The organism is Angustibacter luteus (genome assembly GCF_039541115.1).
Taxonomy (GTDB): Bacteria; Actinomycetota; Actinomycetes; order Actinomycetales; family Angustibacteraceae; genus Angustibacter; species Angustibacter luteus.
Map to the genome: position 1 here is coordinate 337,307 of NZ_BAABFP010000004.1, position 54,754 is coordinate 392,060.

General features: G+C 72.1%; 59 protein-coding genes and 1 tRNA gene (2 of these 60 cut by a window edge). 18 read left to right on the top strand and 42 right to left on the bottom strand.

Annotated features, from left to right (window positions below):
- The 3 genes in view from ABEB17_RS08000 to ABEB17_RS08010 are tightly spaced (at most 2 nt apart) and all read right to left on the bottom strand, a layout consistent with a single transcriptional unit that may run on beyond the window.
- Nucleotides 1–721, bottom strand: the 5' portion of a protein-coding gene (locus tag ABEB17_RS08000; RefSeq protein WP_345716155.1) for an ATP-binding cassette domain-containing protein. It extends 119 nt beyond the left edge of the window; the window shows 721 of its 840 coding nt (coding positions 1–721); it begins with the start codon at nucleotides 719–721; the stop codon falls past the left edge of the window.
- Nucleotides 718–1,740 (bottom strand): ABC transporter permease, encoded by a 1,023-nt coding sequence (locus tag ABEB17_RS08005; RefSeq protein ID WP_345716156.1) that lies wholly within the window; start codon nucleotides 1,738–1,740, stop codon nucleotides 718–720. Before ABEB17_RS08005 ends, ABEB17_RS08000 begins: the two co-directional genes overlap by 4 nt.
- A gap of 2 nt (nucleotides 1,741–1,742) precedes the next feature.
- A complete protein-coding gene (locus ABEB17_RS08010; RefSeq protein WP_345716157.1) occupies nucleotides 1,743–2,843 on the bottom strand; it encodes a substrate-binding domain-containing protein in 1,101 nt (366 codons plus the stop codon).
- Nucleotides 2,844–3,006: 163 nt separating this feature from the next.
- Between ABEB17_RS08010 and ABEB17_RS08015 the strand changes: the two genes are divergently transcribed.
- The 3 genes from ABEB17_RS08015 (at nucleotide 3,007) to epsC (ending at nucleotide 5,824) form a co-directional block, all read left to right on the top strand.
- Nucleotides 3,007–3,999 (top strand): LacI family DNA-binding transcriptional regulator, encoded by a 993-nt coding sequence (locus ABEB17_RS08015; protein ID WP_345716158.1) that lies wholly within the window; start codon nucleotides 3,007–3,009, stop codon nucleotides 3,997–3,999.
- 243 nt (nucleotides 4,000–4,242) lie between these two features.
- Nucleotides 4,243–5,175 carry a cysteine synthase A gene (cysK, locus tag ABEB17_RS08020; RefSeq protein ID WP_345716159.1) on the top strand — a complete coding sequence of 311 codons (933 nt, stop codon included), beginning with the start codon at nucleotides 4,243–4,245 and terminating at the stop codon, nucleotides 5,173–5,175.
- Between the two features lie 10 nt (nucleotides 5,176–5,185).
- A complete protein-coding gene (gene epsC, locus ABEB17_RS08025) occupies nucleotides 5,186–5,824 on the top strand; it encodes a serine O-acetyltransferase EpsC (RefSeq protein WP_378227013.1) in 639 nt (212 codons plus the stop codon).
- Here epsC and ABEB17_RS08030 read toward each other — a convergent pair.
- On the bottom strand, nucleotides 5,821–6,819 hold the full coding sequence (locus ABEB17_RS08030; protein ID WP_345716160.1) for a Gfo/Idh/MocA family protein: 999 nt from the start codon (nucleotides 6,817–6,819) through the stop codon (nucleotides 5,821–5,823). The genes epsC and ABEB17_RS08030 overlap by 4 nt on opposite strands.
- Nucleotides 6,816–8,351 carry an EAL domain-containing protein gene (locus ABEB17_RS08035; RefSeq protein WP_345716161.1) on the bottom strand — a complete coding sequence of 512 codons (1,536 nt, stop codon included), beginning with the start codon at nucleotides 8,349–8,351 and terminating at the stop codon, nucleotides 6,816–6,818. The genes ABEB17_RS08030 and ABEB17_RS08035 overlap by 4 nt, the downstream gene beginning before the upstream one ends.
- A gap of 147 nt (nucleotides 8,352–8,498) precedes the next feature.
- On the opposite strand from ABEB17_RS08035, the gene ABEB17_RS08040 reads away from it, so the two are divergent.
- Nucleotides 8,499–8,581, top strand: a tRNA-Ser gene (locus ABEB17_RS08040).
- A gap of 135 nt (nucleotides 8,582–8,716) precedes the next feature.
- Nucleotides 8,717–9,850, top strand: coding sequence for a DUF3048 domain-containing protein (locus ABEB17_RS08045; protein ID WP_345716162.1), 1,134 nt, complete (start codon nucleotides 8,717–8,719; stop codon nucleotides 9,848–9,850).
- Between the two features lie 6 nt (nucleotides 9,851–9,856).
- Here ABEB17_RS08045 and ABEB17_RS08050 read toward each other — a convergent pair whose 3' ends face one another.
- The 4 genes from ABEB17_RS08050 to ABEB17_RS08065 form a co-directional block, all read right to left on the bottom strand.
- Nucleotides 9,857–10,348 carry an aromatic ring-opening dioxygenase LigA gene (locus ABEB17_RS08050; protein WP_345716163.1) on the bottom strand — a complete coding sequence of 164 codons (492 nt, stop codon included), beginning with the start codon at nucleotides 10,346–10,348 and terminating at the stop codon, nucleotides 9,857–9,859.
- 78 nt (nucleotides 10,349–10,426) lie between these two features.
- Nucleotides 10,427–11,059, bottom strand: coding sequence for a GerMN domain-containing protein (locus ABEB17_RS08055; RefSeq protein WP_345716164.1), 633 nt, complete (start codon nucleotides 11,057–11,059; stop codon nucleotides 10,427–10,429).
- Nucleotides 11,056–12,447, bottom strand: coding sequence for a HAMP domain-containing sensor histidine kinase (locus ABEB17_RS08060; RefSeq protein ID WP_345716165.1), 1,392 nt, complete (start codon nucleotides 12,445–12,447; stop codon nucleotides 11,056–11,058). Before ABEB17_RS08060 ends, ABEB17_RS08055 begins: the two co-directional genes overlap by 4 nt.
- A 27-nt stretch (nucleotides 12,448–12,474) precedes the next feature.
- Nucleotides 12,475–13,221 (bottom strand): winged helix-turn-helix domain-containing protein, encoded by a 747-nt coding sequence (locus ABEB17_RS08065; protein ID WP_345716166.1) that lies wholly within the window; start codon nucleotides 13,219–13,221, stop codon nucleotides 12,475–12,477.
- Nucleotides 13,222–13,344: 123 nt separating this feature from the next.
- Here ABEB17_RS08065 and ABEB17_RS08070 point away from each other — a divergent pair, with 123 nt between their 5' ends.
- From ABEB17_RS08070 to ABEB17_RS08080, 3 genes are read left to right on the top strand one after another with little or no spacing between them, the layout of a single operon-like run.
- Nucleotides 13,345–13,671: an STAS domain-containing protein gene (locus ABEB17_RS08070; protein ID WP_345716167.1), complete on the top strand. Its 327-nt coding sequence runs from the start codon at nucleotides 13,345–13,347 to the stop codon at nucleotides 13,669–13,671.
- Nucleotides 13,668–14,222 carry a hypothetical protein gene (locus ABEB17_RS08075; protein WP_345716168.1) on the top strand — a complete coding sequence of 185 codons (555 nt, stop codon included), beginning with the start codon at nucleotides 13,668–13,670 and terminating at the stop codon, nucleotides 14,220–14,222. Before ABEB17_RS08070 ends, ABEB17_RS08075 begins: the two co-directional genes overlap by 4 nt.
- Entirely contained in the window at nucleotides 14,198–14,404 is a 207-nt protein-coding gene (locus tag ABEB17_RS08080; protein ID WP_345716169.1) for a hypothetical protein, read from the top strand. The genes ABEB17_RS08075 and ABEB17_RS08080 overlap by 25 nt, the downstream gene beginning before the upstream one ends.
- Before the next feature lie 2 nt (nucleotides 14,405–14,406).
- Here ABEB17_RS08080 and ABEB17_RS08085 read toward each other — a convergent pair whose 3' ends face one another.
- The 9 genes from ABEB17_RS08085 to ABEB17_RS08125 all read right to left on the bottom strand — a co-directional run bounded on the left by ABEB17_RS08085 (nucleotide 14,407) and on the right by ABEB17_RS08125 (nucleotide 24,883).
- Nucleotides 14,407–14,904: a cupin domain-containing protein gene (locus tag ABEB17_RS08085; RefSeq protein ID WP_345716170.1), complete on the bottom strand. Its 498-nt coding sequence runs from the start codon at nucleotides 14,902–14,904 to the stop codon at nucleotides 14,407–14,409.
- 21 nt (nucleotides 14,905–14,925) lie between these two features.
- Complete coding sequence (locus ABEB17_RS08090) at nucleotides 14,926–16,899, bottom strand: APC family permease (protein WP_345716383.1); 1,974 nt, start codon at nucleotides 16,897–16,899, stop codon at nucleotides 14,926–14,928.
- 159 nt (nucleotides 16,900–17,058) lie between these two features.
- Nucleotides 17,059–17,757, bottom strand: a complete 699-nt coding sequence (locus ABEB17_RS08095) for a response regulator (protein ID WP_345716171.1) — start codon at nucleotides 17,755–17,757, stop codon at nucleotides 17,059–17,061.
- Nucleotides 17,754–20,357 (bottom strand): sensor histidine kinase, encoded by a 2,604-nt coding sequence (locus tag ABEB17_RS08100; protein WP_345716172.1) that lies wholly within the window; start codon nucleotides 20,355–20,357, stop codon nucleotides 17,754–17,756. Before ABEB17_RS08100 ends, ABEB17_RS08095 begins: the two co-directional genes overlap by 4 nt.
- A 5-nt stretch (nucleotides 20,358–20,362) precedes the next feature.
- Complete coding sequence (gene kdpC / locus ABEB17_RS08105) at nucleotides 20,363–20,971, bottom strand: potassium-transporting ATPase subunit KdpC (RefSeq protein ID WP_345716173.1); 609 nt, start codon at nucleotides 20,969–20,971, stop codon at nucleotides 20,363–20,365.
- 12 nt (nucleotides 20,972–20,983) lie between these two features.
- A complete protein-coding gene (gene kdpB, locus ABEB17_RS08110) occupies nucleotides 20,984–23,008 on the bottom strand; it encodes a potassium-transporting ATPase subunit KdpB (RefSeq protein WP_345716174.1) in 2,025 nt (674 codons plus the stop codon).
- Complete coding sequence (gene kdpA / locus ABEB17_RS08115; protein WP_345716175.1) at nucleotides 23,005–24,666, bottom strand: potassium-transporting ATPase subunit KdpA; 1,662 nt, start codon at nucleotides 24,664–24,666, stop codon at nucleotides 23,005–23,007. Before kdpA ends, kdpB begins: the two co-directional genes overlap by 4 nt.
- Nucleotides 24,667–24,668: 2 nt before the next feature.
- Nucleotides 24,669–24,758, bottom strand: a complete 90-nt coding sequence (gene kdpF, locus ABEB17_RS08120; RefSeq protein WP_345716176.1) for a K(+)-transporting ATPase subunit F — start codon at nucleotides 24,756–24,758, stop codon at nucleotides 24,669–24,671.
- A complete protein-coding gene (locus ABEB17_RS08125) occupies nucleotides 24,755–24,883 on the bottom strand; it encodes a hypothetical protein (RefSeq protein WP_345716177.1) in 129 nt (42 codons plus the stop codon). Before ABEB17_RS08125 ends, kdpF begins: the two co-directional genes overlap by 4 nt.
- Nucleotides 24,884–25,036: 153 nt before the next feature.
- Here ABEB17_RS08125 and ABEB17_RS08130 point away from each other — a divergent pair, with 153 nt between their 5' ends.
- On the top strand, nucleotides 25,037–25,456 hold the full coding sequence (locus ABEB17_RS08130; protein ID WP_345716178.1) for a hypothetical protein: 420 nt from the start codon (nucleotides 25,037–25,039) through the stop codon (nucleotides 25,454–25,456).
- Nucleotides 25,457–25,622: 166 nt separating this feature from the next.
- Here ABEB17_RS08130 and folP read toward each other — a convergent pair whose 3' ends face one another.
- Genes folP through paaA form a run of 6 tightly spaced genes read right to left on the bottom strand, consistent with a single transcriptional unit; the run spans nucleotide 25,623 to nucleotide 30,204 of the window.
- Nucleotides 25,623–26,540: a dihydropteroate synthase gene (gene folP, locus ABEB17_RS08135; protein ID WP_378227015.1), complete on the bottom strand. Its 918-nt coding sequence runs from the start codon at nucleotides 26,538–26,540 to the stop codon at nucleotides 25,623–25,625.
- 14 nt (nucleotides 26,541–26,554) lie between these two features.
- A complete protein-coding gene (gene paaE, locus ABEB17_RS08140; RefSeq protein WP_345716179.1) occupies nucleotides 26,555–27,685 on the bottom strand; it encodes a 1,2-phenylacetyl-CoA epoxidase subunit PaaE in 1,131 nt (376 codons plus the stop codon).
- Entirely contained in the window at nucleotides 27,685–28,215 is a 531-nt protein-coding gene (gene paaD / locus ABEB17_RS08145) for a 1,2-phenylacetyl-CoA epoxidase subunit PaaD (protein ID WP_345716180.1), read from the bottom strand. The genes paaE and paaD overlap by 1 nt, the downstream gene beginning before the upstream one ends.
- Nucleotides 28,209–28,973, bottom strand: coding sequence for a 1,2-phenylacetyl-CoA epoxidase subunit PaaC (paaC, locus tag ABEB17_RS08150; protein ID WP_345716181.1), 765 nt, complete (start codon nucleotides 28,971–28,973; stop codon nucleotides 28,209–28,211). The genes paaD and paaC overlap by 7 nt, the downstream gene beginning before the upstream one ends.
- Complete coding sequence (paaB, locus tag ABEB17_RS08155; protein WP_345716182.1) at nucleotides 28,970–29,260, bottom strand: 1,2-phenylacetyl-CoA epoxidase subunit PaaB; 291 nt, start codon at nucleotides 29,258–29,260, stop codon at nucleotides 28,970–28,972. The genes paaC and paaB overlap by 4 nt, the downstream gene beginning before the upstream one ends.
- Nucleotides 29,257–30,204: a 1,2-phenylacetyl-CoA epoxidase subunit PaaA gene (paaA, locus tag ABEB17_RS08160; RefSeq protein WP_345716183.1), complete on the bottom strand. Its 948-nt coding sequence runs from the start codon at nucleotides 30,202–30,204 to the stop codon at nucleotides 29,257–29,259. The genes paaB and paaA overlap by 4 nt, the downstream gene beginning before the upstream one ends.
- A gap of 224 nt (nucleotides 30,205–30,428) precedes the next feature.
- Between paaA and ABEB17_RS08165 the strand changes: the two genes are divergently transcribed.
- Nucleotides 30,429–31,157 (top strand): VOC family protein, encoded by a 729-nt coding sequence (locus ABEB17_RS08165; RefSeq protein WP_345716184.1) that lies wholly within the window; start codon nucleotides 30,429–30,431, stop codon nucleotides 31,155–31,157.
- Here the strand turns inward: ABEB17_RS08165 and ABEB17_RS08170 are convergent.
- The 6 genes from ABEB17_RS08170 to ABEB17_RS08195 form a co-directional block, all read right to left on the bottom strand.
- Nucleotides 31,146–31,730, bottom strand: coding sequence for a TetR/AcrR family transcriptional regulator (locus tag ABEB17_RS08170; RefSeq protein WP_345716185.1), 585 nt, complete (start codon nucleotides 31,728–31,730; stop codon nucleotides 31,146–31,148). The genes ABEB17_RS08165 and ABEB17_RS08170 overlap by 12 nt on opposite strands.
- Before the next feature lie 4 nt (nucleotides 31,731–31,734).
- A complete protein-coding gene (locus ABEB17_RS08175) occupies nucleotides 31,735–32,739 on the bottom strand; it encodes a 2-dehydropantoate 2-reductase (protein ID WP_345716186.1) in 1,005 nt (334 codons plus the stop codon).
- A 127-nt stretch (nucleotides 32,740–32,866) separates the two neighbouring features.
- Complete coding sequence (locus ABEB17_RS08180; RefSeq protein WP_345716187.1) at nucleotides 32,867–34,228, bottom strand: peptidase M16 family protein; 1,362 nt, start codon at nucleotides 34,226–34,228, stop codon at nucleotides 32,867–32,869.
- 197 nt (nucleotides 34,229–34,425) lie between these two features.
- The gene (locus ABEB17_RS08185; RefSeq protein WP_345716188.1) at nucleotides 34,426–34,755 is read right to left on the bottom strand and encodes a hypothetical protein; all 330 of its coding nucleotides are present in this window, start codon (nucleotides 34,753–34,755) and stop codon (nucleotides 34,426–34,428) included.
- Nucleotides 34,756–34,780: 25 nt separating this feature from the next.
- Nucleotides 34,781–35,737: a ribose-phosphate diphosphokinase gene (locus tag ABEB17_RS08190; RefSeq protein WP_345716189.1), complete on the bottom strand. Its 957-nt coding sequence runs from the start codon at nucleotides 35,735–35,737 to the stop codon at nucleotides 34,781–34,783.
- A gap of 42 nt (nucleotides 35,738–35,779) precedes the next feature.
- The gene (locus ABEB17_RS08195) at nucleotides 35,780–36,409 is read right to left on the bottom strand and encodes a helix-turn-helix domain-containing protein (protein WP_345716190.1); all 630 of its coding nucleotides are present in this window, start codon (nucleotides 36,407–36,409) and stop codon (nucleotides 35,780–35,782) included.
- Between the two features lie 53 nt (nucleotides 36,410–36,462).
- On the opposite strand from ABEB17_RS08195, the gene ABEB17_RS08200 reads away from it, so the two are divergent.
- Together ABEB17_RS08200 and ABEB17_RS08205 are read left to right on the top strand one after the other, a co-directional pair.
- The gene (locus ABEB17_RS08200) at nucleotides 36,463–36,969 is read left to right on the top strand and encodes a DinB family protein (protein WP_345716191.1); all 507 of its coding nucleotides are present in this window, start codon (nucleotides 36,463–36,465) and stop codon (nucleotides 36,967–36,969) included.
- 53 nt (nucleotides 36,970–37,022) lie between these two features.
- Nucleotides 37,023–37,697 (top strand): hypothetical protein, encoded by a 675-nt coding sequence (locus ABEB17_RS08205; RefSeq protein ID WP_345716192.1) that lies wholly within the window; start codon nucleotides 37,023–37,025, stop codon nucleotides 37,695–37,697.
- A 49-nt stretch (nucleotides 37,698–37,746) separates the two neighbouring features.
- Here ABEB17_RS08205 and ABEB17_RS08210 read toward each other — a convergent pair whose 3' ends face one another.
- From ABEB17_RS08210 to ABEB17_RS08260, 11 genes are all read right to left on the bottom strand, one after another.
- Nucleotides 37,747–38,796 carry a zinc-dependent alcohol dehydrogenase family protein gene (locus ABEB17_RS08210; RefSeq protein WP_345716193.1) on the bottom strand — a complete coding sequence of 350 codons (1,050 nt, stop codon included), beginning with the start codon at nucleotides 38,794–38,796 and terminating at the stop codon, nucleotides 37,747–37,749.
- A gap of 22 nt (nucleotides 38,797–38,818) precedes the next feature.
- Nucleotides 38,819–39,556: a class I SAM-dependent methyltransferase gene (locus ABEB17_RS08215; protein WP_345716194.1), complete on the bottom strand. Its 738-nt coding sequence runs from the start codon at nucleotides 39,554–39,556 to the stop codon at nucleotides 38,819–38,821.
- Nucleotides 39,557–39,558: 2 nt separating this feature from the next.
- Nucleotides 39,559–40,191, bottom strand: coding sequence for a 3-oxoacid CoA-transferase subunit B (locus tag ABEB17_RS08220; protein WP_345716195.1), 633 nt, complete (start codon nucleotides 40,189–40,191; stop codon nucleotides 39,559–39,561).
- 1 nt (nucleotide 40,192) lies between these two features.
- Nucleotides 40,193–40,990: a CoA transferase subunit A gene (locus tag ABEB17_RS08225; protein ID WP_345716196.1), complete on the bottom strand. Its 798-nt coding sequence runs from the start codon at nucleotides 40,988–40,990 to the stop codon at nucleotides 40,193–40,195.
- A gap of 82 nt (nucleotides 40,991–41,072) precedes the next feature.
- Nucleotides 41,073–42,575 carry a M4 family metallopeptidase gene (locus ABEB17_RS08230; protein WP_345716197.1) on the bottom strand — a complete coding sequence of 501 codons (1,503 nt, stop codon included), beginning with the start codon at nucleotides 42,573–42,575 and terminating at the stop codon, nucleotides 41,073–41,075.
- 125 nt (nucleotides 42,576–42,700) lie between these two features.
- Entirely contained in the window at nucleotides 42,701–43,891 is a 1,191-nt protein-coding gene (locus ABEB17_RS08235) for a thiolase family protein (RefSeq protein WP_345716198.1), read from the bottom strand.
- A complete protein-coding gene (locus ABEB17_RS08240) occupies nucleotides 43,888–44,319 on the bottom strand; it encodes a PaaI family thioesterase (RefSeq protein WP_345716199.1) in 432 nt (143 codons plus the stop codon). The genes ABEB17_RS08235 and ABEB17_RS08240 overlap by 4 nt, the downstream gene beginning before the upstream one ends.
- A 52-nt stretch (nucleotides 44,320–44,371) precedes the next feature.
- On the bottom strand, nucleotides 44,372–44,791 hold the full coding sequence (locus tag ABEB17_RS08245) for a rhodanese-like domain-containing protein (protein ID WP_345716200.1): 420 nt from the start codon (nucleotides 44,789–44,791) through the stop codon (nucleotides 44,372–44,374).
- The gene (locus tag ABEB17_RS08250; protein ID WP_345716201.1) at nucleotides 44,788–45,285 is read right to left on the bottom strand and encodes a cysteine dioxygenase; all 498 of its coding nucleotides are present in this window, start codon (nucleotides 45,283–45,285) and stop codon (nucleotides 44,788–44,790) included. The genes ABEB17_RS08245 and ABEB17_RS08250 overlap by 4 nt, the downstream gene beginning before the upstream one ends.
- A 226-nt stretch (nucleotides 45,286–45,511) precedes the next feature.
- Nucleotides 45,512–47,452, bottom strand: a complete 1,941-nt coding sequence (locus tag ABEB17_RS08255) for an acyl-CoA dehydrogenase family protein (RefSeq protein ID WP_345716202.1) — start codon at nucleotides 47,450–47,452, stop codon at nucleotides 45,512–45,514.
- The gene (locus tag ABEB17_RS08260; protein WP_345716203.1) at nucleotides 47,449–48,114 is read right to left on the bottom strand and encodes a TetR/AcrR family transcriptional regulator; all 666 of its coding nucleotides are present in this window, start codon (nucleotides 48,112–48,114) and stop codon (nucleotides 47,449–47,451) included. The genes ABEB17_RS08255 and ABEB17_RS08260 overlap by 4 nt, the downstream gene beginning before the upstream one ends.
- Before the next feature lie 83 nt (nucleotides 48,115–48,197).
- Here ABEB17_RS08260 and ABEB17_RS08265 point away from each other — a divergent pair, with 83 nt between their 5' ends.
- From ABEB17_RS08265 to ABEB17_RS08285, 5 genes are all read left to right on the top strand, one after another.
- Nucleotides 48,198–49,478 (top strand): acetyl-CoA C-acetyltransferase, encoded by a 1,281-nt coding sequence (locus ABEB17_RS08265; protein WP_345716204.1) that lies wholly within the window; start codon nucleotides 48,198–48,200, stop codon nucleotides 49,476–49,478.
- On the top strand, nucleotides 49,475–50,800 hold the full coding sequence (locus tag ABEB17_RS08270) for a 3-oxoacyl-ACP reductase (RefSeq protein ID WP_345716205.1): 1,326 nt from the start codon (nucleotides 49,475–49,477) through the stop codon (nucleotides 50,798–50,800). The genes ABEB17_RS08265 and ABEB17_RS08270 overlap by 4 nt, the downstream gene beginning before the upstream one ends.
- Nucleotides 50,801–50,804: 4 nt before the next feature.
- Nucleotides 50,805–51,671 carry a MaoC family dehydratase gene (locus tag ABEB17_RS08275; RefSeq protein ID WP_345716206.1) on the top strand — a complete coding sequence of 289 codons (867 nt, stop codon included), beginning with the start codon at nucleotides 50,805–50,807 and terminating at the stop codon, nucleotides 51,669–51,671.
- A 151-nt stretch (nucleotides 51,672–51,822) separates the two neighbouring features.
- A complete protein-coding gene (locus tag ABEB17_RS08280; protein WP_345716207.1) occupies nucleotides 51,823–52,926 on the top strand; it encodes a calcium:cation antiporter in 1,104 nt (367 codons plus the stop codon).
- Between the two features lie 10 nt (nucleotides 52,927–52,936).
- Entirely contained in the window at nucleotides 52,937–54,022 is a 1,086-nt protein-coding gene (locus ABEB17_RS08285) for a winged helix DNA-binding domain-containing protein (protein WP_345716208.1), read from the top strand.
- Nucleotides 54,023–54,059: 37 nt separating this feature from the next.
- On the opposite strand, the gene ABEB17_RS08290 is transcribed toward ABEB17_RS08285, so the two are convergent.
- Nucleotides 54,060–54,539, bottom strand: coding sequence for a TspO/MBR family protein (locus ABEB17_RS08290; protein ID WP_345716209.1), 480 nt, complete (start codon nucleotides 54,537–54,539; stop codon nucleotides 54,060–54,062).
- A gap of 86 nt (nucleotides 54,540–54,625) precedes the next feature.
- Between ABEB17_RS08290 and ABEB17_RS08295 the strand changes: the two genes are divergently transcribed.
- Nucleotides 54,626–54,754, top strand: the start of a protein-coding gene (locus ABEB17_RS08295) for a VOC family protein (RefSeq protein WP_345716210.1). Its footprint extends 378 nt past the window's final position; 129 of the gene's 507 nt are visible here — the first part of the coding sequence; it begins with the start codon at nucleotides 54,626–54,628; the stop codon falls past the right edge of the window.

Genomic DNA, 54,754 nt, shown 5'->3' on the forward strand with positions numbered 1-54,754 from the left:
CCGCGACCTCCCACACGTGCGGCATGTTGTGGCTGATGAAGATGATCGACAGCCCCTTGTCGCGCAGCTGCTTGATCATGTCCAGCACCGCAGCGGACTCCTTGACGCCCAACGCGGCGGTCGGCTCGTCGAGGACGACCACCTTGCTGCCGAACGCCGCGGCGCGGGCCACGGCGACGGCCTGACGCTGACCGCCGGACAGCGTCTCGACGGCCTGGGTCATGTTCTGGATCGTCTGGATCCCGAGGCCCTGCACCGCCTTGCCGGCCCGCTGCTCCATGCCCTTCTTGTCGAGCATGCGAAGCACCGAACCGAGCGGTCCGGGACGACGGTCCTCGCGCGCCAGGTACAGGTTGCTGGCGATGTCGAGGGCCGGGATGACGGCGAGCTGCTGGTAGACCGTCTCGATTCCCGCCTCGCGAGCGTCCTGCGGCTTCTTGAAGCTCACCGGTGCGCCGTTCAGCGTGATCGTCCCCGAGTCGGGGACGTACGCGCCGGTCAGGCACTTGATGAGCGTCGACTTGCCGGCCCCGTTGTCACCGATGACCGCCAGGATCTCGCCGGGGTACAGGTCGACGTCGACCCCGTCGAGGCCGACCACGCGACCGAAGGTGATGACGAGCTTGCGGGCCGACAGCACCGGCTGCTGGCTGTAGATGCTCTCCTTGCCGGCCGGTACGCCGCCGTAGGCGACGTCGAGCTCTGACTCTGACGTGGTCATGCCTTGACCTTCCTGATCCACTGGTCGACCGCGACGGCCACGATCACCAGGACGCCGGTCGCGAGGACGCGCCACTGCTGGTCGACGCCCATCTGGGACAGCCCGAACTGCAGGGTCTGGACGATGAGCGCACCGATGGCCGTGCCGATGAGGCGACCACGACCACCGAACAGGCTGGTGCCGCCGATGACCACCGCGGTGATGCTCTGCAGGTTGGCGTCCGGGACGGCGTTCGGCGTCGCAGCGCCGGCCCGCCCGATCAGGACCCACGCCGCGATGCCGTAGATCAGGCCGGCGACGGTGTAGACGCCGAGCAGGATCCGCTTGCTCGGCACACCGGACAGGCGCGCCGACTCGGGGTCGTCACCGACGGCGTACACGTACCGGCCCCAGGCGGTCTGGGCCAGCACGAAGCCGATCACGATGTAGACGATGACCACGACGACGATGCCCCAGGTGAGCCGGAAGTCGCCGATGCTGAACCCCTCGCCGAGGATGTTCAGGATCCGCGGCAGGTGCTCGGCCTGGATGCTCGAGCCGCCGGAGTACAGCAGCGCGATCGCCGTGAAGATGCTGAGCGTGCCCAGCGTGACGATGAACGGCGGCAGGTTGACCCGGGTGACCAGGAACCCGTTGAGGGCCCCGGCCGCCGTGGCGAGCACGAAGCCGAGGAGCAGGGCCAGGATGCCCGGCATCCCGCCGTCCTGGGCCAGCGACGCCATCACCATCATCGACAGCACCATGATCGCCCCGACCGACAGGTCGATGCCCGCCGTGAGGATGACCAGGGTCTGGCCGACTGCCAGGCAGGCGACGACGGCCGTCTGCTGGAGCAGGATGCCCATCGAGGTGGCGGTCAGGAACGTGGGCGTCGCGATGAAGAACGCCACGAACGCGACCAGCAGCAGGAACAGCGGGCTCAGCCAGGGTTTCCCGTGCAGCTGATGCTGGACCTTCTGCAGTGGGGAGTGCTGCCGCCGAGCGAACTCGGCGGCAGCGGACTCGACCGTGTCACTCATGGTCAGTTGCCCCAGCAGATCTTCAGACCCTCGTCTGAGGTGATGCTCTTCACGCCCTCAGCGGGCTTGTCGGTGATCAGCGCGACCCCGGTGTTGAAGAAGTCGAGGCCGGACGTCGTCGCCGGCTTCTCGCCGCCACGGGCGACCTTGGCGATGGCCTCCATGCCCAGCGTCGCCATCTTCAGCGGGTACTGCTGCGCCGTGGCACCGATGACGCCGCTCTTGACGCTGGAGACGCCGGCGCAGCCGCCGTCGACGGACACGATGGTGGCCGTCTTGCCAGCGGCCTTCAGCGCACCGTTGGCGCCGACCGCGGTCGGCTCGTTGATCGTGTAGACGAGGTTGATGTTCGGGTTCTTCGCCAGGCACTTCTCCATGGCGGTGCGGCCGCCGTCCTCGGCGCCCTGCCCGGCCTCGTTGCAGACGATGGTGTAGTCGCCACCCTGGCCGCCGGTGTACTTGCCGGTCTTGGCCTCGTCACCGTTCTTCTTCGGGTCGGCGACGTCGATGCCCATGCCCTCGAGGAAGCCCTGGTCGCGGTTGTAGTCGACCGAGACGATCTTGTCGTCGAACAGGTCCAGCAGGGCGATCGTGGCCGCCTTGCCGGCGAGGGTCGCCGCCGCCCACTGGCCGTCGAGCTTGCCGGCCTCGCGGTTGTCGGTGGCGAACGTGATGTCGACCGTGTTGGCCGGGTCGGGCGGGGTGTCCAGCGCGATGACGTACAGGCCGGCGTCCCGGGCCTTCTTGATGGCCGCGTTTACGCCGGTGCTCATCGGCGTGATCAGGATCCCCTTGTCGCCGCGGGCGATGGAGTCCTCGATCGCCGTGATCTGGCCGGCGTCGTCACCTTCCTGCTTGCCGGAGGCCACGGTGAGCTTGACGTTGTTCTTGGAGGCGTCCTCCTTCGCGCCCTTCTGCATGGCGACGAAGAACGGGTTGGTGGAGTCCTTCGTGATGAGGCTGACGCCGACGGCCTTTTCGCCGCCCGAGCTGGAGCCCGAGCTGGAGTCGTCGCCGCGGCCACAGGCCGCGAGGCCCGCCACCGTGACGCAGGCCGCAGTGATGGCGATGGCCCGTCTCATGGACGGGCTGCTGAGAGTCATGCGAGTCATGGTCAGGGTGTCCCTCTCTTGGCGGAACTACTGCTTGACAACGATGTCAAACATAGTGTGTAGTCCCAGTAGCCGAGAAAGTCAATGGTTTGCCCGGAAAGCAGGTGTGATCGTGACACCGTTGTCATCAGGGGCACCGCGACCGCGGGCGACAATGCGTGAAGTCGCCGCGTTGGCCGGCGTGAGCCTGAAGACGGTGTCCCGGGTGGTCAACCGCGAGGCCAGCGTCTCGCCCGAGGTCACGGCCCGGGTCGAGAAGGCGGTTCGCCAGCTGGGGTACCGGCACAACCTGGCGGCGAGCAACCTGCGCCGGACGAACGCCCGCAGCGCCATGGTGGGCGCGCTGCTGCAGGACGTCAGCAACAGCTTCAGCGCGTCGCTGCTGCGCAGCCTCGAGGACGCCGCGCACAGCCGCGACATGCTGCTCTTCGCCTCCAGCCTGGACGAGGAGCCCGAGCGCGAGCGCAGCCTGGTGGAGAGCCTGGTCCGCCGCCGCGTCGACGGCCTGCTGCTGATGCCGGCCACGCAGCGGCAGGACTACCTCGTCGACGACGTGCGCAGCGGCCTGCCCGTCGTCTTCGTGGACCGGCGCCCGCACGGGCTGGATGCCGACTCGGTGACCGTCGACAACACCCTCGGCGCCCGGATGGCGGTGGAGCACCTGATCGCGCACGGTCACGCACGCATCGCGCTGATCGGTGACCTGCCCGGGATCCAGACGGCCGCCGACCGGCTCACGGGCTACCACCAGGCGATGCGGAAGGCCGGCCTGCAGCCGCTGCGCGAGCACGTGGTGATGGGCGTGCGCAAGGACCGGGCCGCCTACGAGGCGGCCCTGCGGCTGCTCGACCTGGACCGGCCACCCACCGCGATCTTCGCGGCCCGCAACGCCTTGGCGATCGGCACGATCCGGGCGCTGCGCCAGCGCGGCCTGGCCGGACGCATCGCGCTGGTCGGCTTCGACGACTTCCCGCTCGCCGACATCGTCGACCCGCCGCTGACCGTGATCCGGCAGAACGTCGCCCAGATCGGCGTCGAGGTGACCCGCCTGCTCTTTGCGCGCATCGACGGCGACCACTCGGCGTCCCAGCACATCGTGCTCCACCCCGAGCTCGTGGCGCGAGGGTCCGGCGAGCTCCGGCCCTAGCCCGCCCCCCCGCCACCCCGCACACCCTCCGCGGTGATCATGCACGTTCGCCCCGCGGCGCCCTGGCCAGTCACGCGGGGAGGCAGCCCGGCGGGGCGAACGTGCATGATCACCGGGGTGGGGTCTCGCGATGTGGACACTTGGTGTCCACGGGATGACTCGCGGCCGTGCGCGGTGTTCCCTGGGACGAGGGACGTCACCCCCGGCGTCCCGTCGCGCCCAGAAGCATGAGGTGAGCTGCACGTGAGCCGCATCTACGACGACGTCACCACGCTGATCGGCAACACGCCGCTGGTACGTCTGAACCGCATCACGGACGGCGCGGGGGCGACCGTCCTGGCCAAGCTGGAGTTCTACAACCCGGCCAACAGCGTCAAGGACCGGATCGGGGTCTCGATCATCGACGCCGCCGAGGCGTCCGGCGAGCTCAAGCCCGGCGGCACCATCGTCGAGGCCACCAGCGGCAACACCGGCATCGCGCTCGCGATGGTCGGCGCCGCCCGCGGCTACGACGTCGTGCTGACCATGCCCGAGACCATGAGCAAGGAGCGCCGCGCGCTGCTCCGGGCCTTCGGCGCCGAGCTGGTGCTGACGCCCGGCTCCGAGGGCATGAAGGGCGCCGTCAACAAGGCCGACGAGATCGCCAAGGACCGCGGCGCCGTCCTGGCCCGGCAGTTCGCCAACGAGGCCAACCCGGCGATCCACCGCAAGACCACGGCCGTCGAGATCTGGGACGACACCGACGGCGAGGTCGACATCGTGGTGGCCGGCATCGGCACCGGTGGCACGATCACCGGCGTCGGGCAGGTGCTCAAGGAGCGCAAGCCCGGCGTCCAGATGATCGCGGTCGAGCCCGAGGAGTCGCCGATCCTGAACGGCGGGACCCCTGGGCCGCACAAGATCCAGGGCATCGGCGCGAACTTCGTCCCTGAGATCCTGGACACCGGCATCTACGACGAGGTCATCGACGTCAACGCCGAGACGGCGGTCACCTGGGCCCGTCGTGCGGCCGCCGAGGAGGGTCTGCTCGTCGGGCTGTCGTCGGGTGCTGCGATCAAGGCCGCGGTCGACGTCGCGCAGCGCCCGGAGAACGCGGGCAAGACGATCGTGGTCATCATCCCGAGCTTCGGCGAGCGCTACCTCTCGACGATCCTCTACAGCGACCTGCTCGACTGATCGGCTGCTGATGCACGTGCGCCGTTCCACGTCGACCGCCCCGAGCCCTTCTCTGGCAACGGGTCTGGCCGCCATCCGGGAACGGCTGACGGAGGACCTCGACACGGCCGCGCGACGTGATCCCGCGTCGCGCGGCCGGGCCGAGCTGTTGCTGTGCTACCCCGGTCTGCACGCCGTCTGGGTGCACCGGCTCGCGCACCAGATGTGGCAGCGGCCGGGGCTGAAGCTGTCGGCGCGGCTGCTGTCCCAGCTCAACCGGTCCGTCACCGGGGTCGAGATCCACCCCGGTGCGCAGATCGGCCGGCGGCTGTTCATCGACCACGCCATGGGCGTGGTGATCGGTGAGACCGCCGAGATCGGCGACGACGTGATGCTCTACCACGGCGTCACGCTGGGCGGCCGGTCGATGGAGCGGATCAAGCGGCACCCCACCATCGAGGACGGCGTGACCATCGGCGCCGGCGCCCGCGTGCTCGGGCCCGTGGTGGTCGGCGCCGGCGCGCAGATCGGCGCCAACGCGGTCGTCGTCAAGGACGTGCCGCCGGGCTCGGTCGTGGTCGGCGTCCCGGGGCAGGTGCGGCAGCCGCCGTCCGACGTCCGGGTCGAGGACCCCTACGACGTCTGGGCCGACCCGGCGATCTTCATCTAGAGGCCGGGGTAGGTCAGCCCGATCTGGTCGCGGACCTGGTCCAGCGTCTCCATGATCGCCACGGTCTCGTCCAGCGGCATGGCCGGGCTCTCGGTCAGGCCCTCGCGCAGGCAGCGAGCGACCTCGGCCGCCTCGAAGCGCAGCCCCTTGTGCTCGTCCGGGGCCGGCTCCTCGGTCCACACCTCCGGCTCACCGACCCGCGGGCGGAAGACGAACGACGTCGGCGCGTACCAGGTCGTGTCGATCTCGATCCGGCCCTCGGTCCCCACGATCGCGGCCTGGCAGGGCCCGGCGGCGCGCATCGTGGTCGACAGGACCGCGTGCGCCCCGCTCGCGTACTCGAAGATCATCGAGGTCTGCGCGTCCACGCCGGTCGGGCCGAAGTCGGCGCGCGCGGTGACCTGGGACGGCGTGCCCAGCAGCATGGAGGCGAACGAGACCGGGTAGACGCCCAGGTCGAGCAGCGCGCCACCGCCGAGCTCGGGGGAGAACAGCCGGTGCTCCGGGTCGAAGGCGAACCACTGGTCGTGGTCGGCGGTCACCGTGGTGATCTCGCCGAGCGCGCCGGCGGCCACGAGCTCGCGGATCCGCAGGACGTGCGGGAGGAAGCGCGTCCACATGGCCTCCATGCAGAACACCCCGCGCGCCCGGGCCGCGTCGACGATCTCGCGCGCCTGGGCGGCGTTCATCGTGAACGGCTTCTCGATGAGCACGGCCTTGCCGGCCTCGATGGCCAGCAGCGCGGCGTCCAGGTGGCCCGGGTGCGGGGTCGCCACGTACACGGCGTCGACGTCCGGGTCGGCGACGAGGTCCGCGTAGCTGCCGTGCGCCCGCGGCACGCCGTGGGCGCCCGCGAAGCGTTCGGCCGACGCCGCGCTGCGCGAGCCGACGGCCACGACCTCGACGTCCGGCAGCAGCGCGATGTCCGAGGTCATGACGGACGCGATGCCGCCGGTGCCGATCACGCCGAACCGGGTGGTCGAGCTCGAGGTCACGGGGGCTCCAGGGGCAGGATGTGGGCGACGACGTACGCCGGGTCCCCGTTCTCGTCGTCCAGGGTGCTGGCCCAGACCCTCGCCGGCACGGGTGCCCCGGTGGCGTGAAGGTACCGCTTCTCCACCTGCTGCGTCCTGGCGTGGTCATCGAGCAGCTCGATCAGGTTCGACGTGTCCGCCAGCTGGTCGTCGGGGTGGGTGAGGTCGGCCACGGTCTTGCCGATCACCTCGTCGGGCGAGTACCCGAGCATCGAGGCGAACGAGGTGTTGCTGCGCAGGATCACCCCGTCGAAGTCCGAGAGGGCCAGGCCGATCGGGGACTGGTCGAACGCCCAGCGCAGGGTCGCCTCGAGCGAGGCGAGCTGGTGCTCCGCCTCGACCTGCGGCGTGACGTCCCGGCTGGTCGACACCACCTGCAGTGGCTTGCCGGTCTCGTCGCGCACGAGCTGGGAGCGGGTGTTCAGCCAGCGATAGGAGCCGTCGCGGTGCCGGGCCCGGTGCACCCGCACCGAGGCCCGCTCGCCGACCTCGGGCTCGCGGGTCGCCATGATCTCGGGGGCCTCGTCGGGGTGCAGGTGGTCGGCGGCCGACGTCCCGATGACCTCCGACGGCGTGTACCCCAGGACGGCGAGCGCCCCCGGCGACGCGTAGAGCACCGTCGCGTCGGGGTCGGCGATGGTGACGAGCTCCTCGGAGCCGATCTGGATGGGGGCCGGTAGGCGGACGTCCAGGGCGTGCTCGAGCGGGCCGGGCGGCGGGTGCAGCTCGGCGGTCAGGTCGGACGACGCGGGTTCGGGGCGGCCGAAGAACCAGCCCTGGGCGGTGTCGCAGCCGAGCGCGACGAGCTGGCGGGCCTGCTCGCGGGTCTCGACCCCCTCGCCGCACACGGACAGGCCGAGGCTGTGGGCGGTGTCGATGAGCAACCGCACGATGACGGCGTCCCGGGCGTTCTCGTGCACCCGGGCCACGAACGAGCGGTCGATCTTCATGATGTCGATGGGCAGCCGGCGCAGCAGGCTGAGCGGGGAGTGCCCGATGCCGAAGTCGTCCAGCGCGATCCGGACGCCGAGCGAGCGCAGGGCGTGCAGCCGGGCCGCGGCCTCGTTCATGTCGCCGAGCGCGGCGGACTCGGTGATCTCGAGCACCAGTCGGCGGGGGTCCAGGCCGGACTCCTCCAGGGCCGCCGCGACCTGCCAGACGAACGTGTCGTTGGCCAGCTGCAGCGGTGAGACGTTGACCGAGACCCTGGTCTGCGGGCGGACCCCGTTGCTCCACGCCTGGGTCGCGCGGCAGGCGAGCTCGAGCACGTGGGCGCCGAGCGCGTGGATCAGGCCGCTGGACTCGGCGACCGGGATGAACGAGTCCGGCGGGACGTCGCCGAGGGTCTGGTCGCTCCACCGGGCGAGCGCCTCGACGGCCACGGGGCGGGCCGAGGGGAGGGTGACGATGGGCTGGTAGTGCAGACCGATCGCGCGCTGGCTCAGGGCGCGGCGGAGTCTCGCCTCGATCTCGGACGTCGGTTGAGCGCCCACCCTGTACCTGGCCTTCCCCTGGCGCCTCAGGACGCCGCATCCTGCACGACCACCCTCCCACGATCGGCGACGTTTCGTGGCGCTGGGTGACAAATGCCCCCGATCGGCGGAGCCGGAGCGGTGGTCTGCCAGAATTGGCGCCGCCCGGGAGGGTTCGCATAGTGGCCGAGTGCAGGCGCCTTGAAAGCGCCCGAGGGAAACCTCCGAGGGTTCGAATCCCTCACCCTCCGCAGACGTGACAGAGATTGACGTTCGTCACAGCGTCAGCGAGACGATGCCGGGTTGTCACGTATCAGCCGGTAAACTCGTCCGCTGAGGCACCCGGCCTCCCGTCTGGTGGACGACGACCGAGCTTGTGAGGGTACGTGAGGCAATCGTTCGACCGCCGGACTCTGCTGCTGGGTGCGATCGGCGCCGCTGGTGCGGCCGTGGTCGCCGCGTGCTCGCACGACAAGCCGCAGGCGGCCCCCGCGTCCCCGTCGCCCAGCGCGACCCCGACGCCGTCGCCGACCCCCTCGGACCCCCGTCCGCGCTGGCCGTTGACCGGCCGGGTCATGAAGAACCCGGCGGACGGGAAGCACACGGCTGTCGCCGTCAAGGTCCCGGACAACAAGAACGAGCACCCGCAGGTCGGCCTGGACAAGGCCGACATCGTGTTCGTGGAGCTCGACGGCTACCGCGACTCCAGCGGCTACAGCAGCACCCGGCTCGTCCCGGTCTTCCACTCCCGGTTGCCGGACGGCGTGGGCCCGGTCCGCTCGATCCGCCCGGTGGACATCGCCCTGCTGAGCCCGATCGGTGCGGTCATCGGCAACACCGGGGCGACCGGCTGGGTGCTGAACTACGTCAAGCACTTCGCGAGGTTCATCGACGGCTCGCGCTCGTACATGGCGACCAAGGGGACGGGCTCGTACTCGATCGACCCGAACCGGGTGCGCACGTACCAGGGCGTCACGTATTACGACCGCGCCGTCGTCTGCCACCCGAAGCAGCTGGCGAAGCAGACCAAGAAGTTCCGTGGTGGACCGCCGCACCTGTACCTGCCGTTCGCCACCGCGGTCGACGAGGTGAGCACGGACAAGGGCAAGCCAGCGCGGACGATCCACGTGCCGTGGAAGCAGGGCCACACCTACGACATGGGCTACACGTACGACAAGAAGTCCGGCACGTACCTGCGCAGCATGCCGTGGGGGCCGCACGTGCTGGCCGACGGGACCCGCGTCGCGCCGGACAACGTCCTGGTGATCCGGGCCAAGCAGCACTACGCGAAGATCTTCCACGGCAGCGGGCACGACGAGCCGATCCACGACATCGTCAACGCCAAGGGCACGTTCGCCTACTTCCACGGCGGCAAGTACGTCGCCGGCACGTGGAAGAAGGGTCCCGTGAACGGGCTGTTCAGCTTCACGCTCAGCGACGGTACGCCGCTGAAGATGGCCCCCGGCCAGACCTACGTCGAGCTCCCGCAGAGCAACGCCAAGGTGCTGGTCAAGGCCTGACCGCGCTCAGGCGCGGACGCGGCCGACCTTGAGCAGGGCGAGGCCGATCAGGATCACCGTGACGCCGATCCCGAACACGGCCAGTGCGACGCCGAACGCCACGACCGAGGTGAACAGGCTGGCGCGCAGGAACGACGCGGTCATCACCGTCTCGCGCTTCGGGTCGTCCTGGTCGAGCTCGGCGTAGGTCTTGCCGCCGCCGATCTCGGTCGCGTGCTTCTCGATCACGTTCGCCTGGGCGTAGGCCGTCCACGGCTGGTCGACCTTCTGGCCCGCGAAGTGCGCGGCGTCCTCGGAGACCGTGATGCCCTCGTCGCCCAGGGTGGTGGAGATGACCACCCACGTACCCGCGCCGGCGACCACGAAGATCAGCCCGAGCACGATGACGATGGTCGCGAGCGCGCGGCCCGCCGGCTTCGGTCGGGCGGCGACAGGCGCCTCGGTGGCGACGGCGGGCTCGGTCGGCTGGGGGTCTGGCGTCGGATCGCTGTCGGACATCTCGGGCTCCTCTGGCAAGTCGGGCGCGGACCTCCACCATCGCAGCGCCGACCGGCCGCGACAAGATCATCCGCGATCTCAGCCCGAGGTCGTCTGCGGGGTCGGGGCGGGCCGGGCGATCAGCTCGCGGTAGTCCGAGCGGAGCAAGGGCTCGGCGGTCAAGGCGCCGCCGGGCAGCGGGACCTCGACGGGCTTGCCGTCCCGGACGATCTGCACCGAGCGAACTCCCGGCACCGTCGTCGCGGTGAGCACGATCTGACCGACCGCGAGCGGCAGCCGGTCCGCCGAGGGGTCCTTCGCCGCCGCCTGCACCTCGAGCGTCGCCAGGCCGTCGACCAGGTCGACCAGCGCGAGGTCCACCCCCGGCGTGAGCGCGGTGCTCAGCCCGGCGGCGCGCTGGCGGTCGGTGGGGCCGGCGGACAGCATCTTCAGCTGGACCGCCAGCTGCTCCCGAGGTTCCAGGGACGACGTGTCCACCGGGGTGGGGACGGCGACCAGCTGCTGGTCGGCGTCCAGCAGGTAGGTGCGCGGCTCCGCCTCGCGCACCCGCAGGTCGGGCGACGCCGTGGCCGAGCCGTTCGGGCTCGGGCTGAGCAGCCCGTACGGGACGTCGCCGGACCTGATCGCGCGCGGGTCGCCGTCCGCGGGCAGCCCGCACCCACCGAGCGCGACCAGGCACAGCGCGGCGGCGGCGATCCGTCGGCCGGTCACGACACGCCCGCCGGCTCCGCGACAGCGGCGCCCTCGGCGACGAGAGGGAGCCGCAGCACGAACCGCGCACCACCACCCGGCCGGTCGGTGCACCCCACGCCGCCGTGGAAGGCCCGCGCCGTCTCGGCCACCAGGCTCAGGCCCAGCCCGGTGCCTTGCCGGGAGCCGCGCGAACCGGCCCGCACGAACCGCTCGAAGATCCGGGTCCGCTCGGCGAGCGGCACGCCCGGTCCCTCGTCGTCCACGGTCACCAGCGCGTCGGGGCCGGACCGCTCGACCGCGACGGCCCGCAGCCCGCCGCCGTGCAGGTCGGCGTTGTCGAAGAGGTTGAACAGGGCCCGGCTCAGCTGGTTCTTGTCGACCCGGACGACGAGTGGCTCGGTCGGCAGGGTGGGAGTCGTCGCGCGGTGGCTGGCCTGCAGCGCGTGCCGGACGAGGTCGCCGAGGTCGACGTCGCTGAGCGCCTGGGTCGCCACGCCCGCGTCCAGCCGGCCGAGCTCGAGCAGGTCCTCGAGCGAGCGCTGGAACCGGTCGAGCTCGGTGGCGACGAGGTCGAGCGCCTGCTGCGAGCGGTCCGGCAGCTCGTCGCGGCGACGCTGCAGCACCGCCACGCTGGTGACGAGGGTGGTGAGCGGGGAGCGCAGCTCGTGGCTGATGTCCGCCGCGAACCGGGCGTCGCGCTGGATCCGCTCGTCGAGCGCCTCGACCATCGCGTTGAACGAGCCGACGATGGCGGCCAGGTCCGGGTCGTCCGTGCTGGGCAGCCGGGTGCTCAGCTCGCCGACGGAGATGCGGGCTGCCGCGGCGGCGACGTCGTCCAGGGGGGCGACCACCCGGCGGGCGGCGTACCGGCCGAGCAGGGCGCCCCCGATGGCGGTCAGCACGGCGAACCCGAACAGGACGAGCCGCAGGGTGCCGAGCGTGCCGCTGAGCTCGGTGGGGCTGCTGACCTCGTAGAACTCGGCGCCCACCGCGGGCAGCGGCACCCCGACGACCAGCTCGCGGCCGTTCGGTCCGGTGGCCCAGACCAGGGTCGCCCGCCCGTGCGCGACGGCCTGCTGCGCGCTGGCCGGGATCGCCCGCGCGTCCGCCTGCAGGGACGAGGAGAACCACCGGCCGCCGCGGTGCACCACGATGTCGGTGTCGGACGGCGGGGCGACGTCGCCGAGCACGTCGCTGACCTGGGCCCCGGAGGTGAGCAGGCCGTCGCGCACGAAGGACGCGTCGGCGAACGCCTGCCGGGTCGCGGTGCGCTCACGCTGGTCGACGAGGTAGTGCCGGGCCACGAAGTAGGTGCCCGCGGCCAGCACCGCCGACAGGATCAGCGCCCCACCGGTGAACGCCACCGTGACGCTCGCGCGCAGCCCCCAGGGGCGTCGCCGTCTCACGCTGGGCCTGGCTTCACGTCGCGCCCGTCATCGCGGGTCGAGTCGGTAGCCGAGGCCGCGCACGGTGACGACGAGCTCGGGTGCGCCGGCGTCGCGCTCGATCTTGGTGCGCAGTCGGCGGATGTGGACGTCGACGATGCGCTCGTCGCCGAAGAAGCCGCGGTCCCAGACCCGTTCCAGCAGCGTGCGCCGGCTCAGCACGTGACCGGGCGGCGAGGCGAGCTCGCAGAGCAGGCGGAACTCGGTGAGGGTCAGGTGCACCTGGGTCTGGCCGCGTCGCACCGCACCGGCGGCATGGTCCAGCGTCAGCCCGGTCTCGGCGTCCAGAACCATTGCGGCAGCGTGGTCCTCGGGTTGGTCCGCACCGGCTGGACCCGGCGCCTGCGCCGCCGCCTCGGCCGGGTCGGCGGCCGGCGGTCGGCGCAGCAGGGCGCGCAACCGGGCGCTGACCTCCTCGACCACGAAGGGCTTGGTGACGTAGTCGTCGGCGCCCGCCTCGAGGGCCGCGACGATGTCGTCGGTGCCGGCCCGGGCACTGAGCACGATGATCGGCGCCTGGCTCATGGGGCGGGCCCGCCGGATGAACGTGAAGCCGTCCATGCCGCCGAGCATGAGGTCCACCAGCATCAGGTCGACCCGCTCGTCGGCCACCGTGGCCAGCGCGTGCTCGGCGTCGGCGTGCTCCAGGACCTCGTAGCCCTCGTCCTCCAGGGCCAGGGCCAGGGCGCTGCGGATCCCGTCGTCGTCCTCGAGCACGAGCAACCGGGTAGCCACCGCTCCATGCTGCCAGGCGGTTCGGCCCCGGCTGCCCGTACCGGCGTGCTGGGCCTCGGTCGTCAACAAACCGCAAAGAAGCGACGCGCCCGATCGCAACGTTCGGGAGCCAGGATGAATGACATGACCCAGACGAGCGAAGCGGTGCCGGTCGGACGCCGGGACGTGGTGGTCGTCCTGGACGACGACACGACCGCGCTCGCGCTGGCCGCGCTGCCGTCCCGGCTCGGTGAGGTGCTGAGCGCGGGCGACGCGCGGCTGGTGGTCGACGTCAGCGGGCTCGGCCGGTTGTCGTCCGGCGTGGTGGCGGCGTTGCTGTGGAGCAAGCGCCGGTGCCTGGCGCGCGGCGTCCCGATGTCGGTGCGCGGCGTCCGTGGTCCGCAGCTCGCCGAGCTACGGCGGACCGGGCTGGGTGCGGCGCTGGACGTCCCGCTGCGTGGGCGGCGATGACCATGTCGACCCAGGTGTGGGCAGGCGGCCTCGGGCGGCGCGAGCGGCTGGTCCGCGACCGGGTGTGGAGCGTGGCCACGGTGGCCGCCCGCCCGGGGGCGGTGCAGGTCGAGCGGACCGAGGACGGCCTGCGGGTCGGGGTCGGCGACGAGCCAGGGTGGGGTGGGCGCAGGACGTGGGTCGTGCTGCGCCGGGACGGCAGCGTCAGCGTCGACGCGCCGTCCACCCCACCCGCTCTGCTCGTCTCCAGCACGGCCGCGCGCACCCTGCCGGCCGTGCCGGGGGTGCCGGAGCGGATCGGGATGGACCCGGGGGAGCGTCTTCTCGTACTCTCGTCCGACGCGCTCGACGTGCTCCCCGAGTCGGTCGTGTCCGTGCTGCAGTCGCTGCCGGATCGGGTGACCGGGAAGGATCCGGTCGATCTGCTTGCTGAGTTGTTCGAAGGGCTGCCGAGCGGCAGCGGTGTGATCGTGACCCGTCGACCGGCTCCGGTGCCGGTGGCGGGTTCGGACCAGGAGGAGGCGACATGGGGATCAGCGCAGCGTTCCTGAACGAGCTCAACGCCCAGCGGGCCAGCGCCGTGCACGACCTCGGTCTGGCCCAGGCGGCCGGCGACGAGGCTGCGGTCGCCGACGCGGTGGCCCGCCTGGAGGACCTCGACGAGCTGCTCTGCCGCAGCGGGAGCCACGACCTCGTGCTCGACCTGGACGCCGGCCTGACCCGCGCCGGCTGAGCTCAGTCGACCCAGAACGTGTCGTGGTGGTCCATGAACGCCGCGCGCTCCGGGTCGGCCAGCGGTGGGCGCCGGTGCTGGGCGACGTCCGCGAGCGTCTCGAAGTAGCCCTCCCGCGGCGCGCCCGGGGTGAACAGGATGAGCATGGACGCCGGCTCGCCCGAGACGTTCTTGAACCCGTGCAGGCCGCCCTGCGGGACGTACAGGAAGTCGCCGGGCGCCGTGTCCACCCAGCGTGAGCCGTCGTACACCTGAACCGTGCCGGCCAGGATGTAGAACGACTCCGTGATGGCCCGGTGGAAGTGCGGGTCGGGGCCGCTGCGCTGCGGCCCGAAGTCCCAGCGGTAGAGGCCCAGCTGGCCGCCGGTGGACTCCCCGGTGGCCAGGTAGTGGACGTCGTTGCCGGGCTGGTTGCTGAGCTCGGGTGCCGCGGTGGCGGGGCGGAACGAGGCGCTGACCTCACCGTTCTCGCCGTGGTAGACGGGCGGTGGGTACGACATGCGGTCGACGTTACGACGCGCTCAGCCGACGTGCACGTGCGGCCGGCGCTCCGGTTCGGCCACAGCCTGACGCAGGATCTCCCGGGTCACCGGCGCGACCTCGCCCTGCCCGAGCACGAGGTAGCGCAGGAAGTGCCGCACCGGGTTGCCCTCGGTCCACTCGAAGTACAGGTGCGGCCGGTGGCCCGTCCGGTCGCGGACGTCGAGGGCGAGCGCGGCCAGGGCCGGCGGCACGGCTGAGGCCTGCATCGTCAGCACCCGGTACTGCCCGGCCCGCACCTCGCCGCACACCTTCAGTCGGGTCTCGAACTCTGACGGGTCGGTGACCGTCACCTCGACGAACAGCACGTCACCGGGGCTGGGCAGATCGTGGTCGTGCATCGTCTGGCGGAGCTTCTCGCGGTACTCGTGCGCGTCCCGCTGATCGGGCTCGTTGGCCACCAGGCGCACGTTCGACCGCACGCTGTCCCGGACGAACATCTGCGCCTTGTGGTCCAGCTCGACCTCGGTGACCCGCAGGTCGAAGGCCCGGCGCACCCGCGAGACGGCGGACACGCCCACGATGCCGGCGATGAAGCAGGCGCCGATCTTCACGCCGTCCGGCCGTTCGATCACGTTCGCGATGGTCACGTAGACGAAGACCGCTGCGATGGCGGCGAAGCCCCAGGTCTTCGCGGTCTGCCGGGCCCGGCGGGCCGACAGGGTCACGGCGACCGCGGCGGAGGTGATCAGCACCAGGACGCCGGTCGCGTACGCGCCGCCCTGGGCGTCGACGTCCGCGTTGAACAGGATCGTGACGAGGAACGCGATGGCGGTCAGCACCAGCACGAGCGGGCGGACGGCGCGGGCCCAGTCGGGCGCCATGCCGTATCGCGGCAGGTACCGGGGCACGAGGTTCAGCAGCCCGGCCATCGCGGACGCGCCGGCGAACCACAGGATCGCGATGGTGGAGATGTCGTAGACCGTGCCGAAGCCGTTGCCCAGGTAGGTGTGCGCGAGGTGGGCCAGGGCGCGACCGTTGGCGGCGCCGCCGGGCTGGAACTCGCGCGCCGGGATCAGCAGGGTGGTCACGAAGCTGCTGAAGATGAGGAAGATGCTCATGATGACGGCGGCGCTGGTGAGCAGGCGGCGGGCACCGCGGATCCGCCCGGTGGGCCGCTGCTCGGTGTCGTCCGCGTCGCCCTCGATGTGCGGCATGACCGCCACGCCGGTCTCGAAGCCGGACAGGCCCAGCGCGAGCTTGGGGAAGACCAGCAGGGCGACGGCGATGATCATGAACGGGCTGCCGTGCGAGTCGGTGACCGCGGTGGTCCAGTGCGTCACCACGATCGGCTCGGTGACGATGTGCCACATGCTGTCGGCGATCACCACCACGTTCAGCGCCAGGTAGACGCCGACCAGGACGACCGCGATGCCGACGGCCTCGGTGAAGCCCTTGAGGAACACGGCGCCCAGGGCGGCCAGCAGCACCAGCGTCACGATCACCTCGTGGCCGTGGAAGGCGCTGGGCCAGAACGGGTTCTCGTCGATGTGCGCGGTCGCGTCGGCCGCGGACAGGGTCATGGTGATCAGGAAGTCGGTCGCCGCGAAGCCGAGCAGCACCAGGACGAACAGCTTGCCCTTCCAGAACGACAGCAGCCGCTCCAGCATGGCGATCGAGCCCTCGCCGCGCGGGCTCTCGGCGGCCACCCGGCGGTAGACCGGGAGCGCACCGAACAGGGTGACGAGCACGAGCACCACGGTGGCGAGGGGCGACAGGACACCGGCTGCGAGCGCGGCGATGCCTGGCTGGTAGCCGAGGGTCGAGAAGTAGTCGACGCCGGTCAGGCACATGACGCGCCACCACGGGTCGCGGTGCGCCTCGCGGGTGCTCGGGTGGGCGTGCGGGCCGGGATGGCGGGCCGCGGGTTCGCTCATCCCGCGCAGCAACCAGCCACGCACCTCCGTCCGGGTGGACGTCGACACCGAACCTCCTCGCGCACCGCCCGGCGTCATTCGCCGGGCCTCCAACCATCGTCCGGCCGGGTGCGCGGTGCATCCGCAAGGAAGTCGTTAGGGTTCCCCCCCAACCCCGCCGTGATCATGCACGTTCGCCCCGGTCGGCGACGCGCGCCCGGGCGAACGTGCATGATCACCGCGGGGTTGGGGTGGGGGTCAGGGGGAGGGTTGTGGCTCGAACCGGTAGCCCAGCCCGGGTTCGTTGAGCAGGTACCGCGGTCGCGCCGGGTCCGGCTCGAGCTTGCGCCGCAGCTGGGCCATGTAGACCCGCAGGTTGCCGTCGGCGTTCTCGTAGCCCGGGCCCCAGACCTCGGCGAGCAGCTGGCGGCGGGTCAGCAGCTTGCCGGGGTGGCGCAGCAGCACCTCGAGCAGGTGCCACTCGGTCGGGGTGAGCCGGACGTCGCGTGCCTGCCCCTCGTCGTCCGCGGTCACCCGGTGGGCGGGCAGGTCGACGGTGGTGCTGCCCAACCGGACGACCGGGAGCGCGTCACTGGGCGTCGAGCGCCGGGTGACGGCCCGCAGCCGGGCCAGCAGCTCGTCCACCGAGAAGGGCTTGGTCACGTAGTCGTCGGCGCCGGCGTCCAGCGCCTCGACCTTGTCGATGCTGTCGCTGCGGCCGGACAGGATCACGATGGGCGCGGCGGTCCAGCCCCGCAGCCCGCGCACGACCTCGACGCCGTCCAGGTCCGGCAGGCCGAGGTCGAGCACCACCAGGTCCGGGTTGTGCCGCCCGGCCAGCGCGAGTGCGTCGGCGCCGGTCGCCGCGGTGAGCACCGTGTAGTGCCGGGCCCGCAGGTTGATCGCCAGCGCGCGCAGGATCTGCGGCTCGTCGTCCACGACCAGGACGGTGGTCACGAGACCCCCTGCGCCGCAGCGGGATCGGCGCGTTCGCGGCGTCCCGGCTCGGCGTCGTGCGGGTCGTCCCGCGCCACGGGCAGGGCGATGACCATCGTCAGCCCGCCACCCGGTGTCTCCTCCGGCGTGAGCGTGCCGCCCATGGCCTCGGCGAGCCCGCGGGACAGCGCCAGCCCGAGGCCGACGCCGGTGGTGTTGTCGGTGTCGCCGAGCCGCTGGAACGGCACGAACACCGTGTCGAGCTTGTCGGCGGGGATGCCCGGCCCGCGGTCGACGACGCGCAGCTCGACCCGTTCGCCGAGGCTGCTGCCCGTGATCCGCACGGGGACGTCGGAGTCGTTGTACCGCAGCGCGTTCTGCACCACGTTGGCCACGACGCGCTCGAGCAGCCCGGGGTCGGCGTCCGCCTCCGGCAGGTCGTCCGGGACGTCGACGAGGACGCGCGCGCCGTCCGGTCCGAGGTCGTCGAGGGCGAGCGGCACCACCTCGTCAAGCGCCACCGCCCTCCGCTGGACCGTCATCGCCCCAGCGGTCAGCCGGCTCATGTCGAGCAGGTTGTCCACCAACCGGGCGAGCCGGTCCAGCGACTCGTCGGCGGTGAGCAGGAGCTCGTCGCGGTCGTCTGCGGACCACGCGACGTCGGTGCTGCGCAGGCTGGTCACGGACGCCTTGGCCGAGGCCAGCGGGGTGCGCAGGTCGTGCCCGACGGCGGCGAGCAGCGCGGTGCGCATGCGGTCGGTGGCCGCCAGGGGCGCTGCCGCCGCGGCCTGCTCGGCCAGCCGCGATCGCTCCAGCAAGGCCCCGGCCTGCGCGGCGAACGCGCCGACCACGCGCTGGTCCTCGGCGCGCAGCGGGCGACCCCGCACCACCAGGACCAATTGCTCGCCGGCCGGGAACTCGGCGTCGGCCTGCTGCGGGCTCGGGCAGGCGTCCGCGCCTGCGGTGGCCGTGGCGGTCGCCACCACGGTGAACGTACCGCGGTCCGCCGGGCCGGAGCGCTCGAGCAGCGTCACGTCGTCCAGGCTGAAGGCCTCGCGCACCCGCTCCAGCAGGCCCGCGAGCCCCGTCTCGCCGCGCAGCACGCTGCCGGCCAGGGTGCCGAGCGTCTGGGACTCCGCCGAGGCGCGCGCCGCCTGCCGGGTGCGCCGCGCGGCCAGGTCGACCACCGAGCTGACGGACGCGGCCACGACCAGGAAGACCGTCAGGGCCAGCGCGTTGTTGGTCTCGCTGATGTTGAAGGTGTGCAGCGGCGGCGTGAAGTAGTAGTTCAGCAGCATCGAGCAGCTGACCGCCGCGAGCAGTGCCGGCAGCAGCCCGCCGACCAGCGCGACGCCGACGACGACGAGCAGGTACAGCAGGACGTCGCTGATCAGGTTCAGCTGCGGGGGCGCTGGGACCAGCGCGAGCGTGAGCAGCGGCGGCGCCAGCACCGCCAGCAGGACGCCGTACACCCGACGTCGCACCGTGAGTGCGCCGCCGAGCTGGGGGAGCGCGCGACCGCGACCGGCCTGGGCGTGGGTGACGAGGTGGACGTCGATGTCCCCCGAGCCGCGGATCGTGGCCGACCCGATCCCCGGCCCGCCGAGCAGCGCACCCCACCGCGAGCGCCGGCTGGCGCCGAGCACGAGCTGGGTGGCGTTCTCGGCCCGGGCGAACTCCAGCAGCGCGCGCGGGACGTCGTCCCCCACGACCTGGTGGTACGAGCCGCCGAGGGTCTCGACGAGCTGGCGCTGGGTGGCCAGGTCGGCCGGGCTCGCGCCGGTCAGCCCGTCCGAGCGGGCCACGTGCACGGCCAGCACGTCCCCGCCGGCGGACCGCGCCGCGATCCGCGCCGCGCGGCGGATCAGCGTCTCGCCCTCGGCGCCGCCGGTCAGCGCGACGACCACCCGCTCGCGGGTCTCCCAGGTGCCCTGGATTCCGTGCGCGGCGCGGTAGTCCTGCATCGACTCGTCGACCTTGTCGGCCACCCAGAGCAGGGCCAGCTCGCGCAGCGCGGTGAGGTTGCCGACCCGGAAGTAGTTGCCCAGCGCGGCGTCCACCTTGTCGGCGGTGTAGACGTTGCCGTGCGCCATGCGGCGGCGCAGCGCCTCGGGGGCCATGTCGACGAGCTCGACCTGGTCGGCCGCCCGGACCACCGCGTCGGGCAGCCGCTCCTGCTGGCGCGCGCCGGTGATCTTCTCGACGACGTCGTTGACGGACTCCAGGTGCTGGACGTTGACGGTGGCGACCACGTCGATGCCCGCAGCCAGCAGCTCCTCGACGTCCTGCCAGCGCTTGGCGTTCCGTGAACCCGGCACGTTGGTGTGGGCGAGCTCGTCGACCAGCGCGACCCGCGGGCGGCGGGCCAGCACGGCGTCGACGTCCATCTCGGTGAAGGTCCCGCCGCGGTGGGTCAGCTCGCGCCGGGGCACCACCTCGAGCCCCTCGACGAGGTCCGCGGTGTGCTGGCGGCCGTGCGTCTCGACCAGCCCGACGACGACGTCGGTGCCGCGCTCGACCCGTCGGTGGCCCTCGTCGAGCATGGCGAAGGTCTTGCCCACCCCGGGGGCGGCCCCGAGGTAGACGCGCAGCGTGCCGCGGCCCACGCGACCACCTCCCATCGGACTCAGTCTGCCGCGTCGGTGGCGCGGTCGAGCGCCAGGTTCAGCTCGAGCACGTTCACCCGCGGCTCGCCGAGGAACCCGATCACCCGACCCTGGGTGTGCTGGGCGACCAGCCGCCGCACGGTCGCGACGTCCAGGCCGCGCTCGCGGGCCACCCGCGCGACCTGGATCCGGGCGTACGCCGGGCTGATGTGCGGGTCCAGACCCGAGCCGCTGGCCAGCAGCGCGTCCGGCGGGACGTCGCGCGGGGCGACGGCGTCGGACGCGGCCACCGCGGCCCGCCGCTGGGTGATCGCGGTGACCAGGTCCGCGTTCTCCGGTCCGAGGTTCGACGCGGACGACGCGAGCGCGTCGTAGCCGTCCTGGCCCGCCGCCGACGGCCGGCTCTGGAAGTAGCCGTCGTGGTCGGTGAACGACTGGCCGATCAGGCTCGAGCCGACGGTGCGGCCGCCGTGGCTCACCAGTGAGCCGTCGGCGTTGTGCCGCAACGTGATCTGGGCGATTGCGGTCATCCCCAGCGGGTAGGCCAGGCCGAGAATCACGGTCAGCACCACGAGGGTGCGGACGGCGGCGGCGTACTGGCGGAGGGCAGGTGCGGTGCGGGCAGACATGGGGTTCCTTGGTCAGCCGATGCCGGGGATCTGGGACACCAGCAGGTCGATGAGCTTGATGCCGACGAACGGGGCGACGATGCCGCCGAGGCCGTAGACGGCGAGGTTGCGGCGCAGCATGTCCGCCGCGGACGACGGCCGGTACCGGACGCCGCGCAGGGCCAGCGGGATGAGGGCGACGATCACGAGGGCGTTGAACACGACCGCGGACAGGATGGCCGAGCGCGGGGTGGCCAGGCCCATCACGTTGAGCGTGCCCAGGCCGCCGTACACCCCGGCGAACATCGCGGGGATGATCGCGAAGTACTTGGCGATGTCGTTGGCGATGGAGAACGTCGTCAGCGACCCGCGGGTGATCAGCAGCTGCTTGCCGATCTCGACGATCTCGATGAGCTTGGTGGGGTTGGAGTCCAGGTCCACCATGTTGCCGGCCTCCTTGGCGGCGGAGGTGCCGGAGTTCATCGCGACGCCGACGTCCGCCTGGGCCAGCGCGGGCGCGTCGTTGGTGCCGTCACCGGTCATCGCGACGAGCCGGCCGCCCTCCTGCTCGCGCTTGATCAGCGCCATCTTGTCCTCGGGCGTGGCCTCGGCGAGGAAGTCGTCGACGCCGGCTTCGTCCGCGATCGCCTTGGCGGTCAACGGGTTGTCGCCGGTGATCATCACCGTGCGGATGCCCATCCGGCGCATCTCCTCGAAGCGCTCGCGCATGCCGGGCTTGACGACGTCCTTGAGGGTGATGACGCCGAGCGCGCGGGCGGCGCCGCCCGCCGTCACGTCCGCCACCACCAGCGGGGTGCCGCCGGCGGTGGCCACCGCGTCGACGGCCACTGCGACGTCCGGGCCGACCTGACCGTGGTTCTCCCGCACCCAGGCCAGCACCGCGCCGGCCGCTCCCTTGCGGACCTGCCGCCCGCCGTCCAGGTCGACGCCGCTCATCCGCGTCTGCGCGGTGAACGGCACGAAGTGCGCCGACGTCAGCTCCCCCGCGGCGCGCTCACGCAGTCCGTAGGCGGTCTTGGCGAGCACCACGATCGACCGGCCCTCGGGTGTCTCGTCCGCCAGGCTGGACAGCTGCGCGGCGTCGGCCAGCTCGGCCGCGCTGACCCCGGCCGCCGGCAGCAGCTCGCTCGCCTGCCGGTTGCCGAGGGTGATCGTGCCGGTCTTGTCCAGCAGCAGGGTGTTGACGTCGCCGGCCGCCTCCACGGCGCGGCCCGACATGGCGAGCACGTTGTGCTGCACCAGCCGGTCCATGCCCGCAATGCCGATGGCGGACAGCAGGGCACCGATCGTGGTCGGGATCAGGCAGACGAGCAGGGCCACCAGGACGATCAGGGACTGCTCGGCGCCGCTGTAGACCGCGAACGGCTGCAGCGTGACGGTGGCCATCAGGAAGACCACGGTCAGGCTGGCCAGCAGGACGTTCAGGGCGATCTCGTTGGGCGTCTTCTGCCGCGCCGCGCCCTCCACCAGCGCGATCATCCGGTCGATGAAGCTCTCGCCGGGCCTGGCGGTGATCCGGACGACGATCCGGTCCGACAGCACCCGGGTGCCGCCGGTGACCGAGCTGCGGTCGCCGCCGGACTCGCGGATCACCGGGGCGGACTCGCCGGTGATCGCCGACTCGTCCACGCTGGCCACGCCCTCGATGACGTCGCCGTCCCCGGGGACCAGCTCGCCGGCGTCCACCACGACGACGTCGCCGAGCCGGAGCTCCGCCGCCGGGACGACGTCCTCAGCCGCGCCGTCCGCACCCAGCCGACGCGCCGTGGTCTGCGCCTGGGCGTTGCGCAGGGTCGCGGCCTGCGCCTTGCCACGGCCCTCGGCCACCGCCTCGGCGAGGTTGGCGAACAGCACGGTCGCCCACAGCCAGCCGACGACGGACCAGGCGAACACGTCCGGGTCGGTCACCGCCAGCGCGGTCGCCAGCACGGCGCCGACCTCGACGACGAACATCACCGGGTTGCGCACCATCGTGCGCGGGTCGAGCTTGCGGGCGGCATCGGGCAGTGCCGCGAGCAGCGTGCGGGCGGTGGTCAACGCAGTCCCTCCGCGAGAGGTCCCAGCGCGAGCGCGGGGAAGAAAGTGAGACCGGCGACGACGATGACGACGCCGGCGAGCATGGTGACGAACAGGGGACGGTGGGTCGGCAGGGTGCCGGCCGTCTCCGGGACCGGGTGCTGGGCGGCCAGCGAACCGGCCAGCGCGAGGACGAGCAGCATCGGCAGGAAGCGGACGACGAGCATGACCACCCCGAGCGCGACGTTGTAGAACGGCGTGTTCGCGCCCAGCCCGGCGAACGCCGAGCCGTTGTTGTTCCCCGCCGACAGGAACGCGTAGAGCACCTCGGACAGCCCGTGTGGGCCCGGGTTGAGGATCGAGTCCCGCCCCGCGGGCAACGCCATCGCGAGCCCGGCGCCGGCCAGCACGACCACCGGCATCACCAGGATGTACAGCGACACCAGCTTGATCTCGCGCGCGGTGATCTTCTTGCGCAGGTACTCCGGGGTGCGGCCCACCATCAGCCCGGCGACGAACACCGTGACGATCGCGAGGACGAGCATCCCGTAGAGCCCGGAACCCGTGCCGCCGGGCGAGACCTCTCCCAGCCCCATGCCGACCATCGCCAGCCCGCCGCCCAGCGCGGTGAAGCTGGAGTGGAACGAGTTCACCGCGCCCGTCGACGTCCCGGTCGTCGACGTCGCGAACAGCGCGGACGCGGCCTCGCCGAAGCGGGTCTCCTTGCCCTCCATCGACGCGCCGGCCAGCCGCAGCGCCGTGCCCGGGTGCGCGGCCTCCAGCGCCCACATCGCGGTGAGCACCAGTCCCCACAGGGCGGTCATCGCGGACAGCACCGCGTAGCCCTGCCGCCGGTCGTCCAGCATCCGGCCGAGCGTGTACGTCAGGCAGACCGGGATCAGCAGCAGCAGGAAGATCTCAAGCAGGTTGCTGAGCGCGTTGGGGTTCTCGAAGGGGTGCGCCGAGTTGGCGTTGAAGAAGCCACCGCCGTTGGTGCCGAGCTCCTTGATCGCCTCCTGCGACGCGACCGGCCCGCCCGGGAGGGTCTGGGTCGCGCCGCCCAGGGTGCGGGCCGCCGTCCCGCTCGACAGGTTCTGCACCGCGCCGAGCCCGATCAGCGCGAGCGCGGACAGCACGGACAGCGGCAGCAGGATGCGCAGGCAACCGCGCACCAGGTCGACCCAGAAGTTGCCGAGCCGGTCGGTGCGCGAGCGCACGAAGCCGCGGATCAACGCCACGGCGACGGCCATGCCGACCGCGGCGGACACGAAGTTCTGGACGGCGAGCCCGCCCATCTGGGTCAGGTGCCCCATCGCGGACTCACCCGAGTAGGACTGCCAGTTCGTGTTGGTCACGAACGAGGCCGCGGTGTTGAACGCCTGCTCCGGCGGGATACCGGGGAAGCCCAGGCTGAGCGGCAGGTGCGGCTGGAGGCGTTGCAGCGCATAGAGTCCGACGACGGAGACGGCCGAGAAGGCCAGCAGCGAGCGTGCGTACACGGGCCACCGCTGGTCGGCGGCGGAGTCGACGCCCATCACGCGGTAGAGCCCGCGTTCGACCCGCAGGTCGCGCTCGCTCGTGTAGACCCGGGCCATGTAGGCGCCGAGCGGTCGGTAGCAGACGGCGAGGGCCGCCAGCAGCAGTCCGAGCTGCAGCAGCCCGGCGGTGAGGTCGTTCATGGTCAGAAGCGCTCCGGGAAGATCAGGGCGGCCAGCAGGTAGCCGACCAGCAGCACGGCCGCGGCGAGGCCGACGGCGTTCTCGACGCTCACAGCCGCTCGACCCCCTTGAGGGCCAGCGCGCTGAGCGCGAAGAAGGTCACGACGACGAGAAGCATCAGCAGATCGGTCACGGCGTCAGTCTCGGCACCGGATCGGCCCGGTCGCGCCGTCCTCACGGGTTCCTAACGGGTGCGCCGGTGTTCCATGCGCCGTCCATGCACGGGGTTCGGCGGCCGCGGTGTTGGGACGGCGTGAGGATCCGGTGCTGCGGTGTCAGGAAGGCGCAAGGGCCGGGGTCGATCGGGCTGCGGCGGGCGCACGATCAGGGCATGACCTGGACCGAGCTTCGACGAGGGTGGGACGGTGCGGCACCCGCGGTGCTGCTGGCGGCCGGGCTGCTCCTCGCGCCCGCGCTGCACGGTCAGGGCATCGGCGTCGCGACCGGTGTGGTCGGTGCCCTGTCGCTCGCCTGCTGCGTCGGTGTGCGGCTGCCCACGGCGGTGCTGGTCGCCGTCCTCGGCTGGCTGCTGGTCACCGGCTTCGACGGGCACCGCTGGGGTCAGCTCACCCCGGTGACCGGAACCGACGTCGTCCGGCTGCTCGCGCTCACCGGGGGCTCGGTCGGCGCCGCCCTCGCGTCACGGCTGGTGCGACGTCACCGGGGGACCGCGTCCTGGACCAGCGCGACGGTCGACGTCGACCGGGCGCCGAGGCGGGCGATCAACCACGGTGCGACATCGGTCCGGTAGTCGTAGACGGAGGCCACCACCGGGTCGCTGACGCCCGTCCCCGACTCGCTCTGCGGGACGTCCGACCACGCTGGCCAGGGGCGCTGCCGTCCCAGTCCGTCCGGGTCCGCGCACGCGCACGGGCCAGCACACCCTAACCGCGGGGGGCACGACTTGGGCGGGAATGTCAGAGGTTGTGCCCGGTGCGCGCGGGCGGGCGCCAGCCGAGGATCGACTCGGTCATCCGGGCCGCGTGCACCGCGCCGGCGACGTCGTGCACGCGCAGGATCCGCGCGCCCTGCAGGATGCAGAACACGTGGGTGGCCGTGGTCCCGGCCAGGAGGCGCTCCTTGGGCAGGTCGAGGGTCTCCTGGATGAAGTCCTTGTTGGAGACCGCCGCCAGCAACGGGTAGCCCAGCGTGGCCAGCTCGCCGAGCCGCCGGGTGATCTCGAGCGAGTGGAAGGTGTTCTTGTTCAGGTCGTGCCCGGGGTCGACGACGATCCGCTCGGGTGCGAGCCCCTGCGCCAGGGCGAGCTGCACCCGGTCGGCGAGGACGCCGCGCACCTCGGTGACGACGTCCTCGTACTGCGGGCTGGGCAGCTTCGTCAGCGGCGCCGCCTTGCTGTGGCACACGATCAGCGTGCCGCCCTGCTCCTGCGCCAGCCGCGCCATCGTCGGGTCGTGCAGGCCGGAGGTGTCGTTGATCGCGTCCGCTCCGGCGCGGAGTGCCTCGCGCGCCACCGCGGCCCGGAACGTGTCGACCGAGATGACCGCGTCGGTGACGCCGCGGGTCGCCTCGACCAGCGGGACGACGCGCTCGACCTCCTCCTGCTCGCTGACCGGCCCGGCGATGGGGGAGAACGGCACCCCGCCGATGTCGACCCAGTCCGCGCCCTGCTCGACCGCTTCCTCGACGCGCCGAAGCGCCGGCCCGAAGTCGAAGGTGGACCCGTTGTCGTAGAAGGAGTCCCGGGTCCGGTTGACGATCGCCATGATCGCGACCTGGCGGCTGAAGTCGAAGGTGCGGGCGCCGATCGTGCGGACCGGCCCGGACGGCCCCAGGTCGGGGACGACGAGGGTCAGGTCCGGCGTGGGGGTGCTCACCGCGTCATTCTGGCTCAGGCGTCGTAGTCGACGACGAGCCGGTCGGATGTCGGGACGGACTGGCAGGCCAGCGCGAAGCCGTCGGCGATCTCGTCGGGCTCGAGCGCGAAGTTGCGGCTCATCTCGACGTCGCCCTCGACGACCTTGATCCGGCACGTGCCGCAGACGCCGCCCTTGCAGGCGAACGGGGCGTCGGCGCGGACCGCAAGGGTCGCATCGAGCACCGAGCCCTCGTCCGGCATCGAGAAGGTGGTGGTGCGGCCGTCCAGGCGGACCGTCACCTGGCAACCGGCGTCCGTGCCCTCGGTGCGCGGTCGGGCCAGCCGCGGGGACTCGCCGTCCACGTGGAACAGCTCGAGGTGGATCGCCGCGTTCTCGACCCCGCGGTCGACCAGGGCGGCCCGGACCTGCTGCACCAGCTCGAACGGCCCGCACAGCAACCAGTCGTCGATGACCTCGGGCGGCACGACGGAGGTGAGCAGCACGTCCAGCTTGGCGTCGTCGATCCGGCCGGTGAGCAGCTCGGCGTCCTGCGGCTCGCGGGAGAGGACGTGCACGAACTGCAGCCGGTCCGGGTAGCGGTCCTTCAGGTCGGCGAGCTCCTCGACGAACATCACGGACCCGCTGTCCCGGTTGCCGTAGACGAGGGTGAACGTGCTCTGCGGCTCCGTCTCGAGCACGGCGGGCAGGATCGACATGACGGGCGTGATCCCGCTACCGGCGACGATCGCCGCGTACGCCTTGCGCTGCGTCGGGTCGAGCGGGACGCCGAACCGACCCGCGGGGGTCATCACGTCCAGGACGTCACCGACCGACAGGCCGGTGCGCGCGTGGCTGGAGAACGCCCCACCCTCCAACGACTTCACAGCCACCTGCAGCAGCCCGGACGACGGCGCCGCGCAGATCGAGTAGCTGCGCCGCACCTCCTCGCCGTCGATGGTGGTGCGCAGGGTCAGGTGCTGGCCCGGGGTGAACCGGTACGCCTCGCGCAGCGCGTCCGGGACGTCGAACGTCAACGTCACGGACGAGTTCGTCAGCTGGCCGATCCCCTTGAGCCGCAACGGGTTGAAGGACGCGTGGGTGCGCGCCGACACCTGCGGCGCAGTGCTGGTGGTGCCGAAGCCCGGCGCGGACTCGCTGGTCATCAGATCGCCTTGAAGTGGTCGAACGGCTCGCGGCAGGACTCGCACCGCCACAACGCCTTGCAGGACGTCGAGCCGAACCGGGTCAGCTCCGTGGTGCGCGTCGACCCGCACTGCGGGCAGGCCACGACGTCCGGGCGCACGCCCAGGGTCAGCGCCACCGGGCCGCCGGGACGGGCGCCCGAGGTCGGGTTGGGGGGTGCGATGCCGTACTCGCGCAGCTTGCGGCGGCCGTCCTCGCTCATCCAGTCCGTGCTCCACGCGGGGGACAGCACGGTGCGCACCCGGACCGTCGGGTGGCCGGCGTCGCGCAGCGCGGTGCAGACGTCGTCCTCGATGGTCTGCATGGCCGGGCAGCCCGAGTAGGTGGGGGTGATCGTGACGTCGACCGAGCCGTCGTCGCGGACCTGTACCTCGCGCAGCACGCCGAGGTCCTCGATGGTGAGCACCGGGACCTCCGGGTCCAGCACCGCGGCCGCGGCGGCGTAGGCGGCGCGCTGGTCGAGGGCTGGGTCGAGCGTGCCGGTCACCACGTCGCCCCCGGGTGCGCGCGGTGCAGGCCCTGCATCTCGTCGAGCAGCTTGGTGAGGGCGGGCGTGTGCTCGCCGCGTCGTCCGCGAGCGGTGTCCGGCGCCTGCACGGGCTCGGTCAGGGTCGCGCGGGTCAGCACGTCCAGAACCGTTGCGTGCCAGTCGTCCTGCAGCGTCGAGGGGTCGACGGCCACGCCGGCGGCGACCAGCTCGGGATCCACCGTGGAGGGGTCGAACAGCTCGGCGACGTACGGCCAGACCAGCTCGAGGCCCGCCTGCATCCGGCGGTGGCTCTCGTCGGTGCCGTCACCGAGCCGCAGCACCCACTCCGCCGCGTGGTCGACGTGGTACGTGACCTCCTTGACGGCCTTGGCCGCAACGCCCGCGATCGTCTCGTCGGCGCTGCCGGCCAGGCCGGTGTACAGCCCGAGCTGGTACGTGGAGAAGGCGAGCAGCCGAGCCATCGTGACGGCGAAGTCGCCGTTGTCGAGCTCGACGAGCCGGACGTTGCGGAACTCGTCGGCGTCGCGCCGGTAGGCCAGCTCGTCCTCACCGCGGCCCTCGCCCTCGAGCGAGCCCGCGTGCTCGAGGAGCGCCCGGCCCTGGCCGAGCAGGTCGAGCCCGATGTTGGCGAGGGCGACGTCCTCCTCGAGCTGTGGGGCGCGGGTGATCCACTGCCCGCAGCGCTGGGCCAGGACCAGGGCGTCGTCCCCCAGCGCCAGGGCGTAGCGGGCGACGTCGGCGTCGGTCGGCACGCTCACAGGTGCTGCACCTCGTCCGGGATGTCGTAGAACGTGGGGTGCCGGTAGACCTTGTCGGCGGCCGGGTCGAAGAAGGAGTCCTTCTCGTCCGGGCTGCTCGCGGTGATCGCCGTGCTCGGCACGACCCAGATGCTGACGCCCTCACCCCGGCGGGTGTAGAGGTCACGGGCGTTGCGCAGGGCCATCTCGGCGTCCGGTGCGTGCAGCGACCCGACGTGCCCGTGCGAGAGCCCACGACGAGCCCGGACGAAGACCTCCCAGAGCGGCCACTCGCGACGGTCGCTCACGCCACGGCCCCCTGCGAGCGGGTGGCCTGCTTGTCGGCGTACGCCATCGCGGCCTCACGGACCCAGGCGCCGTCGTCGTGCGCGCCGACCCGACGCTCGATGCGCTCGGCGTTGCACGGGCCGTTGCCCTTGATGACCTCCATGAACTCGGTCCAGTCGATCTCGCCGAAGCGGTAGTGGCCGGTCTCCTCGTCGAGCTCGAGCTCGGGGTCCGGCAGGGTGAGGCCGAGCACCTGGGCCTGCGGGACGGTCATGTCCACGAAGCGCTGGCGCAGCTCGTCGTTGCTGTGCCGCTTGATGCCCCAGGCCATGGACTGCGCGGAGTTCGGCGACGCGTCGTCCGGGGGCCCGAACATCATCAGGCTCGGCCACCACCAGCGGTTCACCGACTCCTGCGCCATCGCGTGCTGCTCGGGGGTGCCGTGGCTGAGGTGGTGCAGGATCTCGAAGCCCTGCCGCTGGTGGAAGGACTCCTCCTTGCAGATGCGCACCATGGCGCGCGCGTACGGGCCGTAGGAGCAGCGGCAGATGGGCACCTGGTTGACGATCGCGGCGCCGTCCACCAGCCAGCCGATCGAGCCCATGTCGGCCCAGGAGAGCGTGGGGTAGTTGAAGATCGAGGAGTACTTCTGCCGTCCGGTGTGCAGCATGTCGAGCAGCTCGGACCGGTCGATGCCCAGCGTCTCGGCGGCGCTGTACAGGTAGAGGCCGTGGCCCGCCTCGTCCTGCACCTTGGCCATCAGGATCGCCTTGCGGCGCAGGCTCGGAGCCTGGCTGATCCAGTTGCCCTCGGGCTGCATGCCGATGATCTCGGAGTGCGCGTGCTGGGCGATCTGCCGGATCAGGGTCTTGCGGTAGCCCTCGGGCATCCAGTCGCGGGGCTCGATCCGCTGGTCGTCGGCGACGAGCGCGTCGAAGCGCTCCTGCTGCTGGACGTCGTCCATCGTTGACTGCTCCCTCGAAACCGACCGATCGGTCGGTTCCAAGTATGCCCGGCCCGCCCCACCCCCGCAACCACGCGCGCCCACCCCCGCACCATTCGCGCTACACGTGCCTATGGGGCCCTGAAAACCACGTCGAGCGCGAATGGTGCGGGGGAGGCCGGCGATGAGTTGGTGGGGCGGGGGCCGTCTACCGGGGCATGACCGACAACGGAGCGCCTTGCTGGATGGACCTGCGATCTTCTGACACCGACCGGGCCCGGGAGTTCTACGGCCAGCTCTTCGGCTGGACGGCCCACACGACCGGACCCGAGTTCAACGACTACGTGAACTTCACGCTGGACGGCGACCTGGTCGCCGGCCTGGTCGCGAACGACCCCGCGAACGACCAGCCCGACGCCTGGACGACGTACCTGACCGCCTCGCACGCCGGCGCCACCGCGCGGGCGATCGTCGCGGCGGGAGGGCAGGTGCCTTTCGGTCCGCACCCGGTGGGGGAGATCGGCGTGCTGGCGGCAGCGATCGACGTCGCGGGCGCGCCGTTCGGGCTGTGGCAGGACGTCACCGGCAGCCGCGCGTGGGCCCAGGTGCGGCCCGGAGCGGCGAGCTACCACGAGCTGCACACCAACCGGTACGACGAGGTCGTCGCCTTCTACGCCTCGGTGTTCGGTCGCGAACCCAAGACGGTCGGCGACACCGACGAGTTCCGCTACACCCAGCTGCTGGCGGACGACGGCACCCCGGTCGCGGGGATCATGGACTTCTCGTCGTGGTCGCCCGACCTGGCCGAGTGGTTCTGCTACTTCGGCAGCGCGGACGTCGACGCCACCGTCGAGCGGGTCGAGGAGCTCGGCGGCGCGGTGCTCGAGCCGGCGCAGGACACCCCGTACGGCCGGTTGGCCAAGGTCGCCGACCCGACCGGCGCGGTCTTCAAGCTCACCTCGCTACCCGGGTGAGCGCAGGCCGTCGAACGCCTGGAACACCACGGCGTCAGCGAGAGCCGATGCGTCCAGCGCCGAGGACGCCTTCGGGTCGTACCACTCGACCAGCGAGTTGACCATGCCGAACAGCAGCCGCGAGACCAGCCCGGGGTCGACGTCCGCGCGCACGTCGCCCTCGACCGCCGCCTGGGCGACGAGGGCGGCGACGACGTGGTCGAACTCGCGCCGCCGGTCCAGCGCCCAGCGTTCGGTCTCGGAGTTCCCGCGCACCCGCAGCAGCAGCGTGACGTAGGGCAGCCGGTCCACGAGCACCTCGACCTCGCGCCGCACCACGTGCTCGAGCCGGTCGATCGCCCGCCCCGCAACGGACTCCGGCTCCTCGATGACCGCGAACAGCGGCTCGACGGCCCGGTCCAGCGCGAGCCGCAGCAGCTGCTCCTTGGACTCCACGTGGTGGTACAGCGAGGACTTCGACAGCCCGGCAGCCGCGGCCAGGTCGCCCATGCTGGTGCCGTCGAAGCCGCGCTCGGTGTAGACGCGGACGGCGACCTCGAGCAGCGACTCGAGGTCGTGGCGGCGCCGGGTCACCGGCTCACCCCGGGTAGAGGCCGCGAGCACGGGCGGCGACCCGGGTGAGGCCGAGCAGGGCGTCCGTGGAGGGCGTGGGGACGTCGACGGCCTGGCCGAGCTCGCGGACCGCGCTCACCAGGGCGTCCAGCTCGATGGACCGGCCGGCCTCGGCGTCCTGCAGCATCGACGTGCGCATCGGCCCCATCGAGCGGGTGATCTCGAGCCGCTGGTCGACGTCCTGCTCGACCGGGGTGCCGATCCGCGCGCCGATCTCGCGGGCCTCCAGCATCACCGCGCGCAGGAAGCCGACCACCAGCTCGTCCGCGACGATCTTGTCCATCGTGGTACCGGTCAGCACCGAGATCGGGTTCATCGTCATGTTGCCCCAGAGCTTGAACCAGACGTCGGTCTGGATGCGGTCCGAGGTGGTGATGTCGAAGCCGGCGGCCGTCAGCAGGCCGGCGACGTGGTCGAGCCGCTCGGTCCGCGCGCCGGACGGTTCACCCAGGATGAGCGAGTGCTTGGTGCCGTGCACGGTGACCCCGGGCGCGGACGTGCTCGCGCTGAGGTGCACGACGCAGCCCACCACGGACGTCGCGGGCAGCGAGGCTGCGATCGCGCCGTCCGGGTCGACACTGGTCAGCCGGCGGCCGTCCACCGGGCCACCCAGGCCCTCGCAGAACCACCACGGCACCCCGTTCATCGCGGGCAGCACGACGGTGTGCGGGCCGATCAGCCCGGACAGCCGCGGCGCCAGCTCGGTGAGCGACTGCGCCTTCACGGCGAGGACGACGACGTCGGGCTGGCCGAGGTCCTCGGGGTCGTTGCTCGCCACGACCGGGCCGCTGATCAGGTCGCCGCCCTCGTGCAGCTGCCACCCGTTGTCCTGCAACGCTTCCAGCGTCGCACCACGGGCCAGCGCGGACGTCGTCGTGCCGGCTGCCGCCAGGCGCGCACCGATCATGCCGCCCACCGCCCCGGCGCCGACGACGCAGACCTCGGCCGGGGCTCTCGTCGTTCCGCTCACCAGGGGAGGCTATCTCCCAGGCTCGGCTGACGCCGTCGACCGCGGGCTGCCCCGAGGATCTCGGACCGACCAGGCGTCCGACCGCACCCGGTGACCACGATCAACACGGCGCCGGCACCCTGCTGGACTAGCGAGGGTGTCCGCCCGCCTCAGAGGTCTCGGATGGGTCCGTCCGGTCGATGAACCGCAGGTGCGGCGGCACGTACTGCTCGATCAGTGCCTGCGCTCGATGACCGTCCTTGAACCAGACCGGGTCGAACGGAACGTGTCCACCGTCGTACGAGAGGACGTCAAGCGACTCGCCGTCCTGCTCGTAGGCGAGGCCAACGACGTCGTCCCAGAGCACAGTGTTCGGTCCCTCGGGGTCGGTCACCGTGATGCCTCGCTCGCCGATGATCGCTCGAGTGCCGCGGGGGACGCCGAATCGGAACCCCGCCAGGTGGCTGCGGCCGAAGCTCGTGCCCTCGACCACATCAGCGCTGTCGTTGGACCGGACCGGCGGAACCACACCGGCTAGCTCCGTATCAGCGGGCATTCCCACGACGAGCGTGGTCTCAACCCGCCGCAGCACCGATCGGCAGTCCTCGGCCGTCAACGCGTCCCTCAGGGCGAGCCGTGCACTGACGTCGACGATCTGCCGGCCGCGCAGGTGTGCTGCGGCGCACTCGGAGAGCGACTCGGAGAGGCCGCGCGGATCCTGAAGGTGCTGGTGCGCAGCTTCGCGGTCTGCCGCGAGCTCCTCCGATGTTGGCCCCCGGTCGGCGAGGTCGCGCAAGATCCGGAGCAGCCCGTCGCGCACGTCGCACGCGTGCGCCGCAGGCGGGTCCGCACGAAAGCAGGCAATGGCGTCATCGGACGGCCCGACGATCTGGAAGTCGACGTCGTACAGCCAGCCACGCTGGTGCCGGAGCTCATCCTCCGCTCGCTCGAGGGCGATGCGCAGCACCGTGAGAGCAGCCTCGCGCTCGGCTGGCTCCTGAGCCACGAGCCCGAACGAGACACTGACCTCGGGGCCCTCGCTCTCGAACGTCCAGGGTGCGGTGGCCAGCGGGACGTCGATGGGCACCGGAAGCAACCGCCCGGGCGGGAGCGCCAGGTCGAAGTCGGCGGGTGGCTCGCTCGTCAGCACGAGGACACAGTTCTGCTGGGTGAAACCGGAGGCGGCGTAGTCGCGCACCTGCTCCGGCTCGACCTGGTCCAGGGCGGGCGGGCTCACGAGCGCCAGCCCGACGCCGCGCAGACCGTAGCGGTGAAACAGGTGCTCGGCGATGCTCGGGTGCATCGTCGATCCACCCTCGGCCTCCAGGACCTTGACTTCGGTCTCGAGCCGCTGCAGCGGCAGGGCCATCAATGACGCGCACACGTCCGTGACGAAGCCGAGCACCTGCTCCTTGGTGCCGGTGGCGGTGAACTCGGTCATCGTGAGATCCACCGAGGCGTTGTGCTCGAACCGACGACGCTTCAGGCCGCCCATAGCCAGGTGTTCCACGAGATGAGTCAACCCGGCGTTGCGGAAGGTCTCGTCGCGGACGCCGACTCGAAACAGGAGGCTAGCCGTGACGGGGCCGGGGGCTTGCGCCCAGAACACCGGCACACCGCTGGGGAGCAAGGTCAGGTGCACGATTGCATAGCGTAGCGGCGGGTTGCTCTGTGTGCACACGCTTGATGGGACAGCCATCCGGGCGGCTAGGGGCCGCCGAGCAGCCCGTAGCTCACGATGCGAGCCCCGTCCTTGGCGTACAGGCCGGTCGGCAAGCCCGACGTCTCGTAGGCGTACAGCTCCGCGCCGCCCGGGTCGTGGCCCACCAGGTGCACCCCCGCCGGCAAGGTCGTGAGCGTCTCGCCGACCGTGTAGCTGCGCTGCTGCACCATGATCTTCTCCGGGATGGCCCGCGGCTGCAGCCGCCACTCCCAGGTCCGGTCGTGCACCCAGACCAGCCGCAGCGCGAGGCAGCAGACGAGCACCGAAAGCAGGGTCAGCGCGAGCGGCTTGCGGTACCGCCACACCACGGTCATGGCGGGAGTGTGCCAGGCCAACCGGTCAGCCGGTGGTGACCACGTCCGAGAGCAGGCTGCTGACGGACTCGCCGCGGTTGATCCGGCCGATGGCGTCGGCGAACAGCGGTGCGATGGAGCGCACCTCGAGGTTGGGCAACCCGTAGTGGTCGCCCTGCGGCACCGTGTTGGTGGTGACGATCTCGGCGATGTCCTTGCGGGCCGAGAGTCGCTCGATGGCCTTGCCGGTGAACAGCCCGTGCGTGCAGGCCAGAGACACCTTGCGGACGCCGTGCGCCTTCAGCACGTCGAGCAGCTCGCACACCGACCCGCCGGTGGCGATCTCGTCGTCCAGCACGATCACGTCCTTGCCGTCGACGTCCCCGACGATCGCGTCGATCACGACCGTGTCGTCGGCCAGCCGCTGCTTGCTGCCGGCCGCGACCGGGACGCCCAGCAGCCGCGCGAAGCGGGTCGCCGGCTTGGCGTTGCCCAGGTCCGGCGAGACGACGACCGTGTTCGACAGGTCGGTCTGCTTGTAGTGCATGGCGATCTCGTCGATGGCCGACAGGTGGTCGACGGGCACCGAGAAGAAGCCGTGCACCTGCGGCGCGTGCAGCGCCATCGTGAGCACCCGGTCGGCGCCCGCGGTCGCGATCAGGTCCGCCACCAGCCGGCCGCCGATCGAGATGCGCGGCGCGTCCTTCTTGTCCGAGCGGGCGTACGCGTAGTGCGGGATCACGGCGGTGATCTGCGCGGCGGAGGCCCCGCGGGCGGCGTCCAGCATGAGCAGGAGCTCGACCAGGTTGTCCTGCACCGGGGTGACCAGCGGCTGCACGATGTACACGTCGCGCTGGCGGCAGTTCTCGCGCAGCTGGACCTGGATGCAGTCGTTGCTGAACCGGGTGATGTTCGTGGGGGCGAGGTCGACGCCGAGATCGGAGCAGATCTCCTCGGCGAGCTCGACGTGGGCGCTACCGGTGAAGACGACGATGTCGCCCATGCCGCTCCTCGCGGGTCGGGTGCTGATCAGGCCGCCCTCAGACTATGCGCTGCCCGATCGGTCGCCGACCTCCGGCGTCGCCGTCTGAGCAGCGGACCGCGGCCGGGCCCGCACGTGCGCCCGCTCGCCCTGCGGACCGAACAGGCTCAGGAACTCCGTCGGACGACGGTCCGCGCTGCCGAACCAGTGCGGCGTCCGGGTGTCGAACTCGGCCGCCTCACCGGCCTTGAGCACCAGGTCGTGCTCACCCAGGACCACCCGTAGGCGACCCGAGAGCACGTACAGCCACTCGTAGCCCTCGTGGGTGCGCAGGGCCGGCTCGGCGTCCGAGGTGCTCGCCGCGATCAGGTGCTTGAACGCCTGCAGCCCGCCGGGGTTGTTGCTCAGCGGCACGATCGTCTGGCCACCGCGGGTCACCGGCCGGCCGTGCACCCGCGGGTCGTCGGTCTGCGGGGCCCCGACCAGCTCGTCCAAGGGCACCCGGTGCGCGGCCGCCAGCGGCAGCAGCAGCTCGAGCGTCGGTTTGCGACCCCCCGACTCGAGCCGGGACAGCGTGCTCACCGAGATGCCGGTCCGCTCGGACAGTGCGGCGAGGGTCAGTCCACCGTCCTGGCGCAGCGCGCGCAGGCGTGGGCCGACCCCGCGCAGGACGTCATCGTTGCTGGTCGTCACCCAGCCAGTATCGGGTGGCTCGGCGCGCCTGCGACCTGGTAGACACGTCGCCCGTGACCGACACCCGCATCGACCCCCCACTCGTCGGCCCGGAACGTGAGTCGCTGCGCGCGTGGCTGGACTGGCACCGCGGCACCCTCGAGCACAAGTGCGCCGGGCTGACCGACGAGCAGCTTCGACTCCAGGCGGCCGTCCCGTCCCGACTGTCGCTGCTCGGGCTCGTGCGGCACCTGGCCGAGGTGGAGCGCACCTGGTTCCGCCGGGTCTTCGCCGGCGAGGCCGTGCCGCTGGTCTGGTCCGCGGACGGGGACTTCCAGGCCGCCTACGACGCCACCGACGCCTCGGTGGACGAGGCGTGGGCGGCCTGGCGTTCCGAGGTCTCGCGCGCCCGAGAGATCGAGGCCGCAGCCGAGTCGTTGGACGTCACCGGGCACCAGGCCAAGTGGGGCGAGGACGTCTCGCTGCGCTGGATCCTCGTGCACATGATCGAGGAGTACGCCCGGCACAACGGCCACGCGGACATCGTCCGGGAGGCGGTCGACGGGGTCACCGGCGAGTAGGGCAGCGTCGGCCCGCCGCCTCAGGATCCGGCCGAGGTGGTCGATATGTCGTCGTGACCACCGGTTCCTGGCTGAGTAGCCGACCGCGCAACGCCCCACCGCGCCGCACGCACCCGGTCGGCCCGCTGTTCGGCACGTATCGGATGCGCCACCTGGTGCTGTACTACCGCGTCGGGGTGTTCGCCGTGCTGGGCATCGTGGCGTCGGGTTGGTGGGCGGCCTGGACGAACATCGACGTCAATCGTGAGTCCGGGCTCCCGGCCACGACCGGCCTGCCCGGCATCGTCCTGGTGACCGCCGTGATGCTGCTCGTGGTGTGGCCGGCTCTCTGGCTGGCGACCGTCCGTCGCCGGCTGGACGTCGACGACGCAGGTGTTGTCACGGTGGGCTACGTCGGTCGTCGAGCCATCCCCTGGCACGAGATCCGACGGTTCGACAACAGCAGTGGACTGGTCGTGGAGACGACTACCGGGCCTGTCCGCGTCGACGCGTTTCCCTCCGCGTCCTTCGACGGCGCTCGCTACCGGCGCGTCGAGGTCGACCCCTTGACGGAGCAGCTCAACCGGCACGTCGGCCAGTTCCTCGTCGCGGCCGGAACGCCGCCGTCGGTCGACTCGGCCTCCGCAGCCGGACCCACGAGGGCGGTCCTGCTCGCCTCGATGGTGACCACGGCACTCATCCCAGGCCTCGTACATCTGGTCGGAGAGCTCTGGACCCGCCGACACTGACGCAGATCGACACCCGTGACAACTCGGTCGATCTGCGTCCGGCCGACGGCTACGGCGTGAGCAGGGTCTTGATCGCCGTGCGCTCGTCCATCGCCCGGTAGGCGTCGGCGACGTCGGCCAGGGCGAAGGTCGCGTCGAAGACCTTGCCCGGGTCGATCGCGCCGGACAGCACGTCCGTCAGGAGGTCGGGGATGTACCCACGCACCGGCGCGACGCCGCCACCCACGGAGATGTTGGACGAGAACAGCTTCCCGATCGGCAGCTCGGAGCCACCAGCCGGCACGCCCACGTAGCCGATCCGTCCGCCGGGCCGAGTCGAGCCGATGGCCTGCGCCATGGACTCCTTGGTGCCCACGCACTCCAGGACGGCGTCGGCGCCGACCCCGCCGGTGAGCTCCTTGATCCGCTCGACACCCTCGTCCCCGCGCTCGGCGACGATGACGTCGGCGCCGAACTGGCGCGCCACGGCCTGCCGGTCCGCGTGCCGGGACATCGCGATGACGCGCTCCGCGCCCAGCCGTCGCGCGGCGAGCACCCCGCACAGCCCGACCGCGCCGTCCCCGACGACCACGACGGTCTGCCCCGGCCCCACCCCGGCGGACACCGCGGCATGGTGCCCGGTACCCATCACGTCGGACAGTGTGAGCAGCGACGGGACCAGCGCGTCGTCCGGCACCTCGGGGGTCGCCACGAGCGTGCCGTCGGCCATCGGCGCTCGCACGTACTCGCCCTGGCCGCCGTCCACCAGGAAGCCGTTCTTGTCCTGGCTGCCCCACCACTGGCCGTGCACGCACGAGGTGTGGATCCCGTTGCGGCAGTGCGGGCACGTCCCGTCACTGAGCGCGAACGGCGCGATCACGAAGTCACCGGCCTTCACCGTCCGGACGTCCGCGCCGACCTCCTCGACGATGCCCACGAGCTCGTGACCGATCCGGGTGGGCTCCTTCACCGGGCGGACCCCGCGGTAGGGCCACAGGTCGGAACCGCACACGCAGCTGGCGACGACGCGGATGAGCGCATCGCCGGGCAGCTGGATCTGGGGGTCGGGAACGTCCTCGAGGCGGATGTCACGGGAGCCGTGGATCAGGGTTGCGCGCATGCGCCCACCCTGCCACGCACGGTCAGGAGCGGGTGATCCGGTACGTCGTGGTGACGTAGGGGACGTCGACGACGTCGCGCCCCGCGGTGTCGGGGTCGGTCGCGAGCAGGTCGCGGACGGCGGCGTAGACGTCCGCGGCGTCGGGGCGCAGCCGCACGAACGAGATGGTGCTGATCAGGCCCACGACCTCGTCGGGTGTCTGCGGCACCGAGTGCTCGAAGCGCGCGCCCTCGACCGCGGGCAGCACCGACGCGACCTCCTCGAGCGGGTCCGCGCGGTCGTCGCGTCCGATCAGCTCGTTGAGCGCGGCGACCCAGGGCACCCGGACGTCCCGGAAGTTCCACAGGAGTCCGATCACGCCGCCCGGACGCAGCACCCGGGTGAACTCGGCGGCCGCCGCGGGCTTGTCGAACCAGTGCCACGCCTGACCGACGGTGACCGCGTCGACGCTGGCGTCGGCGAGCGGCAACGACTCCGCGGTCGCGAGCTGCCGGGGGACCTGGGGCAACGCCCGCTCCAGCTCGGTGAGCATCCCGGCGTCGGGCTCGAACGCCGTCACGTGCTCGGCCAGGGTCACCAGAGCGCGGGTCAGTGCCCCCGTGCCGGCCCCGACGTCCGCGACGTCGACGACCGGGTGGGTGGCGCCGTCGAACACCCAGCGCACCGCTTCGGCTGGGAACCCGGGGCGGAAGCGTGCGTAGTCCTGGGCCGCGGCGCCGAACGAGAGCTTGCGGTCGTCGAACGACGGTCGCGCGGCCACGGTCAGCCCGCGACCACGGGCGCACCGGTGGCCCGCTGGAGCTGCTCCAGGCTCACGCCGTCCGCGAGCTCGACGAGCTGGAAGTGGTCGCCGGCCACGTCGAGCACGCCGAGGTCCGTGATGATCCGGTCGACGACGCCCTTGCCGGTCAGCGGCAGGTCGCACTCGCCGAGCAGCTTGTGGCTGCCGTCCTTGGCCACGTGCTCCATCAGGACGACAACCTTCTTGGCGCCGTGCACGAGGTCCATGGCCCCGCCCATGCCCTTGACCATCTTGCCGGGGATCATCCAGTTGGCGATGTCACCCGACGTCGAGACCTGCATGGCGCCGAGCACGGCCGCGTCGATCTTGCCGCCGCGGATCATGCCGAAGCTGAGGGCGGAGTCGAAGTACGACGACCCGGCCTGCACGGTCACGGTCTCCTTGCCGGCGTTGATCAGGTCGGGGTCGACGGCGTCCTCGGTCGGGTAGGCGCCGACGCCGAGGATGCCGTTCTCCGACTGGAGCACGACGTGCACGCCGTCCGGCAGGTGGTTCGGGATCAGGGTGGGCAGACCGATGCCGAGGTTCACGTAGGAACCGTCGGTCAGCTCGCGGGCCGCCCGGGCGGCCATCTGCTCGCGGTTCAGCGGCACGTCAGGCCTCCTGGTTCGGGACGGGCTCGGTCGCGGCGCGGACGGTGCGCTTCTCGATCCGCTTGTCGGCGGCCTGCTCGGGCGTGAGGGCGACGACGCGCCGGACGTAGACCCCGGGCAGCTGGACGTCGTCCGGGTCGATCTCGCCCGGCTCGACGAGCCGTTCGACCTCCGCGATCGTGATCCGGCCGGCCATCGCGACGACCGGGTTGAAGTTGCGGGCGGACTCGTGGAAGACGAGGTTGCCGTGCCGGTCGCCGACTGCGGCGCGCACGAGGGCGAAGTCGGTGACGATCGACTCCTCCAGGACGAACTCGCGCGTCTGGCCGTGCACGGTGAACTCGCGGACCTCCTTGGCCGGCGACGCCTTCGCGATCCCGCCGGTGGAGTCGTAGCGCCAGGGCAGGCCGCCCTCGGCGATCTGGGTGCCGACGCCGGTTGGGGTGAAGAACGCGGCGATGCCCGCCCCACCCGCCCGCAGCTTCTCGGCGAGCGTGCCCTGCGGCGTGAGCTCGACCTCGAGCTCGCCGGCCAGGTACTGGCGGGCGAACTCCTTGTTCTCCCCGACGTAGGACGCCGTCACCCGGCTGATCCGGCCGGCCCCCAGCAGCACGCCCAGCCCGACGCCGTCCACCCCACAGTTGTTGGACACCACCGACAGGTCCGTGGCGCCCTGCGCGTGCAGGGCGTCGACGAGCACCGACGGGATGCCGCACAGGCCGAAGCCGCCGACGGCCAGGCTGGCGCCGTCCCTGATGTCGGCCACGGCCTGTTCGGCGCTGGCTACGACCTTGTCCACGTCGCTACTCCTCGTCGTTGAGGTCCTGCAGGTCCGGTGGCGTCACCCTAACTGCCACCGGACCTGCCAGCGACGAGCGGGTTCAGCCGAGGATCTTGCGGATCACGAAGGCCTGCCGGACGGCGGCCGCCGCGTTGGCGCCGTACATCACGCGGGCGGTCTGCACGGTGTGCTGGGCGGCAGCGGCGAAGGTGGTGGTCGGCGAGATCCCGAACTGCGACTCGATGATCACCTTGTTCGCCTTGGTGCGGCCGAGCGCGTTGTGGATGTCCCAGAGGGCCCGCGACCAGATCTCACCGTCGTCGTGCACCTCGCCGTCGATGTCGTCCGTGGTCTTCGGCCCGTCGACCCGACGCAGGCAGTGCGAGGGGCCGTCGGTGTAGGACGTCGCGTCCCAGTCCATGACGCACGGCACGTCGAAGCCCTTGCCGACCGGCTCCGACATGGTGACGGCCCAGTAGTCGCCGAAGGCCTCGCCGATCGCGCCGCCCTCCTCGCTCTCGCCGAAGCCGGGCACCTGGTCGTCCTGGATCGCGTGGCCGAGCTCGTGCCAGACGACCTCCTGGTCCTCGGCGTCGTCCACCCCGCCGTTGCCGAACGTGATCATGTCGGTCGACGGGTCGTAGAAGGAGTTGTCGTCCGGGATCGTGTTCGTCTCGACCTTCTGCGGCTCGGCGTTGACGTCCGTGAAGCCGAGGCTGCGCAGGTACAGCTGGGCCTGGGTGATGTCGTAGTAGGCGCTGACCTGCTCGAACCCTTCGGCGTGCCGCTTGAAGGTGAAGGTGCGGGTCGGCGACGTCACCGCGTCGGCGTTCATGATCCGCGCGTAGGCGCCCTGCAGCTTCCCGCTGGTGTCGAGGTTGGTGAGCTTCACCTTCCGGTACGCCCTCGCCGGGACGGCCGCGTTCGAGTCGTCCTGGTCGGTGAGGTTCTCGTCGTGCAGGCCGGCCACGGGGTTCGGCGAGAAGACGCTGCCCGTGCCGCTGGCGTGCTTGACCAGGCTGCGCTGCGACAGGACCTTGCCGGTGCTCGCGTCCACGACCGACTGCATGCTGCCGGCGGTGCCCGTACCGGTGACCTGCCAGACCAGCCGGGCGCCGGCGCCGCCGAGCACCGCCAGGGTGGTCCGCTGGGACGTCGTGGGGCTGAGCTGGGCCGGGCTGTCCTTCGCCGGACCTGACCGGCGCGTGGCCTGCGCCTTCGCGGCGGCCGTGGCCAGCGAGGTCTTCGCGGTGCCGGCGGCGGCGGCCGCGGCCACCGTCGGGGTGGTGGACAGGGAGGTCGGCACGGCCAGCCGCCCGTCGTCCACGGTCACCCGACCGGCCTTGTCGGTGTGCTTGGCGTAGTAGCCGTTCAGCACTGGCAGGCCGTGGAACGTCTGGGCGTACCAGGTGTGCGTCCCCAGCAGCGAGTGCCGGGTCTGGACGCGGACCAGCTCACCCCGGGTCGTCGGTGTCGTCGTCTTCGAGGTCTTCGAGGTCGTCGAGGCCGACGACGACGGTGCCGCCTGAGCGACAGGCGAGATCAGCATCGCGGTGGTCAGCGCTGCGGCGCCCACCCCGGCGATCGTGCGGTATCGGTGCATGTCCACCCTCCCCTGGGGCGCCGCCGGCCGGTCCGGGACGCCGTGGCGCCGGCTTCGCGCCAGCGTCGAGAGCGAACCTAGCGCTCGGTGCCGACAAAGGCTCGGGGCAATTCTGCCGAAATACCTCAGGCGTGCAGGACGACTGCGATGCCCTGGCCGACCCCGATGCACAGCGCGGCCAGGCCCCAGCCGCCGCCGCGGGCGCGCAGGCTGTGCGCCAGGTGGCCGAGGACCCGGCCGCCGGACGCGCCGAGCGGGTGGCCGATCGCGATCGCGCCCCCGTGCGGGTTCACGACCTCGGGGTCGAGGCCGTCCCACGCGGCCAGGCAGGCCAGCGACTGGGCGGCGAACGCCTCGTTGAGCTCGACCTGGGCGAGGTCCGCCCACCCGATGCCGGCGCGCTCCAGCGCCGTGTTCGCCGCCTGCACCGGACCGATGCCGAACACGTCCGGGTCGACGCCGCTGACGCCGGACGAGACGACCCGCGCGATCGGGTCGCGCCCGACCCGCTCGGCCCCAGCGGCGGAGCCGAGGAGCACCGCGCTGGCTCCGTCGTTCAGCGGTGAGGAGTTGCCGGCCGTGACGGTGCCGTCGGTGCGGAAGACCGGCTTGAGACCGGCCAGCTTCTGCGGGGTCGAGCCGGCGCGGATCGACTCGTCCCGCTCCAGGTCGGTGCCGGGCACGGGGACGACCTCGGCGTCGTACGCGCCGCTGGCCCAGGCCTCGTCGGCGAGCCGGTGGCTGCGGGCGGCGAACTCGTCCTGCGCCTCGCGCCCGATCCCCTTGAGCTCGGCGAGGTGCTCGGTGGACTCACCCAGGGAGACGGTCCAGGCCGACGGCATCTCGGGGTTGACCATCCGCCAGCCCAGCGTCGTCGAGTGCAGCGTCTCGTGGCCGCGCGGGTACGGAGTGGCCGGCTTGGTCAGCACCCAGGGCGCGCGGCTCATCGACTCGACACCGCCGGCGACGACGACGTCCGCGTCACCGACGGCCACGGCCCGGCGGCCCTGGATGGCCGCCTCGAGTCCGCTGCCGCACAGCCGGTTCACGGTCGCGCCGGGTACGGAGGTCGGCCAGCCCGCCAGCAGCACGGCCATGCGCGCGACGTCGCGGTTGTCCTCCCCGGCGCCGTTCGCCAGACCCAGCAGGACGTCGTCCACGTCGGCGGGGTCCAGGCCCGGGCTGCGCTCACCGAGCGAGCGCAGCACGTGTGCCGCCAGGTCGTCCGGACGGACGTCGGCCAGCGCGCCGCCGTAGCGGCCGAACGGGGTGCGTACGGCGTCGAGGACGTAGACGTCGTTGAGGGTCTGGGTCACGCGTTCGACCCGCGAGCGGCCATGTTCTGCAGCCGGACCTGCCCGCGCGCGATCAGCCGGTCACCGGCGTCCCGGGTCTCCACGACCCACACCTGCTGGGAGCGCCCGCGGTGCAGCGGGGTGCCGGTCGTCGTCATCTCCCCGTCGCTGACGGCGCGGAAGAAGTCGGTCTGGTTGGAGACGCCGACGACGTAGCCCTGGTCGCCGAACCACACGGTCGCCGCGACGCTGGCCACGGTCTCGTGGATCCAGGCGTGGATGCCGCCGTGCAGGATGCCGTGCGGCTGGTGCACGGCGGGCACCACGTTCCAGCGTGCCCGCATGCTGTCACCGGTCAGCTCGTCGACCGTGAACCCGATCGTGTCGCCGACAATGCCGAAGGCGCCGTCGGGGAACTGGTCAGCGACCGAGTCGGCGATGGACGACATGGGACCTCCCGGGGTGACGATCTCTGGCCGCCCCGAGCATGCCACCCGGGGGTCAGCCGGTCGTGGGCAGGCCCGCGGCGCGCCAGGCCAGGAAGCCGCCCTCGACGTCCGTGGCCCGGTGCAGCCCGAGCTCGACCAGCGCTGCCGCAGCCAGGCTGGACGTGTACCCCTCCGAGCACAGCACGAGGATGCGGACGTCGTACCCGACCGCCTGCGGCAGGCGCGCGTCGCTGGTGGGGTCCAGGCGCCACTCGAGCACGTTCCGCTCGATGACGAGGGCGCCGGGCACCTCACCCTCGATCAGCCGCTGGGCGGCCGGCCGGATGTCGACCAGCAGGGCGCCGTCCACGTGCTCGGCGGCGGCCTGCGCCGGCGTGACCCGCCGGATCTGGGTGCGGGCGCGGGCCAGCACCTGGTCGATCGTGAGGGCGGTGGGCGGCCCCGGTGGCCGGGTGGCGACCGCGGTGCTCATGCCTGGAGCTCGGGCTCGCTCGACCAGACCGTGCGGGACTCGACCAACGAGCCCTGCTCGTCGATGTCGTAGAAGCGCATGCGCTCCAGGCGCGGGCCGTAGGCGTGGATGCTGACGGCCGGCTTGACCAGGTCGTTGCGCACGTCGTGCACGATGCCCGGCTCGACGACCCGGACCGCGGGAGCGTGCAGGGTGGTCGACCAGACGCCGAGGACGTCGTCCGCGCGCACCTCGGTGAGGGCGCCCTCGACGACTGCGAAGGCCGCGGAGGAGTCGCCGTGGTCGTGCAGGTCGGTGGCCTGCGACGGCAGCCAGGTGAGCAGCCACACGTCGACGCCCTCCGGACCGGGCAGGCGGGCCCAGTAGCGCTCGGCGGTGAACTTGATCTTCGGTCGCCAGAGGTGGGGCTGGCTGGCGACGCGGCGGACGACCAGGGCGAGGTCGTGCGTCGTCCACTCGGACTGAGCGGGACGAGGGGTGGCGATGAGAGTCATGGTGAGGCTTTCGAGGCGGCCGCCTCGCATCGTGCGGGCGGCGGGGGCTGGGGGTCGTCAGGCGAGAGCGAGACGACACGCAGCACTGCACAGCCGCATGAGGTCGACGTGCCGACGCACGACCAGACCTCGCTGCTGCTGTACCTCAGCCATGAGACCGAGAGTGACGGCGGTCCAGGCCTGTGTCAACACTTGGGCACCCGCTGTCCACCATCCGGACAGCCGTCTACGGGAGGGGGTGGAGGAGCGGGGCGGCGAGCCAGGCGTCCGGGATGCCGAAGCCGTCGACGAGGTCGAGGGCGTCCGGACGGAGCTGAGCGCAGGCGGTGTTGACCAGGCCGGTCACCGTGCGGCTGCGCGCCGCGGTCAGCCGGCCGTGCTCGACGTACCAGGCGCGCTCCTGCTCGAGCCCGTGCAGCAGGTGCACCGTGCACAGCCGGTCGAGCAGCGCGCGGGCGGCGGGGTCGGGGCACTCGTCGACGCCGCGGGCGAACGACTCCGCCACCACCCGCTCGACGTGCGCGCGGGCGGCCAGCAGCACGTGATCCTGGGCGTCGTTGAACACGGCGAACAGGTCGGCACCCGGCTTGGCGGCGGCGCGCATCCGGCGGGCGAGGCCGCCCAGCACGTGCTGCTCGCGATCGGCCAGCAGCCGCAGCAGCACCGCCCGGTCGAGCAGGTTGCCCTCCTCCGGACGGCGCGGCCGGGCGTCGGCCAGGCGCATGCCCCAGGTGCGGGCCGACGTCCGCTCCGCGACGGTCGAGGCGACCTGCCGGGCCACGAACCGCAACGTGCCCAACGCGTCCAGGTCGCCGAAGGCGTCGCGGTAGCTGGTCAGCAGACCCTTCGCGACGAGCTGAAGCAGCACTACGTTGTCGCCCTCGAACGTGGTGAACACGTCCGTGTCCGCCTTGAGCGAGGGCAGCCGGTTCTCCGCCAGGTAGCCCGCCCCGCCGCAGGCCTCGCGGCACTCCTGGATCGTGCGGGTCGCGTGCCAGGTGCTCATCACCTTCACCCCCGCGGCCAGCGCCTCGAGCTCGCGCTGACGGTGCTCGTCCGGCGGGGTGTCGGACAGCAGCGCGGACTGCACGTCGTGCATCAGCGACACGAGGTCGTTCTGCGCGTAGGCGAGGGCGTAGGACGTCGCCAGCGCGGGCAGCAGGCGACGCTGGTGGGTGCGGTAGTCGAGCAGGCAGACCTCGTCGTCCGATCCCGGCGCGGCGAACTGGGTGCGGACGTCGGCGTACCGGATCGCGATGGACAGCGCCGTGCGCGTCGCCGCGCCCGCACCGCCGGCGACACTGATCCGACCGCGCACCAACGTGCCGAGCATCGTGAAGAACCGTCGGGTCGGGTTCTCGATCGGGCTCGTGTAGGAGCCGTCGGGGCCGATGTCGCCGTACCGGTTGAGCAGGTTGGTGCGCGGCACCCGCACCTGGTCGAAGGTGAGCCGGCCGTTGTCGACGCCGTTCAAGCCCATCTTGGGCCCGCAGTCCTCGATGGTGATGCCGGGCAGGGCGGCGCCGGTGTCGTCGCGCAACGGCACCAGCACACCGTGCACGCCGTGCCGCAGCGGCTCGTCCGGCGTCCCGGTGACGAGCTGGGCGAACACGACTGCCATCCGGGCGTCCCGGGCTGCACCGCCGATGTAGTCCTTGCGCGCGCTCGCGGTCGGCGTGTGCACGACGATCTCGTCGGACGTCGGGTCGTACGTCGCGGTGGTGCCCAGGGACTGCACGTCGCTGCCGTGACCGGTCTCGGTCATCGCGAAACAGCCGGGCAGCTCGAGCGAGATGATCTGTGGCAGAACGGTCTCGTGGTGTCGCGTGGTGCCGAGGTTGGTCACGGCGCCGCCGAACAGCCCCCAGTGGACGCCGGCCTTGACCAGCAGTGACAGGTCCGTGTGGCCGAGCATCTCGAACGCGGTCACCGAGGCGCCGATGTCGTCGCTCCCACCTGCGACAGCGGGGAACCCGGCGCGGGCGTACTGGCTGCCGGCCAGCATCCGCATCTGCTCGTTGACCCGGTCGCGCTGCGCCTCGATGCTCAGCGACGGGTCCGGCAGCAGGAGCTCGGCGTCGAACTCCTTGCGGGTGTGCTCGCGCACGTGGGCCCACCGGCCACCGAGGCTCGCGCGCAGGGCGGTGACGAGGTCGGTGCTGGTCATGCGTCCTCCGGGAGGTCGAGGACGGCGGTCAGCCCGCCGCCGATCAGGGTGCTGAGCTGACGGGTCAGCTCGTTGCGGGACAGGGGCTCTGGCGAGGCGAGCCAGTGGTCGGCGGCGGCGCGCACGAGTCCGACGACGCCGTGCGCCAGGGCTCCGGCGGCGGCCGGGTCGCGCCCGCTGCCGGTGAGGCCGGCGGCGATCAGCGCGGCGAGGTCGTTGCCGATCCGACTCGTCAGCCCGCTCACCGGGTCGTCGCCGACCGGCCGGTCGAGGAGCGGGTGGGCGACGACGAACCGGTACACCTCGGGGTCGCGCTCGACCAGGGCGAGGTAGGAGTCGACGGCCGAGCGGACCACCTCGTCCGACCGGGCGAGCTCGGGACTGGTGTCGGCGGCCCCGAGGGCCCGCTGCAGGTCGCCGGCGACGAGGCGGTCGACGGACTCCACGACGGCCAGGTACAGCCCGGCCTTGTCGCCGAAGTGCCGGTACAGCACGGTCTTGCTGGTGCCGGCCTCGGCGGCGATCTCGTCCATCCCGACGCCGGCGCCGTGCCGGCGCACCGCCCGCAGGGTGGCCTCGACGAGCTCAGCCCGGCGGGCGAGGCGGTGCTCGGCCCAGCGGGTGTCGCGACCGTCGGGTCGGCTGCTGCGGGAAGAGCTCATGAAGGGAAAGTATCAGGTACGGTAAGTTCCTGCTACTGTCGGTATCGAGTGATCAGCCCACCCGCGAACGAGGAGCCGTCCCCATGGCAACTGCCCGCCGAGCCGCCGTCGTGGGCGGCAACCGCATCCCGTTCGCCCGCAGCGGCGGGCCCTACGCGCAGGTCGGCAACCAGGACATGCTGACCGCGGCCCTCGACGGCCTCGTGGCTCGCTTCGGCCTGGCGGACGAGCAGGTCGGTGAGGTCGCCGCGGGGGCGGTGCTGAAGCTGAGCCGCGACTACAACCTGACCCGCGAGTCCGTGCTCGGTTCCCGGCTCTCGCCCTGGACGCCCGCCTACGACGTCCAGCAGGCGTGCGGCACCGGGCTGGAGGCGACGATCCTGGTCGCCAACAAGATCGCGCTCGGCCAGGTCGAGTCCGGCATCGCGGGCGGCGTGGACAGCGCCAGCGACGCCCCCATCGCCGTCAACGAGGGCCTGCGCCAGACCCTGCTCGAGCTGAACCGCGCGCGCACCCTCGGCCAGCGGGCGAAGGCCGTGTCGCACCTGCGGCCCGGGCACGTCCTGCCGGAGATCCCCCGCAACACCGAGCCGCGCACCGGCCTGTCCATGGGCGACCACATGGCCATCACGGCCGCTGAGTGGGGCGTTAGCCGGGAGGCGCAGGACGCGCTCGCCGCCGCGAGTCACCGCAACCTGGCCGCCGCGTACGACCGCGGCTTCCAGGACGACCTGGTCACCGCCTACCTCGGCCAGACCCGGGACCAGAACCTGCGCCCGGACTCCAGCGTCGAGAAGCTGGCGAAGCTGAAGCCCGTGTTCGGCGACGGCCCGGACGCGACGATGACCGCCGGCAACTCGACCCCGCTGTCGGACGGCGCGAGCGCGGTGCTGCTGGCCAGCGACGAGTGGGCGGCGGAGCACCGCCTCCCCGTGCTGGCGCACGTGGTGGATGCACAGACCGCCGCCGTGGACTACGTGCACGGCGGCGAGGGACTGCTGATGGCCCCGGCGTACGCGGTCGCGCGGCTGCTGCAGCGCCAAGGCCTGACGCTGCAGGACTTCGACTACTACGAGATCCACGAGGCGTTCGCGTCCACGGTGCTCGCCACGCTCGCGGCGTGGGAGAGCGACACGTTCTGCCGCGAACGGCTGGGACTGTACGGCGCGCTCGGCCCGATCGACCGGGACCGGCTCAACGTCAACGGCTCGTCGCTGGCGGCCGGGCACCCGTTCGCCGCCACCGGCGCCCGGATCGTCGCCGGGCTCGCCAAGCAGCTGCACGAGAAGGGTTCTGGCCGCGGGCTGATCTCGATCTGCGCCGCCGGCGGCCAGGGCGTCGTCGCGATCCTGGAGGCAGCGTGACCACCGACCGGTACACCGGCTTCGTCAGCAGCGGCTTCGGCAAGACGCTGAGCCGCCGGCTCGGCCTGCCGCAGCCCGTCGAGCTGCGCCGGTTCGAGCCCGAGCAGCCGCTGTTGGACGGCCCGATCGGCCTGTGGGGCAACGACCAGCCGCTGGACGTCGTCACCGACCTGATCCGGGCCGAAGGCATCGAGGACGCCTCGGACGGGGACGCCCGGCTCGGCGCGATCGTGTACGACGCCTGTGGGGCATCGGATCCGGCGTCCCTCGACGTGTTCCCGGCGAGGATTGGGCCGGCCCTGAAGCGGCTGCGCCCCAGCGGGCGCGTGGTCGTGCTCGGTCGGCCGCCCGAGTCGATCGACGACCCGGCCCGGGCCGCCGCCCAGCGTGCGCTCGAAGGTGTCGTCCGCTCCATCGGCAAGGAGCTCCGCGCCGGCGCCACCGCCAACCTCGTGCTCGTCGAACCCGGCGCCGAGGCTCGCGCCGAGTCCGCCCTGCGGTTCCTGCTCTCGTCCCGATCGGCGTACGTCGACGGCCAGGTGGTCCGGGTCGGGCCGGCCGTGCTGCCCAGCACGGACTGGCAGAAACCGTTGCAGGGCAAGGTCGCCGTGGTCACGGGCGCCGCCCGCGGTATCGGCGCGGCCATCGCCGACGTGCTGGCCCGCGACGGTGCCACCGTGGTCGCGGTCGACGTCCCGGCGGCCGGCGAGGCGCTGGCCGCCGTGGCCAACCGGGTCGGCGGTACCGCGCTGCAGGTCGACGTGACCGCGCCGGACGCCGGACGCCGGATCGCCGACCACGCCCACGGCCGCCACGGGGGGCTGGACGTCATGATCCACAACGCCGGCATCACGCGGGACAAGCTGCTGGTCAACACCGACGTCGAGCGCTGGAACAGCGTGCTCGCGGTGAACCTGGAGTCCCAGCTGCGGATCGACGACGTGCTGCTGGCCGAGGGCGGCCTCGCTGACGGCGGTCGCGTCGTCTGCCTGTCGTCCACCAGCGGGCTGGCCGGGAACCGCGGCCAGGCCAACTACGCCGCCAGCAAGGCCGGCGTGGTCGGGATGGTGCAGGCCCGGGCCCGTCAGGTCGCGGAGCGGGGGATCACGTACAACGCCGTCGCTCCCGGCTTCATCGAGACCGTGCTGACCGCGCGGATCCCGCTGGCCACCCGCGAGGTCGGACGGCGGATCAACAGCCTCAGCCAGGGCGGCCTGCCGGTCGACGTCGCCGAGACCGTCGCGTGGTTCGCCCAGCCGGGCAGCGCCGGGGTCACCGGTCAGGTGCTGCGGGTGTGCGGGCAGAGCCAGCTGGGCGCCTGAGCCGATGCAGACCATCACCGTGGACGACGACCCGAGCCTGCTCGCCCTGACCGCACGCGGTGCGCTGCGCAGGGCCCGGGGCGACGCGCTGCCCGACGTCGAGCTGGCGCGATCTGACGTGCGCGCCTCGGGCGCCTCGCTCGCCGCCTACTCACGGGTCTGCGGCTTCACGGTGGACGGCCGGCTGCCCACGACCTACCTGCACGTGCTGACGTTTCCGCTGCAGACCGCGCTGATGGGACGGCCGGACTTCCCCCTCGCCCTGCCCGGACTGGTGCACGTCGAGAACCGGCTCGAGCTGCGTCGTCCGGTCGGCGTCGACGAAGCGCTGCAGCTGGCCGTCCGGGCCGCCGACCTGCGCCCCCACTCGCGCGGGCGGCAGGTCGACCTGCTCAGTGAGGCACGGGTCGACGGCGAGCTCGTCTGGCGGGGCCGCAGTACCTACCTGGCCAAGCAGGCGACGTCCCCGCCCTCCCAGCCCGCCCAGCACAGGGCGCGGTCGACGTCCGCGATGACCGGCCCCCCGGACGCCCGCTGGCGGCTGCCCGCCGACCTGGGACGCCGGTACGCCGCGGTCAGTGGCGATCACAACCCGATCCACCTGAACCCGCTGGCGGCCAAGGCGTTCGGCTTTCCCCGGACCATCACGCACGGCATGTGGAGCGTCGCGCGATGCGTGTCCTCCCTGGCCGGGTGGGGTCCGGCAACTGGGGTGGTGGAGGTCGAGTTTCGCCGTCCGGTGCTGCTGCCCTCGACGGTCGAGCTGCGCACGACGGCAGCCGACGGCGGGTGGGACCTGCAGCTGAGCTCGCGCCACCGCCACGGCGCCGAGCCGACCGAGCACCTGCGGTGCACCGTCCGTCCCGGGTGACGGGTCGAAGTACGAGACAGAGATCTACAGCCTTGTCGCCGCCGGGCGCCTCAGACCTGTCATCGCGTCACAGCCGTGACACAACGTTGGAGATCTCTGTCGGAGGCGCAGGCTGCGCAGCTCCCTGCCGGGACTGGCTTAGGGTTGGGCGATGAGCGCCACCGATGAGATGACGCTGCCCCGCTGGAGCATCTGGCTGCCGCCGGTCGTGCTCGTGATCCTGGCGGTGACCTGGGGGCGCCACCTCGAGGGCGTGCTGCTGGTCTTCGAGTTCGCCGCGCTGGTGGCCGCGATCACCGTGGCCGTGCACCATGCCGAGGTCGTCGCGCACCGGGTCGGCGAGCCGTACGGCACGCTGATCCTGGCGATCGGCGTCACCGTCATCGAGGTCGGCCTGATCGTCACGCTCATGGTGTCCAGCCCGGACAAGACGGCGGCACTGGCCCGCGACACCGTGTTCTCCGCGTTCATGATCGCGGGCAACGGGGTCGTCGGGATCTGCCTGCTGGTGGGTGCGCTGAAGCACCAGGTGGTGTCGTTCCGGCCCGAGGGCGTGGCCGGTGCGGTGGCCACTCTCGGCGCCGTCGCGACACTCAGCCTGGTGCTCCCGACGTTCACGACGTCGTCGTCCGGCCCGACGTTCTCGGGGGCGCAGCTGGTGTTCGCGGGGCTCGCGTCGCTGGTGCTGTACGGCACGTTCGTGCTGGTCCAGACGGTCCGGCACCGCGAGTACTTCCTGCCGATCGACGACGCGGGCACGCCCGACGACCCGGACGACGACCACCTGCTGCTGCCCAGCAACCGGACCACGTGGCTGAGCCTCGTCCTGCTGCTCGCGGCGCTGGTCGCGGTGGTCGGCCTGGCCAAGACGGTCTCGCCGGCGATCGAGGACGGCGTGCGGTCGATCGGCGCGCCCGAGACCGCCGTCGGCGTCGTCATCGCCCTGCTGGTGCTGGCCCCCGAGACGGTCGCCGCGGTGCGGGCCGCGCTGCACAACCGGATCCAGACCAGCCTGAACCTGGCGCTCGGCTCGGCGCTGGCCAGCATCGGGCTGACCATCCCGGTGATCGCGCTGGCCTCGATCTGGCTGTCCGGTCCGCTGGAGCTCGGCCTCGGCCCGAAGGACATCGTGCTGCTCGCGCTGACGCTGGTGATCAGCACGCTGACCACGGTGATGGGGCGGGCGAACGTCCTGCAGGGGGCGATCCACCTCGTCGTGTTCGGCGCCTTCATCTTCCTCGCGGTCACGCCCTGAGGAGTCCCCGGTGGACGCCCTGCAGATCGCCCACCGCCGGCTCCGTGCCCAGCACCTGACCGGGCCGCCCGCCCCCGACGTGGCGGCCGTCGTCCGGGATCTCGGTGCGGTGCAGGCACAGGAGTTCGCGCCCGCGCTGTGGTCGGTGGCCCAACGCACGGCCGGGTATGACCAGGACGCCGTCATGCGGGCCTACGACGCCGGCGTCCTGCTGCGCTCGCACGCGCTGCGCCCGACCTGGCACTTCCTGCTGCCCGAGGACATCGGCTGGGTGCAACGGCTGACGGCACCGCGCGTGCACGGCGTGAGCCGGTACTACTACCGGCAGGTCGGGATCGACGACGCCGTGGCGGGACGCGCCGGTGAGGTCATGCTCCAGGCTCTGGACGGGGGCGCGTTCCTGACCCGTGCGGAGCTGTCCCAGGCGTTGGCGCGCAGCGGGATCCAGGCGTCCGGCGTCCGGCTGGCGTACCTGGTCATGCACGCCGAGCTGGAGGGTCTCATCGCCAGCGGCGCCATGCGCGGCAAGCAGCACACGTATGCGGCGCTGTCTGAGCGTGCCCCGGCCTCGGTCCGCTGGGAGCCGGACGACCCGCTGCGCGAGCTGACCCGTCGGTACCTGAGCGGGCACGGGCCGGCGACGGTCAAGGACCTGTCCTGGTGGGCCAGCCTCACGCTGACCCAGGTGCGCGACGGGATCGCTCGGCTCGGTGACGAGGTGGCGAGCATCGACGTCGACGGGCTCACCTACTGGTTCGTCGGACCGACGACGGACGAGCGCGAGGCGTCGCCGAGCGTGCGACTGCTGCAGGCGTACGACGAGTTCGGTGTCGCGTTCACCGAGGGGCGGGCGGTGACGAACGTGGCCGGCCACAAGCTGGTGCCGCCCAGCGCGAACACGGTCGTGCACCTCCTGGTGCTGGACTCCCAGGTGGTCGGACTCTGGCGCCGGGTCGTGCGCAAGGGGGGCCTGGACGCCGAGCTGACGACCGCCGTCCGGCTCGGTACCCGACAGCGGAAGGCCGTCGAGACGGCGTTCGCGGAGTATGCGCAGTTCACCGGCCAGCCCGTCGACGTGCACTGGACGGAGCCCTAGCCGCAGCGGGCCCGCACCGCCCTCGGGTCCCGAATCGCTAGCGGTTGCGGCGCCAGACGGCGGCGGACAGCACGGTCGCGAACGTGCACCAGGCGGCGTAGGCACCCAGTCCCGCGGCGGCCCGCCGGTCGACCGGCGCGGCCCGTCGGGCGAGGTCGGCACTGCTGGCGGCCAGCGCGCCGGCGACGGCGATGGCCGGGCCGAGCCGGTGGCCGCGGAAGAACACCCAGGTCCAGGACGCGTTGAGGGCGAGGTTCGCGGCGAGGGCGCCCTCGAAGCGCCGGGCCTGCTCGGGCTTCCCCTCGCTGCGCCAGGCCTCGATGGTGCTCGCGGACGACAGGGCGACGTCGGCGTACAGGGCGGTCCAGACGATCGGGAAGACCACGGGCGGTGGCTGGATCGCGGGCTTGGACAGCCGGCGGTACCAGCCGGTGCGCACGTCCTGGCTGGCCTTGCCGCCGACGAGGGCGGTCGCGACGACGGCGGAGCCTGTACCGGCAAGCGTCCTGAGGAACATGCTGGGAGCACAGCACGGAATGTTCGGGCTCACCACCAGGGTTGACGCGATAGGATATAGTTGAAGTCTCAACAAAGGAGCCCAGCATGCCGGTCACCCGCCTCAACCACGCCGTCCTCTTCGTGCGCGACGTCGAGCGCAGCGTCACCTTCTACGGCGAGGCCCTCGGCTTCCGCCCCGTCCACCAGCTGCCGGGTGCCGCGTTCCTGCAGGCC

What these genes read in the sequence shown, in the direction of transcription:
- ABEB17_RS08005 (WP_345716156.1), bottom strand. Translation starts at nt 1,740, where the DNA reads ATGAGTGACACGGTCGAGTCCGCTGCCGCCGAGTTCGCTCGGCGGCAG.
- ABEB17_RS08010 (WP_345716157.1), bottom strand. Translation starts at nt 2,843, where the DNA reads ATGACTCTCAGCAGCCCGTCCATGAGACGGGCCATCGCCATCACTGCG.
- ABEB17_RS08015 (WP_345716158.1), top strand. Translation starts at nt 3,007, where the DNA reads ATGCGTGAAGTCGCCGCGTTGGCCGGCGTGAGCCTGAAGACGGTGTCC.
- epsC (WP_378227013.1), top strand. Translation starts at nt 5,186, where the DNA reads ATGCACGTGCGCCGTTCCACGTCGACCGCCCCGAGCCCTTCTCTGGCA.
- ABEB17_RS08050 (WP_345716163.1), bottom strand. Translation starts at nt 10,348, where the DNA reads ATGTCCGACAGCGATCCGACGCCAGACCCCCAGCCGACCGAGCCCGCC.
- ABEB17_RS08070 (WP_345716167.1), top strand. Translation starts at nt 13,345, where the DNA reads ATGACCCAGACGAGCGAAGCGGTGCCGGTCGGACGCCGGGACGTGGTG.
- ABEB17_RS08075 (WP_345716168.1), top strand. Translation starts at nt 13,668, where the DNA reads ATGACCATGTCGACCCAGGTGTGGGCAGGCGGCCTCGGGCGGCGCGAG.
- ABEB17_RS08080 (WP_345716169.1), top strand. Translation starts at nt 14,198, where the DNA reads ATGGGGATCAGCGCAGCGTTCCTGAACGAGCTCAACGCCCAGCGGGCC.
- ABEB17_RS08085 (WP_345716170.1), bottom strand. Translation starts at nt 14,904, where the DNA reads ATGTCGTACCCACCGCCCGTCTACCACGGCGAGAACGGTGAGGTCAGC.
- ABEB17_RS08090 (WP_345716383.1), bottom strand. Translation starts at nt 16,899, where the DNA reads ATGACGCCGGGCGGTGCGCGAGGAGGTTCGGTGTCGACGTCCACCCGG.
- ABEB17_RS08100 (WP_345716172.1), bottom strand. Translation starts at nt 20,357, where the DNA reads ATGGGAGGTGGTCGCGTGGGCCGCGGCACGCTGCGCGTCTACCTCGGG.
- kdpC (WP_345716173.1), bottom strand. Translation starts at nt 20,971, where the DNA reads ATGTCTGCCCGCACCGCACCTGCCCTCCGCCAGTACGCCGCCGCCGTC.
- kdpA (WP_345716175.1), bottom strand. Translation starts at nt 24,666, where the DNA reads ATGAACGACCTCACCGCCGGGCTGCTGCAGCTCGGACTGCTGCTGGCG.
- ABEB17_RS08130 (WP_345716178.1), top strand. Translation starts at nt 25,037, where the DNA reads ATGACCTGGACCGAGCTTCGACGAGGGTGGGACGGTGCGGCACCCGCG.
- paaE (WP_345716179.1), bottom strand. Translation starts at nt 27,685, where the DNA reads ATGACCAGCGAGTCCGCGCCGGGCTTCGGCACCACCAGCACTGCGCCG.
- paaA (WP_345716183.1), bottom strand. Translation starts at nt 30,204, where the DNA reads ATGGACGACGTCCAGCAGCAGGAGCGCTTCGACGCGCTCGTCGCCGAC.
- ABEB17_RS08165 (WP_345716184.1), top strand. Translation starts at nt 30,429, where the DNA reads ATGGACCTGCGATCTTCTGACACCGACCGGGCCCGGGAGTTCTACGGC.
- ABEB17_RS08185 (WP_345716188.1), bottom strand. Translation starts at nt 34,755, where the DNA reads ATGACCGTGGTGTGGCGGTACCGCAAGCCGCTCGCGCTGACCCTGCTT.
- ABEB17_RS08190 (WP_345716189.1), bottom strand. Translation starts at nt 35,737, where the DNA reads ATGGGCGACATCGTCGTCTTCACCGGTAGCGCCCACGTCGAGCTCGCC.
- ABEB17_RS08210 (WP_345716193.1), bottom strand. Translation starts at nt 38,796, where the DNA reads ATGCGCGCAACCCTGATCCACGGCTCCCGTGACATCCGCCTCGAGGAC.
- ABEB17_RS08230 (WP_345716197.1), bottom strand. Translation starts at nt 42,575, where the DNA reads ATGCACCGATACCGCACGATCGCCGGGGTGGGCGCCGCAGCGCTGACC.
- ABEB17_RS08240 (WP_345716199.1), bottom strand. Translation starts at nt 44,319, where the DNA reads ATGTCGTCCATCGCCGACTCGGTCGCTGACCAGTTCCCCGACGGCGCC.
- ABEB17_RS08245 (WP_345716200.1), bottom strand. Translation starts at nt 44,791, where the DNA reads ATGAGCACCGCGGTCGCCACCCGGCCACCGGGGCCGCCCACCGCCCTC.
- ABEB17_RS08250 (WP_345716201.1), bottom strand. Translation starts at nt 45,285, where the DNA reads ATGACTCTCATCGCCACCCCTCGTCCCGCTCAGTCCGAGTGGACGACG.
- ABEB17_RS08255 (WP_345716202.1), bottom strand. Translation starts at nt 47,452, where the DNA reads ATGACCAGCACCGACCTCGTCACCGCCCTGCGCGCGAGCCTCGGTGGC.
- ABEB17_RS08260 (WP_345716203.1), bottom strand. Translation starts at nt 48,114, where the DNA reads ATGAGCTCTTCCCGCAGCAGCCGACCCGACGGTCGCGACACCCGCTGG.
- ABEB17_RS08265 (WP_345716204.1), top strand. Translation starts at nt 48,198, where the DNA reads ATGGCAACTGCCCGCCGAGCCGCCGTCGTGGGCGGCAACCGCATCCCG.
- ABEB17_RS08275 (WP_345716206.1), top strand. Translation starts at nt 50,805, where the DNA reads ATGCAGACCATCACCGTGGACGACGACCCGAGCCTGCTCGCCCTGACC.
- ABEB17_RS08280 (WP_345716207.1), top strand. Translation starts at nt 51,823, where the DNA reads ATGAGCGCCACCGATGAGATGACGCTGCCCCGCTGGAGCATCTGGCTG.
- ABEB17_RS08290 (WP_345716209.1), bottom strand. Translation starts at nt 54,539, where the DNA reads ATGTTCCTCAGGACGCTTGCCGGTACAGGCTCCGCCGTCGTCGCGACC.